This window comes from Shewanella inventionis, from assembly GCF_014641855.1.
Lineage (GTDB): Bacteria > Pseudomonadota > Gammaproteobacteria > Enterobacterales > Shewanellaceae > Shewanella > Shewanella inventionis.
In genome coordinates this window covers 1-57,671 of the sequence record NZ_BMII01000025.1, presented here as the reverse complement: position 1 = coordinate 57,671, position 57,671 = coordinate 1, and the positions used below count along the sequence as shown (strand labels likewise).

48 protein-coding genes, 1 tRNA gene and 6 pseudogenes (1 of these 55 running past the window's edge) are annotated in these 57,671 nt (G+C 43.3%); 23 read left to right on the top strand and 32 right to left on the bottom strand.

What is annotated here, in order from left to right; translation table 11 throughout:
* From IEW93_RS15050 to IEW93_RS14995, 12 genes are all read left to right on the top strand, one after another.
* Positions 1-512, top strand: the 3' portion of a protein-coding gene (locus IEW93_RS15050; protein ID WP_188740124.1) for a glutamine synthetase family protein. 844 nt of this gene lie to the left of the window's left edge; 512 of the gene's 1,356 nt are visible here — the last part of the coding sequence; the start codon falls outside the window, past its left edge; the stop codon is at positions 510-512.
* 126 nt (positions 513-638) lie between these two features.
* Positions 639-2,024 (top strand): aspartate aminotransferase family protein, encoded by a 1,386-nt coding sequence (locus IEW93_RS15045; protein WP_188740123.1) that lies wholly within the window; start codon positions 639-641, stop codon positions 2,022-2,024.
* 257 nt (positions 2,025-2,281) lie between these two features.
* Positions 2,282-3,382, top strand: coding sequence for a polyamine ABC transporter substrate-binding protein (locus tag IEW93_RS15040; RefSeq protein WP_188740122.1), 1,101 nt, complete (start codon positions 2,282-2,284; stop codon positions 3,380-3,382).
* Positions 3,383-3,539: 157 nt separating this feature from the next.
* Entirely contained in the window at positions 3,540-4,676 is a 1,137-nt protein-coding gene (potA, locus tag IEW93_RS15035) for a polyamine ABC transporter ATP-binding protein (protein ID WP_188740121.1), read from the top strand.
* The gene (locus IEW93_RS15030) at positions 4,673-5,572 is read left to right on the top strand and encodes an ABC transporter permease subunit (RefSeq protein WP_188740120.1); all 900 of its coding nucleotides are present in this window, start codon (positions 4,673-4,675) and stop codon (positions 5,570-5,572) included. The genes potA and IEW93_RS15030 overlap by 4 nt, the downstream gene beginning before the upstream one ends.
* Positions 5,569-6,384 (top strand): ABC transporter permease subunit, encoded by an 816-nt coding sequence (locus IEW93_RS15025; RefSeq protein ID WP_188740119.1) that lies wholly within the window; start codon positions 5,569-5,571, stop codon positions 6,382-6,384. The genes IEW93_RS15030 and IEW93_RS15025 overlap by 4 nt, the downstream gene beginning before the upstream one ends.
* A gap of 188 nt (positions 6,385-6,572) precedes the next feature.
* Positions 6,573-7,859 carry an NAD(P)/FAD-dependent oxidoreductase gene (locus IEW93_RS15020; protein WP_188740118.1) on the top strand — a complete coding sequence of 429 codons (1,287 nt, stop codon included), beginning with the start codon at positions 6,573-6,575 and terminating at the stop codon, positions 7,857-7,859.
* Positions 7,860-7,931: 72 nt separating this feature from the next.
* Positions 7,932-9,380 (top strand): NADP-dependent succinate-semialdehyde dehydrogenase, encoded by a 1,449-nt coding sequence (gabD, locus tag IEW93_RS15015; RefSeq protein WP_188740117.1) that lies wholly within the window; start codon positions 7,932-7,934, stop codon positions 9,378-9,380.
* Positions 9,381-9,391: 11 nt separating this feature from the next.
* Positions 9,392-10,669 (top strand): 4-aminobutyrate--2-oxoglutarate transaminase, encoded by a 1,278-nt coding sequence (gabT, locus tag IEW93_RS15010; protein ID WP_188740116.1) that lies wholly within the window; start codon positions 9,392-9,394, stop codon positions 10,667-10,669.
* A 128-nt stretch (positions 10,670-10,797) separates the two neighbouring features.
* Positions 10,798-12,915 carry a methyl-accepting chemotaxis protein gene (locus IEW93_RS15005; protein WP_188740115.1) on the top strand — a complete coding sequence of 706 codons (2,118 nt, stop codon included), beginning with the start codon at positions 10,798-10,800 and terminating at the stop codon, positions 12,913-12,915.
* Between the two features lie 89 nt (positions 12,916-13,004).
* Entirely contained in the window at positions 13,005-13,664 is a 660-nt protein-coding gene (locus IEW93_RS15000) for a pseudouridine synthase (RefSeq protein ID WP_188740114.1), read from the top strand.
* Positions 13,665-13,739: 75 nt separating this feature from the next.
* Positions 13,740-14,462: a DUF599 domain-containing protein gene (locus IEW93_RS14995; protein ID WP_188740113.1), complete on the top strand. Its 723-nt coding sequence runs from the start codon at positions 13,740-13,742 to the stop codon at positions 14,460-14,462.
* A gap of 323 nt (positions 14,463-14,785) precedes the next feature.
* On the opposite strand, the gene IEW93_RS14990 is transcribed toward IEW93_RS14995, so the two are convergent.
* The 5 genes from IEW93_RS14990 to rpsU form a co-directional block, all read right to left on the bottom strand.
* A tRNA-Ile gene (locus tag IEW93_RS14990) sits at positions 14,786-14,862 on the bottom strand.
* 517 nt (positions 14,863-15,379) lie between these two features.
* Complete coding sequence (gene rpoD, locus IEW93_RS14985) at positions 15,380-17,233, bottom strand: RNA polymerase sigma factor RpoD (protein WP_229706698.1); 1,854 nt, start codon at positions 17,231-17,233, stop codon at positions 15,380-15,382.
* 150 nt (positions 17,234-17,383) lie between these two features.
* Positions 17,384-19,111 (bottom strand): DNA primase, encoded by a 1,728-nt coding sequence (dnaG, locus tag IEW93_RS14980; RefSeq protein ID WP_188740111.1) that lies wholly within the window; start codon positions 19,109-19,111, stop codon positions 17,384-17,386.
* An 89-nt stretch (positions 19,112-19,200) separates the two neighbouring features.
* On the bottom strand, positions 19,201-19,644 hold the full coding sequence (locus IEW93_RS14975; RefSeq protein WP_188740110.1) for a GatB/YqeY domain-containing protein: 444 nt from the start codon (positions 19,642-19,644) through the stop codon (positions 19,201-19,203).
* A gap of 7 nt (positions 19,645-19,651) precedes the next feature.
* A complete protein-coding gene (gene rpsU / locus IEW93_RS14970; RefSeq protein WP_006080725.1) occupies positions 19,652-19,867 on the bottom strand; it encodes a 30S ribosomal protein S21 in 216 nt (71 codons plus the stop codon).
* 321 nt (positions 19,868-20,188) lie between these two features.
* Here rpsU and tsaD point away from each other — a divergent pair, with 321 nt between their 5' ends.
* On the top strand, positions 20,189-21,205 hold the full coding sequence (tsaD, locus tag IEW93_RS14965) for a tRNA (adenosine(37)-N6)-threonylcarbamoyltransferase complex transferase subunit TsaD (protein ID WP_188740109.1): 1,017 nt from the start codon (positions 20,189-20,191) through the stop codon (positions 21,203-21,205).
* 24 nt (positions 21,206-21,229) lie between these two features.
* Here the strand turns inward: tsaD and plsY are convergent, their stop codons facing one another.
* On the bottom strand, positions 21,230-21,856 hold the full coding sequence (plsY, locus tag IEW93_RS14960) for a glycerol-3-phosphate 1-O-acyltransferase PlsY (RefSeq protein WP_188740108.1): 627 nt from the start codon (positions 21,854-21,856) through the stop codon (positions 21,230-21,232).
* A 266-nt stretch (positions 21,857-22,122) separates the two neighbouring features.
* On the opposite strand from plsY, the gene folB reads away from it, so the two are divergent.
* The 4 genes from folB (at position 22,123) to IEW93_RS14940 (ending at position 24,802) form a co-directional block, all read left to right on the top strand.
* Positions 22,123-22,476 carry a dihydroneopterin aldolase gene (gene folB, locus IEW93_RS14955; RefSeq protein WP_188740107.1) on the top strand — a complete coding sequence of 118 codons (354 nt, stop codon included), beginning with the start codon at positions 22,123-22,125 and terminating at the stop codon, positions 22,474-22,476.
* A 45-nt stretch (positions 22,477-22,521) separates the two neighbouring features.
* Positions 22,522-23,037, top strand: a complete 516-nt coding sequence (folK, locus tag IEW93_RS14950; protein WP_188740106.1) for a 2-amino-4-hydroxy-6-hydroxymethyldihydropteridine diphosphokinase — start codon at positions 22,522-22,524, stop codon at positions 23,035-23,037.
* Between the two features lie 32 nt (positions 23,038-23,069).
* On the top strand, positions 23,070-23,867 hold the full coding sequence (locus IEW93_RS14945; protein ID WP_188740105.1) for an undecaprenyl-diphosphate phosphatase: 798 nt from the start codon (positions 23,070-23,072) through the stop codon (positions 23,865-23,867).
* 95 nt (positions 23,868-23,962) lie between these two features.
* Positions 23,963-24,802, top strand: a complete 840-nt coding sequence (locus IEW93_RS14940) for a putative RNA methyltransferase (protein ID WP_188740104.1) — start codon at positions 23,963-23,965, stop codon at positions 24,800-24,802.
* Positions 24,803-25,101: 299 nt separating this feature from the next.
* Here the strand turns inward: IEW93_RS14940 and IEW93_RS14935 are convergent, their stop codons facing one another.
* A complete protein-coding gene (locus tag IEW93_RS14935; RefSeq protein WP_124017059.1) occupies positions 25,102-25,368 on the bottom strand; it encodes an Lpp/OprI family alanine-zipper lipoprotein in 267 nt (88 codons plus the stop codon).
* A gap of 279 nt (positions 25,369-25,647) precedes the next feature.
* Complete coding sequence (locus IEW93_RS14930) at positions 25,648-26,880, bottom strand: multifunctional CCA addition/repair protein (RefSeq protein ID WP_188740103.1); 1,233 nt, start codon at positions 26,878-26,880, stop codon at positions 25,648-25,650.
* Positions 26,881-27,010: 130 nt separating this feature from the next.
* Here IEW93_RS14930 and IEW93_RS14925 point away from each other — a divergent pair, with 130 nt between their 5' ends.
* Complete coding sequence (locus tag IEW93_RS14925; RefSeq protein ID WP_188740102.1) at positions 27,011-28,672, top strand: ExeA family protein; 1,662 nt, start codon at positions 27,011-27,013, stop codon at positions 28,670-28,672.
* Positions 28,672-29,700: a general secretion pathway protein GspB gene (locus IEW93_RS14920; RefSeq protein ID WP_188740101.1), complete on the top strand. Its 1,029-nt coding sequence runs from the start codon at positions 28,672-28,674 to the stop codon at positions 29,698-29,700. Before IEW93_RS14925 ends, IEW93_RS14920 begins: the two co-directional genes overlap by 1 nt.
* 300 nt (positions 29,701-30,000) lie before the next feature.
* On the opposite strand, the gene nhaD is transcribed toward IEW93_RS14920, so the two are convergent.
* The 4 genes from nhaD to IEW93_RS14900 all read right to left on the bottom strand — a co-directional run bounded on the left by nhaD (position 30,001) and on the right by IEW93_RS14900 (position 35,873).
* Positions 30,001-31,248, bottom strand: coding sequence for a sodium:proton antiporter NhaD (nhaD, locus tag IEW93_RS14915; RefSeq protein WP_188740100.1), 1,248 nt, complete (start codon positions 31,246-31,248; stop codon positions 30,001-30,003).
* Between the two features lie 313 nt (positions 31,249-31,561).
* Complete coding sequence (gene hemL, locus IEW93_RS14910) at positions 31,562-32,848, bottom strand: glutamate-1-semialdehyde 2,1-aminomutase (RefSeq protein ID WP_188740099.1); 1,287 nt, start codon at positions 32,846-32,848, stop codon at positions 31,562-31,564.
* Between the two features lie 24 nt (positions 32,849-32,872).
* Positions 32,873-33,892: an aspartate carbamoyltransferase gene (locus tag IEW93_RS14905; RefSeq protein ID WP_188740098.1), complete on the bottom strand. Its 1,020-nt coding sequence runs from the start codon at positions 33,890-33,892 to the stop codon at positions 32,873-32,875.
* Between the two features lie 241 nt (positions 33,893-34,133).
* The gene (locus tag IEW93_RS14900) at positions 34,134-35,873 is read right to left on the bottom strand and encodes a chloride channel protein (protein ID WP_188740097.1); all 1,740 of its coding nucleotides are present in this window, start codon (positions 35,871-35,873) and stop codon (positions 34,134-34,136) included.
* A gap of 52 nt (positions 35,874-35,925) precedes the next feature.
* Here IEW93_RS14900 and IEW93_RS14895 point away from each other — a divergent pair, with 52 nt between their 5' ends.
* Both IEW93_RS14895 and erpA read left to right on the top strand, forming a co-directional pair.
* Positions 35,926-36,699 (top strand): DUF6776 family protein, encoded by a 774-nt coding sequence (locus tag IEW93_RS14895; protein WP_188740096.1) that lies wholly within the window; start codon positions 35,926-35,928, stop codon positions 36,697-36,699.
* Positions 36,700-36,720: 21 nt separating this feature from the next.
* On the top strand, positions 36,721-37,071 hold the full coding sequence (erpA, locus tag IEW93_RS14890; RefSeq protein WP_160053015.1) for an iron-sulfur cluster insertion protein ErpA: 351 nt from the start codon (positions 36,721-36,723) through the stop codon (positions 37,069-37,071).
* Between the two features lie 67 nt (positions 37,072-37,138).
* On the opposite strand, the gene IEW93_RS14885 is transcribed toward erpA, so the two are convergent.
* The 4 genes from IEW93_RS14885 to IEW93_RS14870 form a co-directional block, all read right to left on the bottom strand.
* Positions 37,139-37,600: a hypothetical protein gene (locus tag IEW93_RS14885; RefSeq protein WP_188740095.1), complete on the bottom strand. Its 462-nt coding sequence runs from the start codon at positions 37,598-37,600 to the stop codon at positions 37,139-37,141.
* 24 nt (positions 37,601-37,624) lie between these two features.
* A complete protein-coding gene (locus tag IEW93_RS14880) occupies positions 37,625-38,011 on the bottom strand; it encodes a DUF2750 domain-containing protein (protein WP_188740094.1) in 387 nt (128 codons plus the stop codon).
* A gap of 91 nt (positions 38,012-38,102) precedes the next feature.
* Entirely contained in the window at positions 38,103-39,218 is a 1,116-nt protein-coding gene (locus IEW93_RS14875; RefSeq protein WP_188740093.1) for an anhydro-N-acetylmuramic acid kinase, read from the bottom strand.
* 31 nt (positions 39,219-39,249) lie between these two features.
* Positions 39,250-40,797 carry a peptidoglycan DD-metalloendopeptidase family protein gene (locus IEW93_RS14870; protein WP_188740092.1) on the bottom strand — a complete coding sequence of 516 codons (1,548 nt, stop codon included), beginning with the start codon at positions 40,795-40,797 and terminating at the stop codon, positions 39,250-39,252.
* Positions 40,798-40,922: 125 nt separating this feature from the next.
* Here IEW93_RS14870 and tyrS point away from each other — a divergent pair, with 125 nt between their 5' ends.
* Entirely contained in the window at positions 40,923-42,119 is a 1,197-nt protein-coding gene (gene tyrS, locus IEW93_RS14865) for a tyrosine--tRNA ligase (RefSeq protein WP_188740091.1), read from the top strand.
* Between the two features lie 395 nt (positions 42,120-42,514).
* Here tyrS and IEW93_RS14860 read toward each other — a convergent pair whose 3' ends face one another.
* The 14 genes and pseudogenes from IEW93_RS14860 to IEW93_RS14800 form a co-directional block, all read right to left on the bottom strand.
* Complete coding sequence (locus IEW93_RS14860; RefSeq protein ID WP_188740090.1) at positions 42,515-42,991, bottom strand: nuclear transport factor 2 family protein; 477 nt, start codon at positions 42,989-42,991, stop codon at positions 42,515-42,517.
* Between the two features lies 1 nt (position 42,992).
* Positions 42,993-43,619, bottom strand: coding sequence for a trimeric intracellular cation channel family protein (locus IEW93_RS14855; RefSeq protein ID WP_188740089.1), 627 nt, complete (start codon positions 43,617-43,619; stop codon positions 42,993-42,995).
* Positions 43,616-43,993, bottom strand: coding sequence for a DUF2721 domain-containing protein (locus IEW93_RS14850; protein WP_188740143.1), 378 nt, complete (start codon positions 43,991-43,993; stop codon positions 43,616-43,618). The genes IEW93_RS14855 and IEW93_RS14850 overlap by 4 nt, the downstream gene beginning before the upstream one ends.
* 209 nt (positions 43,994-44,202) lie before the next feature.
* Positions 44,203-45,213 (bottom strand): cobalamin biosynthesis protein CobD/CbiB, encoded by a 1,011-nt coding sequence (locus IEW93_RS14845; protein WP_188740088.1) that lies wholly within the window; start codon positions 45,211-45,213, stop codon positions 44,203-44,205.
* A 103-nt stretch (positions 45,214-45,316) separates the two neighbouring features.
* Complete coding sequence (locus tag IEW93_RS14840; RefSeq protein ID WP_188740087.1) at positions 45,317-46,009, bottom strand: 5'-methylthioadenosine/adenosylhomocysteine nucleosidase; 693 nt, start codon at positions 46,007-46,009, stop codon at positions 45,317-45,319.
* Positions 46,010-46,177: 168 nt separating this feature from the next.
* Positions 46,178-46,525, bottom strand: a complete 348-nt coding sequence (locus IEW93_RS22370) for a CZB domain-containing protein (RefSeq protein WP_506344878.1) — start codon at positions 46,523-46,525, stop codon at positions 46,178-46,180.
* Between the two features lie 30 nt (positions 46,526-46,555).
* A pseudogene (locus tag IEW93_RS22365) lies at positions 46,556-47,005 on the bottom strand (methyl-accepting chemotaxis protein); the annotation flags it as partial.
* Between the two features lie 429 nt (positions 47,006-47,434).
* Positions 47,435-48,247, bottom strand: a complete 813-nt coding sequence (locus IEW93_RS14830) for a sterol desaturase family protein (protein WP_188740085.1) — start codon at positions 48,245-48,247, stop codon at positions 47,435-47,437.
* A pseudogene (locus IEW93_RS14825) lies at positions 48,244-48,907 on the bottom strand (CDP-alcohol phosphatidyltransferase family protein). The gene IEW93_RS14830 and the pseudogene IEW93_RS14825 overlap by 4 nt, the downstream one beginning before the upstream one ends.
* Positions 48,908-48,941: 34 nt before the next feature.
* The gene (locus IEW93_RS14820) at positions 48,942-49,607 is read right to left on the bottom strand and encodes an ATP-binding cassette domain-containing protein (RefSeq protein ID WP_188740084.1); all 666 of its coding nucleotides are present in this window, start codon (positions 49,605-49,607) and stop codon (positions 48,942-48,944) included.
* A gap of 8 nt (positions 49,608-49,615) precedes the next feature.
* Complete coding sequence (locus IEW93_RS14815; protein ID WP_229706699.1) at positions 49,616-51,268, bottom strand: ABC transporter permease; 1,653 nt, start codon at positions 51,266-51,268, stop codon at positions 49,616-49,618.
* Between the two features lie 50 nt (positions 51,269-51,318).
* Positions 51,319-52,611 carry an ABC transporter substrate-binding protein gene (locus IEW93_RS14810; RefSeq protein WP_229706697.1) on the bottom strand — a complete coding sequence of 431 codons (1,293 nt, stop codon included), beginning with the start codon at positions 52,609-52,611 and terminating at the stop codon, positions 51,319-51,321.
* Positions 52,598-53,449, bottom strand: coding sequence for a DUF547 domain-containing protein (locus tag IEW93_RS14805; RefSeq protein ID WP_188740082.1), 852 nt, complete (start codon positions 53,447-53,449; stop codon positions 52,598-52,600). Before IEW93_RS14805 ends, IEW93_RS14810 begins: the two co-directional genes overlap by 14 nt.
* Before the next feature lie 134 nt (positions 53,450-53,583).
* Positions 53,584-54,138, bottom strand: a pseudogene (locus IEW93_RS14800) (oxidoreductase dimerization domain-containing protein); the annotation flags it as partial.
* Between the two features lie 68 nt (positions 54,139-54,206).
* Here IEW93_RS14800 and IEW93_RS22330 point away from each other — a divergent pair.
* Positions 54,207-54,461 (top strand): annotated as a pseudogene (locus IEW93_RS22330) (hypothetical protein).
* Here IEW93_RS22330 and IEW93_RS14795 read toward each other — a convergent pair.
* Both IEW93_RS14795 and IEW93_RS14790 read right to left on the bottom strand, forming a co-directional pair.
* Positions 54,404-56,002: pseudogene (locus IEW93_RS14795) on the bottom strand (dihydrolipoyl dehydrogenase family protein); the annotation flags it as partial. The pseudogenes IEW93_RS22330 and IEW93_RS14795 sit on opposite strands and share 58 nt — an antisense overlap.
* A gap of 11 nt (positions 56,003-56,013) precedes the next feature.
* Positions 56,014-57,552, bottom strand: a pseudogene (locus IEW93_RS14790) (TonB-dependent receptor domain-containing protein); the annotation flags it as partial.
* Positions 57,553-57,671 lie beyond the last annotated feature (119 nt).

Here is a 57,671-nt window from a genome sequence, read left to right as displayed (position 1 = left end):
TATTTTTAAATTACATTGCAGGCTTGCAGACCTATATTCCTGAGTTATTACCTCTCATGGCGCCCAATGCGAACTCATTCCGTCGTTTTTTACCGGGTACATCTGCACCGGTAAACTTGGAGTGGGGTGTTGAAAACCGCACCTGCGGATTACGAATTCCTGAATCATCACCACAAAACCGCCGTATCGAAAACCGAATTCCTGGTGCCGATGCTAACTGCTACTTGGCGATTGCAGCGAGTCTGTTATGTGGTTTTATTGGTATGGATAAAAACTTACGCCCATCAACGCCTGTAAGTGGTCGTGCAAATGAAAGCCGTACCAATAACGAAAACTACCTGCCTGTCACATTAGAAGAAGCGCTAATGGTTATGCAAGAGAGCGAAGCCTGTATTGAGTATTTAGGCCAGTCATTTACCACAGGGTTTGTGGCGGTTAAACAAGCTGAGCTTGAAAACTTTAGGCGTGTAGTGAGCTCGTGGGAACGTGAGTTTTTATTACTAACAGTGTAATTATCGCTTTGTATAAAAACCGAGATTAACAAGAGTCAACGTTAAAAAGCCAATATAGATAGTGCTTTTGGTTGTGGATATGCAGATAACAAAGACTTTTTGTTATCTGCTTGAAAGGATACAAGTATGCCAACACCATCATTAAAACAGCAGCAAAAACTTGCCGATTTACAAACGGCAGATAAGCACCATTTTATGCACCCATTTACCGACTCGAAAGGCTTAGCTGAAAAGGGCACTCGAGTTATTGAACGTGCAGAAGGGGTTTATTTGTGGGACGTCATGGGCCATAAGTTGCTCGATGCAATGGCGGGATTGTGGTGTGTCAATGTTGGCTACGGTCGTCAGTCCATTGTTGATGCTGTTGCAAAGCAAATGCAGCAATTGCCGTTTTATAACAGTTTCTTTCAGTGTTCACATCCACCGGCTATTGAGTTGGCGCAAAAAATAGCGTCACTTGCCCCTCCCCATATGAATAATGTGTTTTTTACTGGTTCAGGTTCTGAGTCAAATGACACTAATTTGCGTATGGTGAGGCGTTATTGGGATCTTAAAGGAAAACCCAATAAGAAAACCATTATTAGCCGTATTAATGCCTACCATGGCTCTACTGTTGCCGGTGCCAGTTTAGGTGGCATGTCGGGTATGCATGAGCAAGGTGATTTACCTATTCCTGGTGTTGTGCATATTGCCCAACCTTATTGGTACGCAGAAGGTAAAGGCTTATCACCTGAAGATTTTGGTTTGCAAGCGGCTCAAGCACTTGAGGCTAAAATTGTTGAATTAGGTGAAGACAATGTCGCGGCATTTATCGCAGAGCCTTTTCAAGGTGCTGGCGGCGTGATTATTCCACCATCGACATATTGGCCTGAAATTAAACGTATTTTAGCTAAGTACGATATTTTATTTATTCTGGATGAAGTGATTAGTGGTTTTGGCCGTACTGGTAAATGGTTTGCCGCCGATTATTTTGATTTACAACCAGATTTAATCTCTATTGCTAAAGGCATGACCTCGGGGTACGTACCCATGGGTGGCGTCATAGTGTCAGATCGCGTCGCCGATGTGATAAAGCAAGATTGCGGAGAGTTTACTCACGGTTTTACCTACTCAGGGCATCCTGTTGCCGCGGCTGCCGCATTAGAAAATATTCGTATTATTGAGCAAGAAAAGCTCGTTGAGCGCGTGGCCAAAGACACTTCGCCGTATTTACAATCGGCATTGCAGCAATTGGCCGAGCATCCGTTAGTGGGTGAAGTGCGTGGTATTGGCTTGGTTGCGGCCATTGAGTTAGTAAAAGATAAAGCCACGCATCAACGATTTGATTCAAATGTAGGTGTTGGCACGTTTTGTCGCGACGCCTGCATAAAGCATGGTTTGGTGATGCGCTCTGTAGGCGACACCATGATTATTTCACCGCCATTGACCATTAATCACGCAGAAATAGATGCGTTAGTGGCCATGGCAACCCAAGCGTTGAATGATACATATCAATATGTTCAAGATAAGTGACACTTGGGTGATGAATGAATATTGTAAATTTGTGATTTTTTAACCAAAAACATTTCTGCGATCTAGTAATCGAAAATGTTTTTGATAAAATCCGCAAAATTATAGGAGCGGATGCCGTTGCTGTAATCATACCGATGCATAGTTAAGTTGTAGCATTGGATAATTTCTTTCAGTAGAAGGAAGATTTTACACGCTGGTATTACAGCGAAAAAAACGAATGTCAGTACAATCTGACCATTATCCAAAAGGGAGAAAGTATGAAGCTACGAAACAAACTATCCACATTGGCCCTCATCACTGCAAGTGTGTTTGCAAGCACTGCGATTCAGGCCGAGGAAGTGGTCAAAATGTATAACTGGTCAGATTATATCGCCGAAGATACATTGGCTAATTTTGAAAAAGAAACCGGCATCAAAGTCATTTATGACGTGTTTGACAGCAACGAAGTGCTAGAAGCTAAGTTACTGTCTGGCCGCAGTGGCTACGATATTGTTGTGCCTTCAAATCACTTTTTAGCTAAGCAAGTTATTGCGGGCGCATTCCAAAAGTTAGACCGCACTAAGTTGACTAATTATGCCAACTTAAAGCCTGATTTAATGAAGCAGTTGCAAAAAGCGGATCCTAACAACGAGCACGCTGTACCTTACTTGTGGGGTACCAATGGTATTGGTTACAACGTTGATAAAGTGAAAGCCGTTATTGGCGAAGACGCTCCATTTGATTCACTAGAACTTATTTTTAACCCTAAGTATGCAGAGAAGATTGGCTCGTGTGGTTTTGCGATGCTCGACTCAGCGGATGACATGTTGCCACAGGCGTTAATTTACCTAGGGCTAGATCCTAACAGTAAAAATGCAGCTGACTATGAAAAAGCCGCTGAAGTATTGGCAAAAATTCGTCCTTACGTGACGTATTTCCATTCTTCTCGTTATATTTCTGATTTAGCGAACGGTGATATTTGTGTGGCATTTGGTTTCTCGGGTGACGTATTCCAAGCAGCGGCTCGTGCAGATGAAGCCGGTAACGGAAACAAAATTGGTTACTCTATCCCTAAAGAAGGTGCCAACTTATGGTTTGATATGTTAGCCATTCCACAAGATGCCACTAACGTAGAAAACGCACACAAACTGATTAACTACTTATTACGCCCAGACGTTATAGCACCTATTAGTAACTATGTTGCTTATGCTAACCCTAACGTACCAGCGCAAGAGCTTGTAGACGAAGCCATTCGTAACGACCCTGCCATATACCCACCACAGGCGGTAATTGACAATCTGTACATTGGCGACATTCGTCCATTGAAAATTCAACGTGTGGTAACACGCGCTTGGACCAAAGTGAAGTCAGGCAAATAATCTGATGCACTAGGGCGAGGTAACTCGCCCTACTTTATTACACTTGTTTGTATACTTTATTTGGCTAATTTAGCCTGTTTACACAATGGTTAACTGTGTGTGTAACAACACTTTTCGACTGTTATGCAACACATACTCCAAAAGGCGGAGCAGTATTATGGGAAACACCTCGGGCGTCACTAATAAACCAAGCACAAAGACGCAAGAACAAGTCCTGGTTAAGATTGATCGCGTTAGTAAGCTATTTGACGATGTACGTGCGGTAGATGATGTGTCTTTGACCATTAACAAGGGCGAAATTTTTGCTCTGTTAGGTGGGTCAGGCTCTGGAAAGTCTACTTTGCTGCGTATGTTAGCTGGCTTTGAAAAACCGACTGCCGGGCGTATTTTTCTTGATGGTGTCGACATAACTGATATGCCACCGTACGAACGTCCTATTAATATGATGTTTCAATCGTATGCTTTGTTTCCGCACATGACGGTAGAGCAAAATATTGCTTTTGGTCTTAAGCAAGACAAAATGCCAAAAGCAGAAATTGAAGTACGTGTAAAAGAAATGCTTAAACTGGTGCACATGGAAAAATTCGGCAAGCGTAAGCCGCATCAGTTATCGGGTGGTCAGCGTCAGCGTGTGGCGTTAGCTCGCTCTCTTGCTAAACGTCCAAAATTATTATTGCTCGACGAGCCAATGGGCGCGTTAGACAAAAAGCTGCGTACTCAAATGCAGTTAGAAGTGGTTGATATTTTAGAAGCGGTAGGCGTAACTTGCGTGATGGTAACCCACGACCAGGAAGAAGCCATGACCATGGCTGGCCGTATTTCTATTATGCATGAAGGCTGGATTGCCCAAACTGGTAGCCCAACCGATATTTACGAGTCGCCAGTGAGCCGCATGGTGGCTGAATTTATTGGTACTGTGAACTTATTTGAAGGTGAGATTATTGCCGACGAAGTCGATCATGCCATTATTAAATCAACAACATTAGATCGTGAGTTTTATATTGGTCACGGGATTTCAACTAGCCTTGAAAATAAAAATATCTTTTTAGCATTGCGCCCAGAAAAAACCATTATTACCCGAGAAAAACCTGCCAGTGAATACAACTGGGCCCATGGTGTTGTTCACGATATTGCCTACCTTGGCGGTTTATCTGTGTATTACATTAAGCTTAAAAACAACCAAATAGTGCAATGTTCAATGATTAACCGTGAGCGCCGTGCTGACCACCCCACGTGGGAGGAAGAGGTGTACATCAGTTGGGAAGACAGCAGCGGGGTTGTATTAAACTCATGAAGAATCCACTGAAAATAATCAAAGGGCGCTATTTAACCATGGGTGTGCCTTACCTGTGGTTATTAATGTTTTTTGCGCTGCCGTTTGCCATTGTATTAAAGCTGAGCTTTTCGTCTGCGGCGATTGCGATTCCGCCCTATGAAGCCACCTTTAGTTACGTCGACGAGATGCTTAATATTACTTTGAATTTAAGTAACTATTTTTTGTTACTGCAAGATTCAATGTATTACATGGCGTATCTCACGTCGTTAAAAATGGCGTTTGTCGCTACATTAGGCTGCCTTATTTTAGGTTTTCCGATGGCGTACGCCATTGCCAGAGCCCCTGCTCGGTTGCAAACCGTATTTTTGTTATTGGTGATGTTACCGTCATGGACGTCATTCTTAATTCGTATTTACGCTTGGATGGGCATTTTAAGTAACAATGGCTTAATCAATAATGCGTTAATGTGGTTAGGGGTGATTTCTGAACCCATTCAAATGCTTAATACTAACTTTGCAGTGTATATCGGGATTATTTACGCTTACTTGCCGTTTATGATTTTGCCCTTATATGCCACCTTGGTGAAATTAGATTTAAGCTTAATTGAGGCCGCATCTGATTTGGGCTCAAGCAGTTTTAATACCTTTTGGAAAATCACCTTACCTTTATCTATGGGCGGTGTGATCGCAGGCTCAATGTTGGTGTTTATTCCTGCTGTTGGTGAGTTTGTTATCCCTGAGTTGTTAGGCGGCCCAGATTCATTAATGATTGGTAAGGTGTTGTGGCAAGAGTTCTTTAACAACCGTGATTGGCCAGTCGCATCGTCGTTAGCCATCGTAATGTTAGCGCTGTTAATTATTCCAATTACCTTATTCCACCGCTATCAGTCACGTAATATGGAGAACGATGTATGAAGAAGTTAAGTTTCTCTAAAGTGATGCTGTGGTTTGGCTTGCTGTTTTTATATGCACCAATGTTTATTTTAGTGATTTACTCATTCAACGAATCCAAACTGGTAACCGTATGGAGTGGGTTTTCGCCAAAATGGTACGGTGAACTGTTTCAAGACACCCAAATCCTTGAGGCAGTGTGGACCAGCTTAAGAGTTGCGTTTTACAGTGCCACAATGGCGGTCATTATTGGCACCATGGCTGCTTTTGTGATGACGCGTTTTCGTCGCTCGTGGGCAAAACTCACCTTGTCTAACATGATCACCGCTCCTTTGGTTATGCCAGAGGTGATTACCGGTTTGTCGCTGTTACTCCTGTTTGTTGAAATGGCCGACTTGCTTGGTTGGCCTGCTGAGCGGGGCATGGTAACCGTGTGGATTGCGCACTCAACCTTTTGTGCTGCATACGTTGCTGTTGTTGTGTCGTCTAGGTTGCGCGAGTTGGATTTATCGATTGAAGAAGCCGCAATGGATTTAGGTGCGACTCGGTTAAAAACCTTCTTTTTGATTACCGTGCCGATGATATCTCCAGCTCTCGTTGCTGGTTGGTTTTTGTCGTTTAGCTTGTCGTTAGACGACTTAGTGATAGCCAGCTTTGCATCAGGTCCTGGTTCGACAACATTACCTATGGTGGTGTTCTCGTCGGTGCGTTTAGGGGTATCACCTAAAATTAACGCGTTGGCGACGATTATCATTTTAAGTGTGTCCTTGGTGGCGTTCTTATCTTGGTACTTGGCACGTCGATCAGAAAAAAAATCCAGAGAAGCGATGGAGTAATGTCGCCTTGTAGATTGAATAAAAGCCACGCTCCTTGAGTGTGGCTTTTTTTTTGCTACAGCAACGCCTAGGGTGTTAAATATATTCTACAAAGTGTCAATAATTATGTTTTCTAAGCTAGTTTTTAAATAGGCTTAAGTGTACGATGAAGTAGTTGTTTTTTGTTTAGAACCCATAAAGGAAGTGCTATGTCCGCCACACCTCACACTAGCTCATATTATGCTGCGTCGGCTAACGATAAAGTTGAACGCCCACGCTTAGAATCGTCAATAGAAACCGATGTTTGTATCATTGGTGCGGGTTATACCGGGCTGTCATCTGGGCTGCATTTATTAGAAAGCGGTATGAAAGTGGTTATCCTTGAGGCGGCCAAAATTGGGTGGGGCGCTTCGGGGCGTAACGGCGGACAAATTGTTAACTCATTTAGCCGTGACATCGACAGCATCGAAAAAGTGGTCGGTAAAGAGCAGGCTAAATTATTTGGACAAATGGCATTTGAAGGCGGCCAAATTATTCGTGATCGTATTGCTAAGTACAATATTGACTGCGACTTAAAAGATGGCGGCGTGTTTGCCGCAATGAACGCCAAGCAAATGGGCCATTTACGGTCTCAAAAAGCATTGTGGGAGTCTCATGGTCATCACAATCACCTAGAGCTAATGGATCAAGATGCCATTCGCAAGGTGGTCGACACTGATCTCTACGTTGGTGGTTTACTCGATAAAAGCGGTGGTCATATTCATCCACTCAATCTTGCATTAGGTGAAGCCCGTGCCGTTGAATCATTGGGTGGATTGATTTTTGAAGACTCGGCAGTGATTAAAGTCGACGATGGCGCATCGCCAGTGGTTCACACTGCCAAGGGGCAGGTTAAATGTAAATTTGTGGTGGTGGCGGGCAATGCTTACTTAGGTAAGTTGTTGCCAGAGTTACAGGCTAAATCAATGCCTTGTGGCACTCAGGTTATCACCACTGAGCCTTTATCTGACGATGTTGCTGCCAGCTTGTTACCACAAGACTATTGTGTAGAAGATTGTAATTACCTCCTAGACTATTACCGCTTAAGTGGAGATAAACGACTCATATTTGGTGGTGGTGTTGTGTATGGCGCTCGCGATCCTGCTAACGTTGAAGCCTTGATTATGCCTAAATTGCTAAATACCTTTCCGCAATTAAAAGGCGTTAAAGTGGATTACGCCTGGACTGGTAACTTTTTAATGACCTTATCGCGCTTACCGCAAGTGGGTCGAATTGGGCATAACATTTATTACTCTCAAGGCTGCAGTGGTCACGGTGTTACCTATACTCATTTAGCGGGTAAATTAATTGCCGAAATGCTCAATGGTCAGGCAACCCGTTTTGATGCTTTTGCTGCATTACCTCATTACCCCTTCCCTGGTGGGCATGCTTTACGTGTTCCTTTTAGTGCGTTAGGGGCCTGGTATTACACCATGCGCGATAAATTGGGCATTTAGTCTAAGCGCACCACTAAGTTGAGATTATTTACAAGGAATTAAGTTGTTTATCAAATTGAGTAGGAGTGCGTTGTGATTTTAAATGATCCAAGTTTATTGCACGAGCAATGTTATATCGATGGTGTTTGGGTTGGTGCAGACAGTGGTGAAACTGTTGCTATCCTCAACCCTGCCACTCAAGAGTTGATTGGCCATGTGCCTGTTATGGGCGCTGCTGAAACTCAAGTCGCTATCAATGCCGCTAACAAGGCGCTACCAGCCTGGCGCGCGCTATCTGCAAAAGAGCGCAGCCAAAAGCTGAGGCGCTGGTTTGAATTAATCAACCAACATGCCGACGACCTTGCGCTCATGATGACAACAGAGCAAGGCAAGCCATTAGCTGAAGCCAGAGGCGAGGTGACATATGCCGCCTCGTTTATCGAATGGTTTGCAGAAGAGGCCAAGCGTGTATATGGCGATACGATCCCTGGGCATCAAGCTGATAAAAGGTTAACGGTAATTAAGCAACCTGTTGGCGTTACAGCGGCCATTACACCGTGGAATTTCCCTGCGGCAATGATCACCCGTAAAGCTGCGCCAGCACTTGCTGCTGGCTGTACTATGGTGGTTAAGCCTGCCCCGCAAACGCCTTTTACCGCTTTAGCTTTAGCTGAGCTTGCCCACCGTGCAGGTATTCCTGCTGGTGTGTTTAGTGTGGTTACTGGTGACGCTATTGCTATTGGTAATACACTGTGCGAAAGCCCAATAGTGCGTAAACTCTCGTTTACTGGCTCAACCGCCGTTGGCATTAAGTTAATGGAGCAATGCGCGCCTACACTTAAAAAACTGTCACTTGAACTAGGCGGTAATGCGCCGTTTATTGTGTTTGACGATGCAGACATTGACGCCGCGGTTGAAGGCGCCATGATTGCAAAATACCGCAATGCCGGCCAAACCTGTGTTTGTGCTAATCGTATTTATGTTCAAGCAGGCGTGTACGAGCAGTTTGCTCAAAAATTTGCAGCAGCGGTAGCCAAGCTCAGTGTCGGTAACGGCGCAGATGACGGGGTAAATATTGGCCCGTTAATCAATCAAGCCGCTGTGGCAAAAGTGCAAAGCCATTTAGCTGACGCCGTTGCAAAAGGCGCTAGTGTTGTAGTTGGCGGCAAGCCCCATACTTTAGGTGGTTTTTTCTTTGAGCCTACCATTTTACGCGATGTCGATAAGACAATGTTGGTTGCTAAAGAGGAAACTTTTGGCCCGTTGGCGCCGCTGTTTAAGTTCGACACGGTTGATGATGTGATTAAGCAAGCAAACGATACCGAGTTTGGCCTAGCGGCGTATTTTTATGGCCGTGATATATCCCTTGTGTACAAAGTCGCAGAAGCACTTGAGTATGGCATGGTGGGTGTGAATACCGGCTTAATCTCAACTGAAGTGGCACCCTTTGGTGGTATTAAATCTTCAGGATTAGGCCGCGAAGGCTCTAAGTTTGGTATCGAAGAATACCTTGAAATGAAATATATTTGCATGTCAGTTTAAGAGAGTGGCTAATGACTAAAACAAATGATGGACTAATGGCTCGTCGCCAGGCGGCAGTAGCTCAAGGTGTTGGGCAAATTCACCCTATTTTTACTGAACGTGCTGAAAACGCCACAGTGTGGGACGTTGAAGGTCGCGAGTATATTGATTTTGCTGGAGGCATAGCGGTGCTCAATACTGGGCATTTGCATCCTAAAGTTAAAGCCGCGGTGGCAGAGCAGCTAAATGCCTTTTCGCATACTTGCTTTATGGTACTAGGTTATGAAAGTTATATTGCGGTGTGTGAAAAATTGAATCACCTAGTGCCAGGCGATTTCGCCAAAAAGACAGCGCTATTCACCAGTGGTTCTGAAGCGGTAGAAAACGCCGTAAAAGTGGCAAGAGCTTACACAAAACGAGCAGGTGTGATTGCATTTACCTCAGGTTACCATGGCCGTACCATGGCTGCGCTTGCCCTAACGGGTAAGGTCGCGCCATACAGTAAAGGTATGGGATTAATGTCTGCCAATGTGTTTCGTGCAGAGTTTCCTTGTGAAATGCATGGCGTGAGTGAAGACGATGCGATTGAGTCAATTGAACGTATTTTTAAAAATGACGCTGAGCCAAGTGACATAGCGGCTATTATTTTAGAGCCAGTGCAAGGTGAGGGCGGTTTTTATGCTGCTACGCCATCGTTTATGAAGCGTTTACGAGAGTTGTGCGACAACCATGGCATTGTGCTTATTGCCGATGAAGTGCAAACCGGCGCTGGCCGCACAGGCACCTTTTTTGCGATGGAGCAAATGGGTGTTGCTGCAGACATTACCACCTTTGCTAAGTCTATCGCGGGCGGTTTTCCGTTGTCGGGTATTACTGGTAAAGCAGAGGTGATGGACGCGATCACCGCTGGCGGTCTCGGTGGCACTTATGGCGGTAGCCCGTTAGCCTGTGCTGCTGCCCTTGCAGTGATTGAAGTGTTTGAAGAAGAGCAACTGTTAGCTCGTGCAAATGATGTTGGCAATAAGCTTAAATCTGCATTAACCGATATGCAGGCTAAATATCCGCAAATTGCAGATGTGCGTGGTTTAGGCGCGATGATCGCCATTGAATTGATGGAAGATGGCCAACCTGCACCGCAATACAGCGCTAAAATTTTAGCGGAGGCTCGCAGCCGTGGTTTGATTTTATTGTCTTGTGGCACCTACGGTAATGTTATTCGCGTTTTGGTGCCTCTAACGGCACCAGATGCGCAAATAGAGGCTGGGTTAGCGATTATGGATGGCACATTTCAAGCTGTGTTTACGTCTTAAGGTGCTGTTTGAAAAATGATCAATTAAATCCCGCTTTTAGCGGGATTTTTTTTAGCCGTTTGGTTATTTTATATAAAACACGACTACACTTTAGTACTAGCTGTATTTTCAATTGGGAGTTTGCATAAATGAAAGCATTATCCATTAGGTCAAAGTTGTTATGGATAACATCAACACTGTTTATTGCCACCGTCATTACACTCTCAATCAGTTTGTGGGTTGTGCTCAAAGAGAAAAATAATACGCTAGCCGCCGAAGTTGAAGTGGCTTTACAGCAAGAAATTAACGATAAGTTATCGGCTAGGGCGGGTGAATATGGTGAGCGCGTTGCTGGTTTTATTAACGAGGCGTATCGCATTCCATACTCATTTACTGGGTTAATTGAACAAACGTCGAAAACCGATCCGATAACCCGCGAACGACTTGAACTATCGCTTGCTGCCATTTTGCAAAAAAACCAACAAGTGTCTTCAATGTATGCGCAATTTGAGCCTAATGGTTACGATAATCTTGATGATAGTTACCGTATGGGGAGCAGTCACAGTGTGGTTAACTCTGGAACATTAGAGATATATTACGCCCGAGATAGTAATGGCAACATTGAGCAAATCCAAATTGATGATGCCGCAGAAAAATATAAAGACACCCTTAATGAGTTTGGCATTAGAGAAGCTGAATGGTATTTATGCGCAAAAGATGCAAAACAGCCTTGTTTAATGGAGCCTTACCTCTATGAAATTACGCCAGGCAATAATGCATTAATGACCTCGTTAACTGTGCCTGTTGTGGTCGATAATCAATTTAAGGGATTGGTTGGCGTAGACATTAACTTACCCCTATTTCAAACCATGATTATGCAACTGTCTAAAAGCCTGTATCAAGGGCAAGCTAAAGTCACGTTGGTTAGCCAAAAAGGTTTTGTGGTTGCTGCAAGCCATTACACAAAATTCGCTCGTCCATTGAGCGAGTCTGTTAAGCCAGAACTCGCTAAAAAATTATTAGCGCTAAATAACACATCGGGTTTTGTCAACGAGCCAGACAGCATTGCGGTAGGGTATCCAATTGCTATACCGATTGCGAATGCGACATGGTCTTTGATTATTGAAGTACCTAAAAGCCAGGCTTTTTTAGCCGTTAATAATATGAATGACGCCATGACTGAAATGGAAGCGTCGTTAGGCGGACTTCTACTCATGATTGGTATTGCGGTGACTGTGATTGCCGTGATTATTATTGGTGTGGTAATACGCAGTATTATTGCCCCGCTAAACATGATCCAAACCAGAGTGGAAAACCTCGCTAGTGCAGAGGGGGATTTAACTCAAACCGTCGACGTGGATGCTCACGCAGAATTAATCGCCCTTGGCCGTGGTATTAATGCTTTTATTGCTAAACTGCGCCATTTAATTTCAGAGTTAAAAATACTGGCAGACAGTTCCCAACAAGAGAGTGTCAAGTCGGCCGACATTGCCAAACACACCCGCGAAAGCGTTAATCGCCAGTACAGCGAAATTGAAAGTGTGGTCACTGCGGTAAATCAAATGAGCGCCACAGCGCTTGAGGTAGCAAAAGCGTCTGAGCAAACCGCAATGGAAACCGAGTCGATGACGGTTAACGTTAAAGCCGGAGAAACTCGCCTTACTCAAGCCATGGTGTTTGTTGAAGGTATGTCTAAAGAGTCAGCCCAGGCGCAGCAAGCCGTTAATTTAGTCGCCCAAAGCAGTGGTAACATTAGCCGTATTTTAGACGTGATTAGCGCTATTGCAGAGCAGACAAACCTTTTGGCGTTAAATGCGGCCATTGAAGCAGCACGGGCCGGAGAGCAGGGCCGAGGGTTTGCTGTTGTGGCTGACGAGGTCAGAACGCTTGCCTCAAGAACGCAACAGTCAACAGATGAGATCAGCACTTTAATCGACGCGCTACAAAAAGAGGTGAAAAACGCGTCGAACATTATTGATAAAGGAGCGCAAGGCGCCAACAAAGCTGTTGAACAAACCCAATTGGCTTTGGAGTCGTTGAATGCAATAGTGTCGCAAATTGATGAGGTTTCAAGCCAGGTCACGCATATTGCTACCGCAGCAGAACAGCAAAGTGCTGTAACAGAAGAAGTCAGCCGTAACATTACCGGTATTTCGGACTCGGCGGCAGAGTTATCTCAACTTGCCGATGAAGCACAATCAAGCAGTGACAGCCTTGCAGAGCTTGTACGTCAGCAGCATCAACAACTTGGACGTTTGCGTACTTAGGTTATTTTTTGATACTTTAATGATACAAAGGTGGCCAGTGAGTCACCTTTGCAATTATGATCGCGATATAATTTGATGATCAAAATATTATGTCTGAATTTATTGCGCCACCCTGTCACGGTGTTATTGAGGTGTTATACCAAGATGAACACATACTGCTAATCAACAAACCTTCAGGGCTATTGAGCCTGTCTGGTAAAAATCCGTTAAATAAAGACTCAGTGCATTATCGTTTAGTGCAAGATTATCCAAGTGCCACGTTATTGCATCGCCTCGATTTTGGCACATCAGGCATTATGCTGGTGGCGCTGAATAAACACGTAAACGGTTTACTTACTCAGCAATTTCAGCAGCGCACGATTGCCAAAACCTATACAGCAATGTTGCAAGGACTTGTTGCGGATAATGAGGGGGTGATTGATTTACCCATTGCCAAAGATGTCGACAACTTTCCGTTGATGAAAATTTGCCATAACACAGGTAAGCCTGCTTATAGCCAATATCAGGTAATAGATAGGCACCCCAAAGGGGAATCGACAAAGGTTATTTTTACGCCAGTTACAGGTCGTACACATCAATTGCGGATCCATAGCCTGAGTATGGGACACCCCATTTTAGGCTGCGATTTATACCGCAATGAGCAATCACAGCAAATGTCATCTCGGTTACTCTTGCACGCGACAACCCTAGATTTTATCCACCCAGTGACTAACACTAAGATGAAATGTATTTGTACCAGCCCTTTTTAGCTAAAAACTCATTTAAGGGTGATAAAAACTGATGCATAATCAATCTATTGATTTAGTTTAAAAAGGAATATTTGCATGGTGATTTCATGGTCTGACTCATTAGCCTTGATTGTTTTTTTAATCAGTTGGGTTGGATACACCAGCTTTGCTAGACGAAAAGCCAAAACCACCAATTGTATTGCCAGGGTGATGCACCAACAGCGAATATTATGGATGTCGCAGGTGATAGCTAAAGAGGTCAGGGTAGCTGAAGCTGCTTTACTGGCAAACCTAGAGCGCAATATTGCTTTTTTCGCCTCAACGACTCTGCTGGTACTCGCGGGTGTGTTGACCTTATTTTCGCAAGTTGAAAAGCTTGAAACCGTTATTGCGTCTATTCCGTTTACCGCCCCACCTAACCATGCTTTAGTCCAAGTTAAGCTTGGCATGCTGGCGGGTATTTTTGTGTTAGCGTTTTTTCAATTTACCTGGTCTATGCGTCAATATGGTTTTGTTAACGTGATGATTGGGGCTGTGCCGCTCGATAAAACAGGCACAGATAAAAACCTACTTGCCTATGCTAGGCAAATGGCGGTGGTGCAAGATCAGGCCGCTCATTCTTACAATTATGGCCTGCGTTCTTACTATTATTCAATGGCCGCGTTATGTTGGTTTATTCATCCATATATGTTTATCGTGGCTAGCTTAATTGTTGTTTACACCTTATACCAACGCGAATTTAACTCTAAAGCGGTTATCGCTATTACGGCAGCACAGGCACATTTAGAGAAAAACCCACTGTATGTGCGTAAGGGGTAACGTTAAAGCGTCCAATAAATGGTCATCGTTTAATTGGAAAATGATTTTCGAATAACAGGGCATTTTTTAGCTTGCCAAGTAATATCAATCAGCACAAGAATGTGATCATTGCTACTGGTTAACATCGCTTATAACGTTGTTATAAATTTTGAAGGTAGAACAATTAGCTTGCTGCAATTTCTGATCGCTTATTATCCTGATTGATATAACAGGTATGTTTACTGATTATACAGAGTATATTTGGCCTTCAGCATCTATTACAGCACCGAGAAATCATAAACGAAAAAGCCGCAGCAATATAAATTGCTGCGGCTTATCTGAATTGGTGGCCCCTCCCAGACTTGAACTGGGGACCTGACGATTATGAGTCGTATGCTCTAACCAACTGAGCTAAGGGGCCGACTTAAGATAGTCGTCACTATCGAAAGCGGGTGAAAGTATACGAAGTTTGTTCGCGCTTGTCACCCGTGTTTTGAGCACTATTTACTTATCTTGTTTCAATTGGTTATCTGTTAAGCAGTTTTGTCCTATTTAAGGCAAATAATGGCAACTGTGATAGCCATTTTCTCAAGGTAAATGGCGTTAACTTGCTGCAACGAATGATATTGTGCTGAGTTGTTTGTATTAAAAGTGAGTAAGAAACCTCAGCTCTGGATAACAAACGCCTTTCAAGCAGTCCTTTGCCTTCCTCACTGCGTTGAATTAACTTGCAATAGGCTAGCTATTGACGCGTTAATTCGCCTTGTTAGCAAAACAAATCACAAGCTTGACAGTGGATTTTAGTCAATCTATTGATTTATATCGTTATCAATACATCTCTTATCCAGAGTTGAGGTTAAGAAGCTTTTAGTGCTTTAAATAAAAAGTATAAAAAAACCTGCCGAAGCAGGTTTTTACCAAAGATAACTCAAATAAGCTTATTCGTCTAAGAACGATTTTAAGATTTCTGAGCGAGAAGGGTGGCGTAACTTACGTAACGCTTTAGCTTCAATCTGACGAATACGCTCACGTGTTACGTCAAACTGTTTGCCCACTTCTTCTAATGTGTGGTCGGTGTTCATGTCGATACCAAAACGCATACGCAGTACTTTGGCTTCACGGGCTGTTAGGCCTGCTAGGACTTCGTGTGTTGCGTTTTTTAGACTTTCGCTTGTGGCTGAGTCTAATGGTAACTCGAGGGTGGTATCCTCGATAAAATCACCTAAATGCGAATCTTCATCGTCACCGATTGGGGTTTCCATTGAGATTGGCTCTTTAGCGATTTTTAGTACCTTACGAATTTTATCTTCAGGCATCATCATACGTTCTGCCAATTCTTCAGGAGACGGCTCGCGGCCCATTTCTTGAAGCATTTGACGTGAAATACGGTTCAGCTTGTTGATGGTTTCGATCATGTGTACTGGAATACGGATTGTACGTGCCTGGTCAGCAATCGAGCGAGTAATCGCCTGACGGATCCACCAAGTTGCATAAGTTGAGAACTTATAACCACGACGGTATTCAAATTTATCTACAGCTTTCATCAAGCCGATGTTACCTTCCTGAATTAAGTCAAGGAACTGTAAGCCACGGTTGGTGTACTTTTTAGCAATAGAGATAACAAGACGTAAGTTGGCTTCAACCATTTCTTTCTTAGCACGACGTGCTTTGGCTTCACCAATTGACATACGACGGTTAATGTCTTTAATGCCAGCGATAGTTAAATCGGTTTCTTCTTCAATTGCGGCTAATTTACCAACACAACGCGCGACGTCGTCTTCAATCATTCGAAGACCTTTAGCGTACGGCTTAGTACTGGCTTTTTCTGCGTTAAACCAATCTAAGTTCGTTTCGTTGCCGGTAAATGCTTTAATGAAGTTTTTCTTCGGCATTTTAGCTTGTTCAACACAAAGCTTGATCACTAGACGCTCTTGAACGCGAACGCGATCCATCATGTTGCGCATGTTTTTCACTAAACGGTCAAACTGTTTAGGTACTAGACGGAATTCTTTGAATAATTCACCGATAACAAATAATGAACCGATAGCTTCAGGGTGATCACGGCCTTTTTCAGCAATAATGGCTAAGCTTTTTTCGTAAGCTTCTCTTAGTTGAGTAAACTTTTCTTTGGCTTCTTCAGGATCTGGGCCTTTGTTGCCTTCATCCTCATCATCACCGCTGTCATCGTCGTCATCGTCATCATCATCGTCGTCATCGTCGTCGTTACGATCGTCATCAGATAATTCAGAGCCAACGTTTGTTGCTGTTGGTGCAACATCGTCTTCGTCAGGATTGATAAATCCAGAGATAATATCAGACAAGCGTAATTCGTCAGCTTCGTACTGGTCGAATTGCTCTAAGATCATTGCGATAGCTTGAGGGTATTCACTGACAGAACTCTGTACTGTGTTAATACCTTCTTCGATACGCTTTGCAATAACAATTTCGCCTTCGCGAGTAAGTAGCTCTACTGTACCCATTTCGCGCATGTACATACGTACAGGGTCTGTGGTACGGCCTAACTCACTTTCAACGGTAGCGAGTGCTGCAGCAGCTTCTTCTGCCGCGTCTTCGTCTGTGTTGTCTTCCGACATCATCATGTCATCGGCATCTGGCGCTTCTTCAAAAACGCGGATACCCATGTCATTTATCATCTGGATAATATCTTCAATCTGATCTGAATCGACCATGTCTGCTGGTAAGTGGTCGTTCACTTCAGCATAGGTTAGGTAACCTTGCTCTTTACCTTTAGCGAGCAACAGTTTGAGTTGCGACTGCGGAGTGTGATCCATAGATATCATCCAAGTTTGGGTAACTGATAAAACGATAGGCCATTTAGCTATGCTAAGTGGCGCGCAAATCGTCAATTATAACTGTGTGGACTAATCTTAGCTAGTCCGTGGCACCGTTTTGTACGCAGATTATTGATTAATAATTGGGTACTATTTTGAAGTGCCTTTCATTATTGCAATCAGCTTGGTTAGCTGAATCTTTTCGTCTTTTGTTAACGTCTGTTTAAGACTAAGCTCCTGATATAGCTGTTCAATATATTGATTGTTTAGCCATATCAAGGTTTGCTTAAACTCGGGCAATACGTTTTCATCCGCCACTTGATGGTCCCATTGGGCCAATTTAGTTAGAGTGCTTTTTTGTTCATGCTCTCTATGTAGTTCAAGTAGTTGTGCGCTGTTTAACGATTGCTCTCGAGTTATTTCTAGCAAGTGTGCTAGTAATTCTATACCAGGCATTTGTAGCCGCTCTAATGCCGGTTGCTCAATTAAACCAAAGCCAAGGCTTGGGTTTTGAACAAGTAATGCAATGGCTAACCTTAACGGGGTGCCACGGCCTTGTAGGCCTTTTGCGTTGAGCGGTTTGGCCTTGTTTACGGCAAATCCCAGTTTTTTCTTTAAATCTTCGCTACTGTTCATGCCCAATTTGTGTGCTAGGTTTTCTAACAATAAATTTTGCAGTACAGTATCTTGTACTTTTTCGATCAGCGAAATAGCTTGTTTGGCCAATGCGCCTTTATCTGAGCCATGATTGTTACTTAATGTATCAAACAAAAACTCTGGTAATAGCAAGGCGTTGTGCATTAAGGCTTCAAATGCTTCTTTGCCTATTTTTCTGACCATGGTGTCAGGGTCTTCGCCTTGTGGCAAAAACATAAATTTAACTTGGTCACCAGGTTTTAGCAGCGGTAATGCGGTTTCTAGCGCGCGCCATGCTGCGTCTCGTCCTGCTTGGTCACCGTCGTAACAACAAATGACTTGTTTTGCACTACGCACTAACAACTGAAATTGTTCAGCCGTGGTTGAGGTGCCAAGTGAGGCCACTGCGTAATCTACCCCAAATTGTGCCAGGGCGACGACATCCATGTAACCTTCAACAATTAAAACGTGCTGTGGATCGCGATGTTTCTGTTTGAGTTCATATAAACCATAAAGCTCATTACCCTTATGAAATATGGGCGTTTCTGGAGAATTCAAGTATTTTGGGGTACCGTCACCCAAAACTCTTCCTCCAAATCCAACCACGCGGCCTCTGCGGTCACGGATTGGGAACATCAATCTGTCGCGAAAACGGTCATAACGTTTGCCGTTATCGTTGGCAATTAACATGCCTGCAGTGAGCAATTTGTCTTGTGCTGCCTGATTTTGGCGGTAACGCCCAAGCAATCCATCCCAGCCGTCTGGCGCAAAGCCAATACCAAATTGTTCTACTACCTCGTCTGATAGACCGCGAAATGCGAGATAATCGACGACTTTTTTCTTATCTGGATGCTGCCTTAACTGACTCTGATAGAAAAGATTGGCTTCTTCCATCAGTTCATATAAATCGCGGCTGAGTCCTTGATCCGGTCTTTTCCCTGTGCCTTGTTCTCTTGGGACTGCTAATCCAAGCTGTCCTGCAAGTTCTTCAATGGCATCAACAAATTCGAGGCGATCGTATTCCATGACAAAGTCAATTGCATTGCCGTGGGCGCCGCAACCAAAACAGTGATAAAACTGCTTGTCTCTGCTAACGGTAAAAGAGGGTGATTTTTCACTATGAAAAGGACAACAAGCCGAGTGGTTTTTACCGGCTTTTTTCAACGGAACTTTGCGATCTATTAGATCGACAATGTCAATGCGAGCTATTAGCTCATTGATAAAATCACGAGGTATCGCCATTGATTGCTATGTTTCTCGAATTTACTTTATCAACTAATTTAAACAAACAAGCCGTGCAAGTGCACGGCTTATTCAACATTAAAAAACGATTACTTCAATTTAGCGCGTATTAAAGTACCAATGGCACCTAAATCTGCACGACCTTGAACTTTCGATTTTAATGCTCCCATTACTTTACCCATATCCGCCATGGTTGCAGCACCTACTTCTGCGATAGTCTCATCGATGATCGTTGCGACTTCTTCTTCGGTAAGTTGTTTTGGCAGAAAAGTTTCAATAACTTGAATCTCTTCAGCTTCTGCTGCGGCTAACTCCGGGCGACTGGCTGCTTCATATTGAGCAATCGAGTCACGACGTTGTTTGACCATTTTGGTTAATACAGCTATCGCTTGTTCATCATTCAGCGTTTCGCGGGTATCCACTTCAATCTGCTTGATGGCGGCAAGTGCCATACGAATTGTCCCCAAGCGCACTTTATCTTTAGCACGCATGGCGTCTTTCATTTGGTCTTTTAGCTGATCGGTTAAGTTCATAATGAGATTAGTATAAACGTACGCGACGTGCGTTTTCGCGAGAAAGCTTTTTAGCTAAACGCTTAACTGCAGCAGCTTTGGCACGCTTACGAGCAGTAGTTGGCTTCTCGTAGAATTCACGAGCACGCACGTCAGCTAAAATACCAGCTTTTTCACAAGAGCGCTTGAAACGACGAAGAGCTACGTCGAATGGTTCGTTTTCACGTACTTTAATAATTGGCATACGCCATCACCCCTTAGGTGTAGTTATGTTGGTTGGCTAAGTCTACAGTTCAACACTGTCTGTCATGAGTTAAAAAACAAATGCCAGCACATTAAACAGCAGTGTCTCAACTCAAACCAAAGGCTATTTAAAATGGTGCGGAATTTTACACCGAGCAGCGACCATTTGTAAACCCCTGATTGATTTTCTCTTTGACGGTGCCTTAATGCTTTCATTTTTATTAATTTATCAACACGCTATTGCTTACACACCGAAATATTGGAGTATTTATGCTGACACAGGTAGAATTAGCGGCCATATTTTTGATGAAGACGAGAGATTATGCGGGTTATTGGTATAGAAACATCTTGTGATGAGACTGGGATTGCAGTGTATGACGATAAATTAGGCTTAATGTCGCATGTGCTATACAGCCAAGTTAAATTGCACGCCGACTATGGTGGTGTCGTGCCTGAGCTCGCATCTCGTGATCATGTTCGTAAAATCGTACCACTGATTAAGCAGGCTTTAGCAGAAGCTAATTCTGGCCTCAATGAAATAGATGGTGTTGCCTATACTAAAGGCCCTGGGCTGATAGGTGCCTTATTAGTGGGCGCATGCGTTGGGCGATCATTAGCTTACGCTTGGAATAAGCCGGCAGTAGGGGTTCATCATATGGAAGGCCATTTACTGGCGCCTATGCTTGAAGATGACGCGCCAGAATTTCCGTTTATTGCCCTGTTAGTGTCTGGTGGCCACTCAATGTTGGTGCAAGTGAAAGGCATTGGTCGTTATCAGGTGTTAGGTGAGTCTGTTGATGATGCCGCTGGTGAAGCTTTTGATAAAACAGCCAAACTCATGGGGTTAGATTATCCTGGCGGGCCACGTTTAGCCAAACTGGCTCAACAAGGATTACCTGTGGGATATAAGTTTCCGCGCCCAATGACCGACAGGCCTGGTCTAGATTTTAGTTTTTCAGGTTTAAAAACCTTTACGGCTAACACCATTGCCGCAGAACCTGACGACCATCAAACCCGCGCTAACATTGCCCGTGCTTTTGAAGAGGCCGTGGTAGATACATTAGCAATTAAGTGTAAACGCGCTTTAAAACAAACAGGTTATAAGCGTTTGGTTATTGCTGGCGGTGTGAGTGCAAATACGCGTTTACGCGAGTCACTGGCGGTTATGATGACCAATTTAGGTGGCAAAGTGTATTATCCTCGTGGAGAGTTTTGCACCGATAATGGCGCCATGATTGCTTTTGCGGGGCTACAGCGTTTACGTGCCGGGCAGATTGAGCCATTGTCAGTGAAAGGACAACCTCGCTGGCCTTTAGATACCTTACCTGCTGTTGATTAAACTTGAGCTTAGCGATATGAAAACCTAACTCTTGGTTGAGTTAGGTTTTTTTATGGATTTTTTTCGAGAAACTTTAGACTCTTCACCAATACGCAAACGGCCAATATTGTCTTTATGGCGAATGAGAATCAGGGTTGAAAGCATTGCAACAGGAAGAATAAACCTATCGTCTAACCACCAGGTATAAAAAGGCGCACAAGTCGCTGCTGCCATTGCGGCAACAGATGAATATCGTGTAAGCAGTAAAAAGACAATCCAGGTGACAATAAGGCACAGGGCTAAATCGCCACCAATAGGGGCCATTGCGCCAAATGCAGTGGCAACGCCTTTACCGCCTTTAAACCCAAAAAAGATAGGAAAAATATGACCAAGACAAGCACTTATGGCAATAAAACCTAATGATGCAGCATCAAGACCGATTTTGTAGCCAAGGTAAGAGGGCAGGGCACCTTTTAGCATGTCAAAAAAAAGCACTAATGCAGCAGAGCTCCCTCCACCAATACGCAGCACGTTTGTGGCACCAGGGTTGCCTGAGCCGCTGGTTCTAGGGTCTGGCAAACCTCTTATTTTACAAACCAGTACGGCACTTGAGATCGAGCCTGCTAAGTACGCGGCGATGATCATCAATATTGTGACAATAACGGTGTTCAAATTGGTTTCCTTACTCTTCTTAGGGTATCATCGCGCATTCGTTTATTAGGCCGAAGTTTTCAGTATCTACTGATGCGGTCTTCACGTTAACATTATTGGCTCAAATAAATTGATTCAAGTGATGTTAATTGCACAATAGCGCCTATCCTACTGTTTAAATTGATTAGGAAAAAGGCCAAATGTGTATTATTAAGCATATAATTGATAATTAAGTTTGATTAGGCTGATCTTAAGGTCTTTTTGAGTGGTTTAAGGTGGATAGTTGCATGGATAAAGTGCTCATACGTCAGTTAGCCATAGAAACCGTAATTGGTATTTATGAGTGGGAAAAAAAGCTTCATCAAACATTATTAATTGATTTAGACATGGCATGGGATAATCGTCTTGCAGCAGCAAGCGATGACTACCAACACGCTTTGTGTTACGAGACAGTGTCTAATCGTTTGATAGCATTAATCACTGAAAAACCAATAGAATTAATAGAAACTGTGGCAGAAATGATTGCCCAGTGTTTGCAAGATGAGTTCAATGTGCCCTGGGTTAAAGTTGTTGTAATGAAGCCGGGTGCGGTTCCTCATGCTACCTCTGTTGGGGTGGAGATTGAACGTGGCCGTATTTAACAGTGTTTCTATTTATATTTTCGTATTAGCAATTTAGGTTCGCCAATGGCACGTATTTACATCAGCTTAGGGACAAATATTTCGCCTGAGCAACACCTCAAAGCAGGCTTGCTTGATTTGCAAGACTCTTTCGGCTCCTTGCAATTATCTCGAGTATTTGAAAGCGAAGCTGTTGGGTTTAAAGGCACCAATTTTTTAAACATGGTAGCAGCTGCAGAAACTGAGTTGAGTATTACTGACGTGGTTGCGACATTTAAGCGTATTGAACAAGCAAATGGCCGTATTAAAAGTGAAAAAAAGTTTAGCCCGCGAAGCTTAGATATCGATTTACTGCTGTATGACAATTTGGTTTGTGATGAACCAATTGAGTTGCCTAGAGGCGAAATTTTATTTAATGCCTTTGTATTATGGCCATTAGCCGAAATAGCCCCTAATTTAAACCACCCAACAGTGCATAAAAGTTATCAATCTCTTTGGCAGGCATTTGACAAACAAAGTCAAAAGCTGTGGCCCATTGAATTTGATTTTCCAAGTGAACTGCAAACAACAATGATTTTATAACCCGTTAATCGTGATTCTCCACAAGGACAAATATGGAAACGCTTCAAGTTATTCTGCTGGCATTAATTCAAGGCTTAACTGAGTTTTTACCGATTTCTAGCTCGGCACATTTAATTTTACCGTCACAACTTTTAGGCTGGTCTGATCAAGGATTATCATTTGATGTTGCAGTTAATACCGGTTCATTGTTTGCAGTAGTAATTTATTTTCGCCATGACATTGTGACTCTAGCTAAATCTTGGTTTGGCAGTTTGGCTGGCTCTCATAGCCAAGAAAGTAAACTGGCCTGGTGGATTATTTTGGCGACTATTCCTGCTGTAATTGCAGGTTTTATGGCGAAAGATTTTATCGAAACCCATTTCAGGAACACCTTAGTGATTGCCATCACGACTATCGTTTTTGGTATATTGCTTTGGGTGGCCGATCGCATGTCAAAAGCGCAATTGAATGAGTTTCAAATGGGGTGGAAAAAGGCCTTGTTAATCGGACTTGCCCAGGCAATGGCATTAATCCCTGGAACATCGCGTTCAGGTGCAACAATGACCGCAGCATTAATGCTTGGGTTAACTCGTGAGGCCGCAGCGCGTTTTTCGTTTTTAATGTCGATCCCTGTGAGTTTTGGGGCGGCCTTATTGGTCACAAAAGATTTAGTCGAAAGCCCAGCATTGATTGATTACCAAGCCCTTAGCCTAGGTATTGTGGTGTCATTTATTGCAGCGTATTTATGTATTCATTATTTCTTAAAGTTTATTAGCCAGATTGGTATGACACCCTTTGTGATTTATCGCCTATTATTAGGTGGTTTATTGCTGGGAATGCTTTACCTTTAGGCCATTTTTAGGCAGTTGTTAAATTAATAAAACGGGTATCAGACCCGTTTTTTGTTTTTATTTCAGATAATCGAATTTTCGAGTAAAGGTCAACGATGACACTACCGCTATTATGTCCAGTGTGCGCAACGCCCATAAAACAACACCAAGCTTCGTTAGGGTTTTATTGTGACAATAAACACCACTTTGATAAACATGCGCAAGGTTATTGGCCGTTACTGAGTAATAGCAAAACTAAACCTCAAGTTTTGTCGCGCCAGCAAATGCGTGCCAGGCATTTTTTGTTAGAGTCAGGGCTATTTGCACCCTTGATTAACCAATTAGGTGCAAGCCTGTTAAGTGTGTTACATAGCACAGAGCGACATACGTTTGAGCATCTTGATTATCAATGTGCAGACGGTTACTACCTTCGTCAATTGGTGCCGGCTGTCTCCGAGGCAGGGATTGTGTGTGAGCATTGGGGGATAACCGATGCTGAGAATGCAATATTTGCAGCAGCTAAGGCACAAACTCCGGCAAAATTAATCTTAGCAGCAATGAAGAAGCTCCCTTTTGCAAGCCAGTCGATTGATTTGATCACCGTACTAGACTCTCCAATAAAGGGTAAAGAGTGCATTAGAGTGCTTAAAGATGATGGCCGAATTGTGTTGTTACAGCCAAGCGTTCGTCATTTATGGCAAATAAAGCAGCAAGTTTATCCAGATTTAATCGAAAAGCCATTGCAGCTAAATTTACCGAATGAGCTTGAAGTTGAATCTTTGCAGCAGGTCTCTTTCACTCAACCTGTAACAGGCGAGCAAGCATTCACTTTATTGGATATGTCGGTGTTTGGATGGCGAGCAAATGATGAGTTAATCCATCAAATCAAATCTACCGCGATATCTTCACTGGAGTTTGATTGGCAAGTGATTGTATTGAAAAAACGTCAACAATAGTAACGTGCTTAACAACAGCCAATATGTAGATAGTCTTATGGCTGGTTAATGGTTGTTTGTCATGAATATAGCTGAATAATGCAGGATAGATAAAGTAACAAATTGAGATGATTAACGTCGTAATGCAGGTGCTGAGAGGTAATGCTTAGACATGTTTCATTTGCAGAAGTCATTAACGCCACAAATAATTAATGCCACAAATAATTAAGGCTTGATGTTGAAAGCTACCAAGGTAGTAAATCAACAATCAAGCCCTAATAATCAACCTATTAATATAAGCTAATTTTTAATAGCAATTCTTACTTTTTGTAAGAAGAAGCCATGTTGTCTAAACGGTCGTTAGCACGTTTAGCTTCGGCTTGTGCGTCCATAGAAGCAGCTTTAGCGCCTTTAACATCGGCAGATAGCTTGCTTTGCTCAGACTTTAAAGAACCAACTTCTGCTGATAGTTGATCAACTTTGTTACCTAGGTTTGCTACGCTTTCTTCTAAAGCAGTAGTGTTAGCACAACCACCTAATAAAGCAGTCATCGCAACACCAGCAATCATCAGTACTTTTTTGTTCATGGGTAAATCCCTTAATATATAGGTTGTTAAATAGTGCAACGGCGTGTGCCTTTGCAACGGCGTAATTATGTCATAGTTTTTTTTATTTGCTATAGGCAAACAAAAGAATATTCACTTAAAATAGCGAAATAAATGAAAATTGCAAGTATGTAGGCTAAAAAGGATTATTATTTATCGATTTTATATAAATCTTAGTGATTTATTGCCTATTTACCGTTAAAAAATGCATTTTTTCGCTTTTTATCATAAATAAACTGACAGCATTTTGTAACATATTTGTTAGTGTTTAACCAATTGTAATTTAAAGTTATTAACAACCAGAGTTCGTGCTAACTGTAATTCGGCTTTTATGGCGGCTCCCTGATGGCCTGCAGCAATGATTACTTGAACATCGACTTGGACTGCTAGCTTATAACACTGCTGTAAATATTCAGCTTGTGGATAAGATGCTTGTTCAAACCCCGTGCGACCTCTGATATCGCCATGACAACAGGTTAATAAGTCGGTCAAACGTTGTGGTTTTCGCCACAAATCTGCTTTATCGAACAATTTGATTATGGTTTCTGCTTTAAGTTCAAAGGCGTTATGAATATTTTGATGTTGGTCGCTAACGAGTAGTGCTAAATCCCGATATTCATTTGGGACCTTGATCCGTGCACACATTTTTTTAATGACAGGTAAGCCTTTTTGCCCGTGACCATAGTGCTTTGGCCAATCTTGTTTTGGGGTGAGGGCTTTGCCTACATCGTGAACTAGGGCAGCAAAACGTACCGCTTTATTGTCTGTTAACAAGCTTGTTTGTTGTAGCACCATTAATGTGTGAATACCTGTGTCTATTTCTGGATGCCATTTTTCAGGTTGTGGTACTCCAAAAAGCGAATCGATTTCAGGAAATAACACCTTAAGTGCCTGGCATTGTCTTAATACCTCAAAAAAGATCTGTGGGTTTTGGCTGCTAAGTGCTTTATCGCATTCTTGCCATACGCGCTCAGGCGTCAGGTGCTCAAGCTCACCGCTGTTGGCAATGTCGGTCATTAATTGCAGGGTTTCTGAGGCGATAGTAAAGCCTAAGTGATTAAAGCGAGCGGCAAATCGAGCCACCCGTAACACCCGTAATGGATCTTCTACAAATGCAGCAGACACGTGGCGAAGAATTTTAGCCTCAATATCGGCCGCGCCATTGTAGGGGTCATAAAGTGTGCCTTGTTCGTCTTGGGCGATGGCATTAATGGTTAAATCACGGCGCAGTAAATCATCCTCGAGCGTTACAGCTTTGCTGGCATCGCAACTAAAGCCTTGATAACCGTTACCGGTTTTACGCTCCGTTCTGGCTAATGCATATTCTTGTTGCGTTTTGGGGTGTAAAAACACCGGGAAGTCTTTGCCTACTTGCTGATAACCTAGTGCTAGCATTTCTTCTACACTACTGCCAACAACCATATAATCCTTGTCGACAACAGTTTGTTTTAGCAGGTTATCGCGTACGGCCCCGCCGACTAAATAAATCTTCATGGCGTACCACAACGTGTAATAATAAGTGGCTTAAATATTACCAGAGTTAGATTTTCACGGCTAACTTTTGACAAGTAATGACACAAGCATTAACGTGAGCCGTCAGTTTCAAATAAGGATTTTTGGTCGAATGTATAAAGCCTTCTATGGATTAAATGATAATCCGTTTTCAATTGCGCCTAACCCACATTATATGTTCTTAAGCGACCGCCATCGTGAAGCGCTGGCTCACTTAACCTATGGACTTGGTGAAACCGGTGGTTTCGTATTGCTAACCGGCGAAGTGGGCACAGGTAAAACCACAGTGTCACGCTGTTTATTACAGCAAATTCCAGAAAATACCGACACAGCCTTTATTCTTAACCCATCTCTGACCGAACTTGAGTTGCTGGCCACCTTGTGCGATGAACTTGAAATTAAGTATGGAGAAAACCCAACCCTCAAGCAGCTGACTGATCTTATCAGCATGTATTTACTCAATAATCATAAAAATGGTCGTAATACAGTGCTGATTATTGATGAGGCGCAGCATTTGCGTTCGGAAGTATTAGAGCAGTTGCGTTTACTGACAAATTTAGAAACCAATACCAAAAAGTTATTGCAGGTTATTTTAATTGGTCAACCTGAACTTCAACAGTTACTTAAACGTCAAGACTTACGGCAGTTGGCACAGCGGATCACCGCTCGTTATCATTTGTTGCCACTAGATAAAGAAGAACTAGCCTTATACGTGCAACATAGATTACAGGTCGCGGGTCGTCACGACCCCTTATTTACCCGCAAGGCCATTGCTGCATTACATAAGCATTCGGGGGGGATCCCACGATTAACTAACTTATTGTGTGAACGCGCTTTGATGGCGGGCTATGGCCAAGTTAAAGTGCCGATAGATCATAAGATGGTCAATCAAGCCGCGATTGAGGTGCTTGGCGATATTGATGTTTCTAACGATAAACGCTGGCCTTTTGTTGCCGCCGCAGCCCTGGTATTGGCGTTTGGGTTATCTTTTTATTGGTTTAATCACACGGCAGATGAGAGCAATAACCAGACCGCTGCTGTATTACCTCAAGCCACAGCGTCTGTACCATCGGCAACGATGAAAGATGCCCAGCCCACCAATGTAGCAGATTCTGTGGTGCAACAACCTGTACAAGCTTCGCCAGCTGCGAATGCCGAACAGCAAATTTTGCGTCAAGCTATGTTACAAAGTAGCAGTATCGACAATGCATTTGCCGGATTATTTGGCCTTTGGAATAAGCAACCTATTATTGGTTTATCTGCCTGTCAGGCTGCTCAGCAACAACAATTGGCCTGTTATCAACAGCAGGGGAATTGGCACAGTATTATGCGACTTAATTATCCTGCGGTAGTGTACCTGCAAGACAGTCAAGCCAATGTGTTTTATGGTGTTATTGTTGAGCGCCAAGCTGAACAGATTTTATTGCAATTAGGTGAGCAACAATTTTGGGTAAATAAAGATTGGTTTGATCGTCATTTTAGCGGCACCTTCGAAATTTTGTGGCAACCTGATAGTGTTTTACCTCGTGAGATTGGCCAGACTTCGAGCTTGTCACAAGTGCAATGGCTTGAAAACAGCTTGGCATTAGTCAACCAACGGCCGGCAAGGTTGTTGACGCAGTTTGATAGTGAACTTGAGCAGCAACTTATTGCATTTCAACGCCAACATGGTTTAAAACCAGATGGCATTGCCGGTAATCAAACGTTAGTACAGCTTAATTTATATTTAAGTCAGCAGGGGCCGAGATTAAGTACCGCTGAGGTAAGTCGTTAATGTCTATTTTATTGGATGCCGTTAATCGAAAAAAACAGCAGCAGGGTGATGTGGCGGATTTGTTATCTATGCCGTCGATTCAGCCTTCTTTGCCTTCGCGACAAAAAAGCAAATTAACTAAATATACAGTACTTGCCGGTGCAATCATCGTGGGGGTTGGTGCTGCGTGGGGAATGAGTGTGTTGTTACAACCGTCAACGTCGTCATTACTCGGGCACACAAAGACTGATACTGACTCCGAGCCTGTTGTAGCCAGTCCTGTTGTAATTAGCCCTGTTGCGATGAATTCCGCTGCTGAACAGCCTGCTAGGCAAGACAACGCAACCAATGACGATATACGTTTAGCCGGTAAAGTGGCATTGCCTATCGCTAAACCATTTAATCATTACGCTAATGCACCCGTTGCTGCAAATAACGCGTATGTTGAGCCAGCAGCTGATCCGTATTTATATTCTAGCAATGGGAATATGCCCACCCAATCAACAGAATCGACATCAGCCGACACCGAAAATGCGCTTTATGAGCCTCAATACACGCCTTCGCAACAACAAGAGCCTATTATATTGGGTGCAAATGCGAATCAGCGTGGACTTGCTGAGCTAGAAGCGTTGCGATTACAGGTACAAACCGCTGCACAAGATGTCGATTTTGCTTCTGTAAAAGCACCGTCTATTGATGAGCGTAATAACTTAATGGCAGCGTTTGAAACTGCTCTAAAAGAGGTTGAATTTGAACAGTCAGCAAATCAGCAAGTAACAGAAGCCAAGCTAGATCCAATTCCAAGACCGAACAATCAGCAGATCCCTAGCTATGGTGATTTACCTGCTAGTGTGCAATTACAGGTACCTGAATTTAATGTTGTCGCACACGTATACGCCACCGAGCCAAGTAATCGTTGGTTAAATGTCGATGGAATTGAACTACAACAAGGTGACATGATTAAAAATAAGCTGACGATTATTGAAATTCGCCCTCGAGATATTGTGTTAGATATTCAGGGGCAGCAGTTTAGAGTCCCGGCAATTTAATAATACCAATTCCACTAATTATCTGATTGGTCAGATAATTAGTGGAATTGGTATAACTGAGCGAGAATGACGAAATAGTTCTGGTTAATCAATACAATGGCTAATAAAAAAGGCGCTGTCGCGCCTTTTTTATTTTAAACAGAGTATTCCAACTAGCACAAGAATGTGATCATTCTTACAGGTTAACATCGCTTATAATATCGTTAAACATTTTGAAGGTAGAACAACGAGTTCGCTGCAATTTCTGCCTTATTCTAAGCGATTTTTCCTACGCAATCTCTGAACACTTATTTATCCTGATTAGCCGTAAATGGTGTTAGCTAAAAACAAGGTTAATCCATAACCTAAGCAATAGCATAACAACAAAGCGGGTACATATTTTAAGTAACTCACAAAGGTGAGTTCTTCTACTTTGCTCATGGCAATAATGCCGGCGGCAGAACCAATAATTAATAGCGAACCACCCACCCCCACAGCGTATGTTAAGCCTAACCACTGTGCTGTACTCAGTATAGGGTCGGCTTTTAATAGTGCAGCGGTTAATGGCACGTTGTCTAATAATGCAGAACCTACACCGGTAAAGAAGTTAGAAATGCTTGGGTTATACATGCTGTAAACGTCTGTTAATAGGTTAAGCGTTCCAATTTCTTTAAGCATACCAACTAATAGCAAAATGCCGAGGAAGAATAACAAGGTATCAAACTCAACCTGGCGAATATATTCTAATACCTGTACTTCTTCTGTATTACTTTTACTGGTACGCCCGACTAAGAACATAACAGACAAGCCAAATAGGAAGGTTAAAACAGGAGGAACACCAAAGAGCACGTTTAACACCATGGTTAAAATAATGGTGACAAAGAAAATTAAGCCAATGACAATATCAACCGTATTGTAGCTTTGTTCGATGGGTGAAGTGCTTACTCGCCCTTCAGCTTTTAGCGAGAACAATACTGCAAGTAAACCAACGCTGATCCCTGCAGGAATAAACAAAATGAGTAGCTCAGAAATGTGGACTTTACCAGCAAGGAAAATCATCAGAGTAGTCACATCGCCTGTGATTAACGCTACACCACCAGAGTTCACCGCAAAAATAATTAACACTGCCATGCGGCGGCGCATTTGCTTGTCTAAATTAAAGGTGGTGAGTAAGCCTAAAGACACTAACGTGGCGGTGACGTTGTCACAAAATGTCGATAACACTAGTGAAAACATACCCACTTGCAACATCAACATACGCACTGAAACTTGTTGTGGAAAGATTTTTTGAACCATTACCTGGATCATACCCTTAGCATTAAGGTATGCCACAAAGGTCATGGTAGACATTAAAAATAACCATAGTGTGGCAATTTCAAGTAAGTTTTCATTGAGCTCCTCAGCAACCACTTTGCTGTTTTCTGGGCTACCAGAGACAATAAAGAGGGTGATCCAAGCAATACAGCCTAAAAATAAAGTCGTTTTAGCTTTGTTTATATGGGTAACTTCTTCGAGCACAATACTTAACAGCGCAAGCACCGCAAGTGAGATTAGAAAGGTTTCTAGCATGACTGCAATTCCAACTGTATGTTGTAGGTAATCAAGAGCATTACCGAGAATTTTTGCTAACCTAATTTAATCTCATTTTAAGATTAAATTAAGCTTCCGTTTGGCGAGGCGATCAAATCACACCGCGACTATTTTCGCAATACAGATCACAGTTATTTCATTATTTTGGATCAAGATCTGGTTAGATATTTTTACATACCAGCAGCACAAGATAGGGAAGGTTAGATAAATGCAAAAAAAAGGATAGACGACGCATCGTTTATCCTTTTTGTGACCACACTTGTTAACCTAAATAAGGTTAACTGTGTAGGGGTTATTTCATTGCAGCAAAAACACGGTCGACAGCCGCTAATGTGTACGCAATTTCTTCATCGCCATGGGCCATAGACAAGAAGCCGGCTTCATAGGCACTCGGTGCTAAGTACACGCCTTCATCTAGCATGGCATGATAGAAGTGACGGAAATGCTCCATGTTGCATTTTGTGACTTGAGCAAAAGAGGTCATTGGATTTTTATCTTCTGTGAAGAAGAAACCAAACATTCCGCCTGCATAAGTAATGCTTAATGGAATACCGTGTTTATCTGCTGCTGCTTTAAATCCTTCTGCGACACGCTTGGTTTTATCTGCAAGTGCATCGTACAAGCCTGGTTCACACAAGGCATCCATTTGCGCTAAACCTGCGGTCATTGCAATTGGGTTGCCTGATAATGTACCCGCTTGATAAACAGGGCCTGTAGGCGCAATAAATTGCATTACATCTTTACGGCCACCAAAAGCACCAACTGGCATACCACCGCCAATCACTTTACCTAGTGTGGTTAAGTCTGGCTTAACGCCATAGAAACCCTGGGCACCGCTCATCGAAACCCGGAAACCTGTCATCACTTCGTCGATGATTAATAAGGCGCCAAACTCGTCACAAATTGCGCGTAAACCTTGTAAAAAACCTTCTACAGGCGGAATGCAGTTCATGTTGCCAGCAACCGGCTCAAGGATGATACAGGCGATATCTTGTGGGTATTGTTCGAATATGGCTCGAACAGAATCAAGATCATTATAAGTAGCAGTTAATGTGTGCTTTGCAAAATCTTCAGGAATACCTGGCGAGCTTGGCTGGCCAAGGGTTAATGCGCCAGAGCCTGCTTTAACCAGTAAGCAGTCTGCATGGCCATGGTAACAACCTTCGAACTTTAAAATATTGTCGCGGTTTGTAAAGCCTCGCGCTAAACGAATGGCACTCATGGTGGCTTCAGTCCCTGAGCTCACCATACGAACCTGTTCCATTGACGGCACCATAGAAATGACTTTTTCAGCCATTTTGACTTCTAATTCTGTCGGTGCACCAAAAGATAAACCATTTTCAACAGCCGCTAATACCGCTTGACGGATTTTAGGGTGGTTATGGCCTAAAATCATCGGTCCCCATGAACCCACATAGTCGATATATTTTTTACCGTCAGCATCGAAAATATAAGCGCCATCGGCTTTTTCGATAAATAACGGCGAACCACCAACACCATTAAAGGCACGAACGGGTGAGTTAACGCCACCTGGAATGGTCTTTTTAGCCTGTTCAAATAAGACTTCGGAACGGGTCATGTCTAATCCTTAATATTGTGCCAATTATCTATCGGCTTTACGTGAATACCAGTTTACTGGGCACTCATACTTTTCGAGTTGGTTTTCAACCCCAAGTGTTAATGCAAAAAGTGCCATACGGATAAGTAAGCCGTTATCGGCTTGTCTAAAAATAGCCAAACTTGGGTGGCTGTTTAAATCATTGTCGAGCTCGTTTGCCTGCGCGCGCGAGTCTCGCGGTAATGGGTGCATGATCACGGTATTTGATTTGCAATGTTGCGTATAAATATTGTGATTTAAGCGAAACTTGCCGCGATACTTATTAGCTTCTTCTTGTGACGGAAAACGCTCTTCTTGAATGCGGGTTAAGTACAAAATATCTGCTTGATGCAAATTACCTTCAAGTTGTTCGGTTATTGTGATCTTATGGCCAGCATTTTCAATGTCGGCGATCACATAGTCAGGCATTGCTAGTTCACTTGGTGATATCAATGTGAACTGAATGTCTTTATGCATGCAAAGTAAGCGCGATAACGAATGGACTGTGCGGCCATATTTTAAATCACCTACCATCGCGATGTGCATTCCGTCGATGCCCATGCCTGAATGGCTTAATTCTTTTTTGATGGTAAATAAATCAAGTAAGGCTTGAGTTGGGTGCTCGTTGGGGCCGTCGCCACCATTAATCACAGGAACTCGGCTACCCTCGGCAAACTCTTTTACCGAATAGGCGTCAGGGTGGCGCATGGCGATAACGTCTGAATAAGTCGACAGTACTCTAGCGGTATCGTATAGCGACTCACCTTTTGATAACGACGATGATGCCATCCCGGTGGTTTCGCGAACATGACCACCAAGTAAGTTGAACGCACAGCCAAAGCTGACGCGAGTACGGGTGCTGGGTTCAAAAAACAAATTGCCCAAAATAGCGCCTTCTAATACCTTGGTGCGTTTTTCACGCAACGCATAGGGCGTCATTTTGTTAGCAATGTTAAAAATAGTGTTTATCGAATCCAGATCTAACTGGTTTACGGAAAGGATATGTGAACCTTCGAACTGCATCATCAGCCTGATTTCCAGAGTGTAGGGTAAAATATCCATTAAAAAGTAGGTTATTTTACCGTTATTTATAGGGTATTTATCGGTTTTTTTATAATGTGGCTGAGGCAAAATTGTAGCAGAAAATAAACAACAGATAAATATACCCAACAAGAATCACTTGTTACGAAATAGGACCGTAAGGGGGCAAAGAAGACTTAACATATTTGGCCTTGGCGGCGTGTTAAGAATACCCATTCCAGTATGGTTAAATTTGTCCTGAGCGGATCTCTTGCAATAAATTAGACCAACTGATCACCCCAACCACTTTTTGACCGTTAGGGTTATTAGGGCTGTCTCGATAAATATACACCTCGCCTGAGCGTTTAGCGGCTAGCGCTTCATAGGCTTCATTGAGCGTTGCGCTGTCTGGCAACCCTGGCATAGGGTGACGAGACAGGGTTGTTGAATCTTCAAATGATTGCATTTCTAGGCGTAACATTTCGATTTGGCCCTTGTTATTTCGGACTAAAACGGGACGTCCTTCTGCACGCTTAAGCACTTCAAGCAGCAGTTCATCATCGTCATTGACGATCACAAAGCGCCGGTCCATTAATACTCTAACCCCTTTCTTTTGTAAGCCCTGGTTTAACGGTGCAACCTTGTAACCAAGTCCCATAATATCTAATTGTTTTAAGAATATTGAGCTGGTATTAAAGCCCTGATAGGCAACCAGAAAAGCCGGGATGGTAATAAACATCGCGGGGAGAATAATCGATGCATCGTTGGTTAGCTCAAGCAGAGCAACTAATGCCGCTAAAGGCGCGCTTAAACATACTCCCATCATGGCAGTCATGCCGATGACAGTATATAACCCCACATAAGGCGCAATGGATGGAAATATCAGGCTGCTTAAAATCGCTAAAATGGCGCCAACTAAAGCCCCTATGCCGTAGAGCGGGCCGATTAACCCTCCCGGTACGCCAAAGCCTATTGCGGCAACGGTCGCCAGCATTTTTGCAAACAACAGAGCGATTAAAAATAATAAATTAGGATCTTCAATAATGGCTTCATGAATGGCAAAGTCACCCGAGCCTAGGGCTTGAGGCATCACTAACCCAATCAAGGTCGTGAATGTAGCCGCAATAAATAATCGGTAAATTAATGGCCACTTTTGCCCTTTAGCGGTAACGCTTAACAATGAGAAGTTAAACAATGCAGCTACACAACCAAGCACTACGCCACCAATAAGCAATATCGGGTAGTGGTCGAGTGGAATGCGAATAACATTGATAAGATCATACTCATGCACATTACCAAAAACGAGCTGGCTTGATACCGCACCACAAATTGCTGATAGCATAATCGGGAAAAAATAGTGGATTTTGTATTCGCGAACAATGACCTCAAATACAAATAATACTGCTGCCAATGGCGCATTAAAGATTGCGGCAATCCCTGCGGCAATGCCGCTAGCACACATAATACGCACGCTGTTATCTGGTAGGCTGAATTTTTCCGCCATCACACTGGCGCTCACTGCACCGAGATGAATAGCGGGTCCTTCTTTACCGACCGAAAAGTTAGTCATTAATGCGATTAATGCCTGAAAAAATTGCCCAGCCGCCGACTGTAGTGGCACCTTGCCATAATGTAACTTAAACCGGTGCAATACATAGGCTATTCCCATTCGGCGATAGCGCTTTGACCCTATTAATGACAATAGCCATATTAATGCAGCACCCATTAGCGGTAGGTAACTTCGCCAATCAGTTAATGTTGAACTGATGGTATTGGTGTCGGAAAGCAGATATTGTTCAGCCCAAAGTAAACTTAGGCGAAATAAAATGATGACGATTGATGCAATAATTGCAAACAGCAGAGCAAGTGCACAAAGTTGTACACTAATTTTGGCTTGAGATAATTTATCTCTAAATTCGTTATGCAGATATTTGCGCGCAGCTCTTTTGGCGTGAATAATAGCGACTTTATTTATCTTAAACTGCACAGTATGACTCTAAGCTGAGTGGCATTTGTATTCTTTAAAAGGTTGTTACCTAATGTTAAATTATCACCGTTGGTTAGACAGACTGCAAGTTTTAGAGCGTAAAAATCGGACTTCGAGCAAATACTTACTCAGCCTTATGTTTGTGTCTTTTTTGTTAGGCGCCGTCAGTTATAATGTTTGGCTGTCATTTGCGCCAGAAGCCACGCCTAACAGTGCCAGTGGTAAACGCAAATTATTACAACAGCTCGACGAGCAAGCTCAAGTGTTAGCCAGTCGAAATTTGGCTCTAAGTATTGCTGAAAACGCCAATAAAGAAATGCAAGATATGTTCAGCCGTCAGCTTGTTGAACAAAAAACGCTCGAAAAAGAACTGGCGTTTTATCGCAGTGTTATGGTGACTGATGCCGACGCTGAAGGTGTGGCCATTAACACGGTTGAGTTAGTGCAAGGCGCAAGTGCGGAGCGTTTTCAGCTACGTATCGTGTTAACGCAATTGCAAAAACGTAAAACCAAAGTGAAAGCTAATGCAGAAGTGACCCTTATCGGAAGCCAAAATGGCAAGGCCAGTTCGCTTAATTTAAATAAGCTGCTTAATAAAAAATTAGCATTTGAATTTAGTTATTTTCAAATTATGGACAGCGATATCGTTTTACCTGCGGGTTTTAGTTTACAAAAGATAGCCGTTAAAGTGACTGTCAATGCCAGTCGTGGTGTTAAAGGCGGGTCCATTGAACAAACTTATAATGTGCCAGAGCTATTAATGGGTGAAAAAGAACTGCGGGTAATACTTGAACAAAATAGTCAGGTAAAGGATAATTCTCAGTAGAAACCGAAGTAAGAGGTAGTAATGACTGAACAAACTGATGCAGCAATGCCGATCCAATTTACCGATGCTGCAGCAACTAAGGTAAAAGGGCTGTTAGAAGAAGAACAGAATCCTGAATTAAAACTGCGTGTGTACGTTACAGGTGGTGGTTGCTCTGGTTTTCAGTATGGCTTTACATTCGATGAAAAAGTCAACGAAGGTGACTTCACTATTGAAAAGCAAGGTGTGCAACTTGTGGTTGATCCAATGAGTCTCCAATATCTTATGGGTGGCGAAGTGGATTATACATCTGGTCTTGAAGGGTCTCGTTTTTTTGTTAAGAACCCTAATGCAACAACAACCTGTGGTTGTGGAGCAAGTTTCTCGGTGTAATCGTTTTTAATATTTATTACAACGAGCTAATAAAAAAAGCCGTCTTGCGACGGCTTTTTTGTGCGTATTAACTAGCAATAATATTAAAGTTAACACGCGGCTTGAACCAGGTTTTTACCTTGGCATTAAAGCTAATCCACACTTGCAACATACCTAAAGCGATAAAAACACTATAGATAAGCCACTCTGGCACCACACTTTGAAACAAACCAAAGTCCATGGTGGTTGGGCCGGCATCAAGGTTATCTGGATCATACATGATGATTGGCATCATACTGTACAGCACTAATTGCAGCAGACTATAAGTGCGTAATAAATAAAGCGCTGCTTTTTGCCTACCTATAATACCCAACACTAGCATAAGCGTTAAAATACTGAACATTGCACTGAGTTCAGCTAGCGATTGCGCCAACATTAGCCCTGCCACTGCAGCGATAACATACACCAGCATTAACGCAATCAGGCGTTTGGGTAAATGCGGTTTGACTTCATCTGGCGTCGTATTGGGTTGACGTGTGTCCTGAGTCATTATGTTTTACTCACTGGATACAGACTAATGCTTAGCGTGTGACTTTGGCGTTAAACGCTCATTCACTTCATAGGGTGGTACAACAACACCTAAATCTTCTTGCACTGGGAAAACGGCAATAAATAGGTCGTCATCTTCCATACCACTAACCCAACGTTCCTGGAATTCAGATAACGGAATAGCTAATGGCTCACACTCTTTCCATTCGTCAACGGCCCAAAGTGCGGCGGTTTCTTCTGATGGCCACATTGGAATGCAGTCTTCATCTTCGGTGGTTAACATCACGCAGCCATCTTGATCTTGCAGGGTCCAAATAGTTTGCTCGGCTTTAACTTGCTCAACCATGTAATCGTAACGACCCTCTGGGGTTAGATTCATTAGTTCTGATACACTTTTGGCTTTGTTGCTCATATTAACTCTCATTATTTAGTAAAGACTTTGCCAACCCAAAGAGCTGAGCAAATTTGCGCTCATCATAACATCGACAACCGCATTGAAAAAGTTATCTTGCTCGGTAACGGCCACCAAGTACGGCTGGGCGTGAAGCACCGGTTACTGCCGGTAAATTAGCAGGTAAGTCATTATGATGACGCATTGCTAGCCACGCAAAGGCAATGCCTTCAACCCATTTAGCATCAACGCCTAATGCTGCGGTTGTATCTACTTTGTAACCAGGAACCAATTGCGTTAAACGTTGCATTAATTCAGTGTTCAGTGCGCCGCCACCACACACAAATAGCTCACCAGTAGCTGACAGCTTATTAATGTCATTAGCAATACTGTGACAAGTTAAATCGAGTAATGTTGACTGAATATCTTCTTGATCTAAATGGCTATATTCCGCTAATTGCTGCTCAAGCCAGGCTTGGTTAAACAATTCTCTGCCGGTACTTTTAGGCGCAGATAACGCGAAATATGAATGCGATAATAGTTGCTTAAGAAATGCCGCATTGGTTTCGCCTGATGCAGCCCATGCGCCATCTTCATCAAATGCATGACCTAAATTTTGATGAACAAAGTAATCTATCAGGGTGTTACCTGGGCCGGTATCAAAACCAAGCACGTCATCACTGTTTCCGGGTAAATAGGTCACATTAGCGATACCGCCAATGTTTAAAATTACTCGAGTGTGGCCAGCTTGGGCAAATACCTGTTGATGAAAAGCCGGCACTAAAGGCGCGCCTTGTCCACCAAGCGCAATATCTTTGCGCCTAAAGTCGGCAATTACATCAATGTTGGTTTCAATAGCAATGGTATTAGGGTCGCCAATTTGCAGGGTAAAGCCCATTTCTAGGTTTGGCATATGGCGCACGGTTTGTCCGTGCGACCCTATGGCGATGATTTGTTCAGGCTTCACTTCAGTTTTAGCGAGCAAGTTATTGACCGCCTGAGCAAATAACTTGCCCACGCTGCGGTCAAGTCGTCCTAATCGGTTTATTTCATCATCAACAGCGGGCTGACACAAACGCTGTAAGCCTTTTAACAAATGGCTCGGAATGGCTTCCGTGTGGCCTGCAATTAACCTTGGGTGCTCACCGGCAAAGTCAACTAGCACGGCATCAACACCGTCCATGCTTGTGCCTGACATAAGGCCGATAAAATATTCTGGCTTAGACATGAAATTCTCTCTGAATAGAAGCCGCGAGCAATTAATTACTAGCCAATTGCTGCTGTTGGTTTGATTTGAGTTGCGCCATTAGCTGTTTACTCAAGGAGGTAAACTTGCCTTTTTCACTGCGATTAATCGGCATTGATTTAGGCAAATCTACCGTGCGTGGATTACGGTGCACACCATTAACAATAAACTCGTAATGTAAATGAGCGCCGGTAACCCGACCGGTTTTACCTAAAGTACCAATTACTTGCCCTTGTTTGACTGTGTCACCACGATTTACTTTGCGCTTAGTTAAGTGCAGGTATTTCGTTGTATAGGTTTCATTGTGTTTAATAAACACATAGTTACCATTAAATTGGTTATAACCAGACTCAATCACCTTGCCTTTACCAGCAGCTTTAATTGGGGTGCCAATCGCAGCAACATAATCCACTCCACGGTGGGCTTTAATTTGCCCTGTTACTGGGTGTAAACGGCGTGGGTTAAAGTTTGAGCTGACATATTTAAAATCGACTGGAGAGCGTAAAAAAGCTTTGCGCATGCTGTTACCGTTTTCTGAATAATATTCACCATCGGTATAACGTATGGCAGTGTAACGCTCACCCTGGTTGATAAATTCAGCGGCTAAAATATTGCCATTACGTAAAAATTGGCCGTCGGCATATTCTTGGTCAAACAATAATGAAAAATGATCGCCCTTACGAATATCTAACGCAAAGTCGACGTCCCAGCCAAAAATATTGGCCAGTTCCATAATATGATTGCCAGACAAGCCTGCATCTGCTGCTGCATTCCAAAAATTGCTTTTGATGGTGGCGGTAATAAATGAAGTACGATTTTCAACTTCTTTGGTGTTAACCACTTCTTTATAGCGATCATTGTTATGGCTGATCACTAAGGTTGACACCTTGTCCATGCGGTAACTGAGTTCTTTTAATTCACCTAACTCATTTTTGCTAATGGCGATTTCTTCACCTGGCATAATAGTGAGTAGATTCTTTTTTGCTAAAGGCAGTTGGGTGATGTCGTATACATCTTTAGCACTAAGGCCTGCACGGCTGAATAAACCACCTAAAGTATCGCCTTTAGCCACTTCGTAATATTCTACTGTGTAATCATCGTTGCTAGCTTGCTGAGTTATTTTTGCTTTTTGTTTAGCGACTTGATTGTCGATATCATGAATCACACCGTCAATGCCCTCTGGGCGCGTGCGTAACATTGCAATATGCTGAGCAAAGGCTTCATCATCAGGTGTTTCTGACACATCGTCAGATGAATCACCTAATTGTTGTGGTGGTAATGTGTCGTTAACAAAAATATTGTCAGCGATTTCTTCAGCATCGGCATCATTTTTATCAATTTTGGGTGCCGTAGGTGTTCTAAATGCCAGTGGCACGGAATAATCGCTATTGGTTTCTAACGCATCTTTATCATTTGTTTGGCTTACTATTTGGGTTTGTTTAGAGGCTTGTGCGTCTTCCGATGGAAACATCAGAATAATCGTGGTTAACATCACCAATAAAGACAGGGTGATTTGATGTGCTTTTGGCAACAATGTGAATAAAGTTAGAAGCTTTGCCATTGACTCAGGTACCAATTTCTCTCTCGTGTTATTATCTGCTAAGTGTACACTCTTTCATTTGCCGTGGCTAACAAGTAACATAGACCTCTTTATTTTTTGTGCAAGCCCTAGGAGTTGCAGTAGAGATGGCGAATTTAGATCAAGTATTGGCAGAAATTAAGCGTGGCACCGATGAGATATTACTTGAAGCGGATTTGCTTGAGAAACTGAAAGAAGGGCGTCCATTACGCATCAAGTTAGGTGCAGATCCTACCGCTCCTGATATTCACTTAGGTCACACGGTTATTTTAAATAAAATGCGTACTTTTCAAGAGCTAGGTCACGAAGTGATTTTCTTGATTGGTGATTTTACCGGTATGGTTGGTGATCCAAGTGGTAAAAACAGTACTCGTCCTCCGTTAACCCGTGAGCAAGTGCTTGCTAACGCTGAAACCTATAAAGAGCAGGTTTATAAAATTTTAGACCCTGCTAAAACCCGTATCGAATTTAACTCTAGCTGGTTAGAGCCATTAGGCGCTGCTGGTATGATCCGTTTGGCATCGCAACAAACGGTTGCCCGTATGATGGAACGTGACGACTTTAAAAAGCGTTATGCATCAGGCCAATCGATTGCGATTCATGAGTTTATGTACCCATTGTTGCAAGGCTATGATTCTGTTGCGTTACAGGCTGATGTTGAATTGGGCGGTACAGATCAAAAATTCAATTTATTGATGGGTCGCGAACTGCAAAAAGCCGAAGGACAAAAACCACAAACTGTGATTATGATGCCGCTGCTTGAAGGGTTAGACGGCGTTAAGAAAATGTCTAAGTCGGCGCATAACTATATTGGTGTGAGTGAGCCTGCTAATGAAATGTTCGGCAAAATTATGTCGATTTCAGATGATTTAATGTGGCGCTACCTTGAGTTATTGTCTTTCCGTCCGCTTGAAGAGCTTGCACAGTTTAAGTTAGACGTTGAAAACGGCACAAATCCACGTGACATTAAGATTTTATTAGCTAAAGAAATCATTGCGCGTTTTCATGACGAAGCACAAGCGCAAGCTGCTCATCAGGCCTTTATTGATCGTTTCCAAAAAGGGGCTATCCCAGATGATATCGAGGAAGTGATATTAGAAGCGGGTGAAGGCTTAGCGATTGCTAACTTACTTAAAGATGCAGGGCTTGTGGGCTCAACATCTGACGGTATGCGGATGATTAAGCAAGGTGCGGTAAAAATGGATGGTGAAAAAGTAGAAGACAGTCGTCTTAGCTTTAATGCTGGTCTGGAAGCGGTTTTCCAGGTTGGTAAACGCAAATTTGCCAAAGTGATTTTAAAATAACGTATTTTTACGAATAAAAAAACGGCTTATCATTTAAGCCGTTTTTTTATGTGCGTTGTTTATACCAATCAGCACAAGAATGTGATCATTCTTACTAGTTAACCTCAGCTCTGGATAACAAACGTCTTTCAAGCAGTCCTTTGCCTTCCTCACTGCGTTGAATTAACTTGCAATAGGCTAGCTATTGACGCGTTAATTCGCCTTGTTAGCAAAACCAATCACAAGCTTGACAGTGGATTTTAGTCAATCTATTGATTTATATCGTTATCAATACATCTCTTATCCAGAGTTGAGGTTGGTTAGCATCGCTTATAACGTTGTTAGATATGTTGAAGGTAGAACAACTCGCTCGCTGCAATTTCGGCTCACTTATTTATCCTGATTAATGAATGACGTTATTGAGACTCGAGTTGGTCTGACATGGTTTGATAGTCCATAAGATCCATTTGTTCAATTAATCGCTCTGTATTATTGTCAAATTTAAGCGTGGTAACGCCAGGTATCGCCAAATCGATAATTTTACCGGGCTTTCCGAATTGATCCCCAGGGCCTCGTAAACGATAACTGCCGATAATCACCACTAACGAACCCGTATTAAACATATGCTCTATGTTTAAACGGTACTCAAGTACCCCTTCATGAGCGCGCTGTAAAAAACCAATGATTTGCCGACTGCCTGTGTAGGTTGTGTTTGCTGTTTTGTCGAAAAAAACGGTATCACGGGAATAAAAATGCCGTAAAGTAGAGTAGTCATGATCGGTTAACGCCTCCATGTATTTCATGGCGAGCTGTTGCTCTTTAGGCATATCACCAATATTGGCACTGATTGAAAAACTGCAGACTAAACAACATAATAGCAATATTATTCGCACATTAAATTCTCTTTGTTTTTAAATCGAAAGCCGGTAAAGATAAATGCCAGCGGATTGCGCTTAATCGAATGATTAAAATACTGATCATTGCGATAAACATCGATGTCATACTGTCCATGCCCACAGCCAAACTTAAGGTATAACAGATCCCACCCACGATGGAAGCAGTTGCGTAAATTTCGGTGCGTAATACCATCGGGATTTGGCGACACAGCAAATCACGAATAATGCCACCACCCACGCCTGTAATTAAGCCCATCACAACAGCAATCATGCCTGAAAGTCCCATTAATAATGCTTTCTCTGCGCCAATAACAGTAAACAATGCCAACCCAAGAGCATCGGCAACAGGTAAGGTGAGTGTGGGTAATTTATGCGGTTTACGTACTAACACTAAACAAGCCAAAACCGTAGCTAAAATCACAATGATGTAATTAGGATCGCGGATCCAAAATACTGGGGTTGCGCCAATTAACGCATCACGAATACTGCCACCGCCAATGGCGGTTACTGAGGCAAGCACAATTACCCCGAATGGATCCATGCGGTGTTTACCTGCTGCCAACGCCCCAGAAAGTGCAAAAACGGCAGTACCACATAAATCGAAAAAATAGATCCACTGACTCATTTACTTAACTCTTTGAGATGAATGTTGAGTGCATCAACTGAGATGCGGATTTCCACTACAGACAAGATCAATGAGTAGAGTAGAAGCAGTAAACTTAAGCCAAAGATCACCGAGCCAGTTTGGTTAAAACCGGTGTAAATAAAAATCATACACAGTACGCACAAGGCAAAACTGCTGACACCAGCTTCTTGCATTTTTCGGATGATAATAATTCGTTGGCGTAAGTTTTTGATTTGCTCATCTTGTACCGGCTTGTCATTACTACTGAGGTTACGAATGAGGGCAGCAAGAGAGAAAAATCGGTTAGTGTATGCGAGCAATAATAACGAGATTGCCGGAAACAATAGTGCTGGAGTGGTTAATGATATATGCAAGTTGTTGAGAAACATGGCATTCCTAAGCAGGTCTTAAACTGATAATAATCAACAGTTGCTGACTATAGAGGATTTATGTTTTAAAGATGTCAGCATTAGAAGTCTTATGATAGCGGGTCATTATGACAATCTTGAGCATAGCGACTTCAATGTTAAAGCTTGGGTATTATCGCTAAAAAGTGGCTAGTTTAAAACAGGATTTACCGGTTTTAAATAAATCTTAATCCAGTCCAAATAAGAGGCAATAACAAGGTTAGGCAGATCCAAAATAGGTTTGCTGTTTGCGTCACTGTGATGGCGTGGTTGATGTGGCGATAATCAGGTAACGGACCAGCTTTCACCTTGGGTAAGTCTACTCGAATGGTTTGGCCTTTGTTGGTCATAAATTGCTGTGGGCCTCCAAGTTCAATTTTGAGTAATTTTGCGGCTAAAGCGTAACTGCCATAATGGTTATTTAACTGCTGTTTGGGACCAGGTGCCGGCCGCATTGACGACACGATGGAAGACAATCCAAGTTGGCCAAATTGAATTGCCAATGAGCAATGCCAAAGCAAGGTCGGAATAAAAAATATCACGCGATTAAATTGCCCCACAAAACTCGAAAAAATATGAAAGTGTGGGTGATATGTGGGCCAACTGTGCTCTAGTTGCCTTAGCATTCTGGCCACCAGAGCCATGGTTGCACCGCCCATCGCAAAAAATAAAATGGTGGCTAAAGTGCCATAAATGGGAGTGGTAAACAGTTTCTCTATGGCAGTTTTACTTAATCCCACCTCTGAAAGCACTTGAGTGTTTTGGCTAACCCAGGGGCTGAGTAGCCCTTTGGCATGCTGCTTGTTACCGGTTTTTATTGCATTCGCTATTTGTTCTGCCACGGGTTTAAAGGCGGAGTCACACAAACAAAAATATAAAATAATCAGCTCAAAAAACCATGGATAAGCGGCAAGACCCAGTAAAAAGCTAACAATAATACCGCTTGGTACTACTAGAATTAATGTCGCTAAAATGCCTGCTGTTAGCTGTTGGCTCACCGCACGCTCAGGGTGATTCACTTTAGCGGCAATCAGCACTGCAATACGGTTAAACCACAACAGTGGTTGTAAGTCTCGAGGGATAGGGGCAAATCGAGCCAAAATTAACGCGCAAAATAAAATGCAGCAGCTTTGCAATACACCGCCGTCTTGGCTAAGTAATTGTGGATCGAATAATTTATTGACCATAGAGACTCAATAGTTAGCGGCTGCGCATCAGATTAAGTAAGTTTTTGTAATACTAAAAGCACGGGTTTAGCAGAGTGATAAGCAGTTAAACCCGTATAGTCCATTATAGCTGTTGCAATAGCGCAATGACCATCAAGGCTGAGTGCATACCCGCTTTAATGATGTACGAGTCGAAATCCACTGGCGAATCATTATTAGCATTGTCTGACAGTGACCGGATCACTACAAATGGCACCCTAAACTGGTGACAAACCTGAGCAATAGCTGCTCCTTCCATTTCACATGCGGCCATCGTTGGGAAGTTTTCGCGCATCACTTTGGTGCGAACAGGATCGCAAATAAAGCTGTCGCCGGTACAAATTAATCCTTCAATGGCGTTCACTTCCCCTAATTCTACAACGGCCTGTTTAGCGGCATTGACTAGCTTGCTGTCTGGTAAAAATGCGGCCGGCTGCTGTGCCATCTGACCAATCTCGTAACCAAATGCGGTGACATCAACATCGTGGTGGCGCACCTCAGATGAAATCACAATATCGCCAATGGCGAGTGTATCGACAAAACCACCAGCTGAACCGGTATTAATCACATGTGTTACTGCAAACTTTTCAATCAGTAACGTTGTGGCAATACTAGCTGCCACTTTACCAATGCCTGAGCGGGTGACAACCACTTGTTTATCGCCGATATTACCGCTAATAAATTCGATGCCTGCGATAGTTGTATGCTCGGGCTCAACAATGGCTTGTACTAAATGAACAACTTCTGGCTCCATAGCGCCAATAATACCGATTTTCATGGATAAACCTTAACTGATTAAACAAATTCGAATGGGCGCTAATATAGCATGGGCGGGCGATTTTGTGAAAAGTAGAGTAATTTAAGTCAGTTGTGAAAAGCAATGCAATCCGTTAGCGGTAAGTTGTTCAGCTAACAGATGTTTTATGGACAATTGAGTGCGAGTCAACTAGTGATGCTGGCTTTGCGACAGTAAACTATCGATAGATTTAACCACACGAATACTGGCATCTTCCATGGTATCAAGATGAGTTAAAATTGCTGACTCATCTCCAGATTGCATCGCAGCGACAGCCGCTTTTCCAGCGCTATGAACTGCTTTATGTGGTTGCTCAATAGCTTTAAAGCTCGACAAGCTTGCATATTGTTGGCCTTCACCATGGTAATACCATTTTCCGAGACGGCATTCAGTGTGGCTATTGACGTTTGCCGTCACATCTTTGTTGGCCAAAATACTGTATACGTTGCTCTTCCATACGCTGTGGTCTAACTTCACAGTGGTTAAAAATGCGGTCATTGACGCTTCGCCAATGACACGCTTCATGACTCCTGAACTTTTAAGCACTTCGGTGACGACTTGATCAATTTGTTCAGAAGAGGCTGCAATATCACTCGAACAAGTTTGGTTTGTAATGACAACTTGTTTAATTTGCTCGGTTTGCTCAATAACGGTAGCGACTAATTTTTCAATATTGGCACTGGCATCATGGGCGTTGCTGGCTAATTGCCTTACTTCGCTTGCGACTACGGCAAACCCTCTACCAGCATCTCCTGCACGCGCAGCTTCAATGGCGGCATTGAGTGCCAGTAAGTTAGTTTGTTCTGAAATCTGTTGGATCGATGACACTAAATTACTAATACCATTGGCTGATTGACTTAATTGAGCCGCAGTCTCCATGCTCTTTTCTGCATGATCATTTAAATGTCCCGCACGTTCTTTTAAGTTACCGATAGCGACTCGTGTCTGACCGAACAGTTTATCGACTTCAGACAACATGTGTTTTTCTTCATCGAGCTTGATTGAGTTAGCGAGGGTGGTATCTCGAATATCGTTAAGCATCGTTGCACCTTGCAATTGCAAATTGGCGCGTTGAGCATCGTTTTCGGATTGATTATCAGAGTCTGCTAATTGCTGAGTTAATTGTGCAATATGCTGATGCAATTGAGAGAGCTCATCTGCATGCTGCTGTTTTGTTTTGGTCAGCTGCTGCTTTAAATCGGCAATTTCTGCTTTTAAGCTCTGGGTAAAACCGATCATAATATCTCTATTGGTTATTTATACATTAGTAATATAGTGACTAAATTTGCTTTTTTAATCAAGCTCGCCAAGTGTTGTGCATCACAAACAACAATAATAAAGACATGACACTTTGGTAGTTACAATGCACTAAAAGGACTTTAACTTGAGATTAGAGTGACCTTATGATTATTTTTTGCGGGCAAAAGGCATCCACAATAAACCGCTAAGCCAGGCATTTTGTTTGGCGTTAGGGTAGTGGGTTAAACCAATATCAATTTGAGTATCTGGTTTACTGGCCTGTGCGGTGTAGGTGCCGAACAGCTTGTCCCACCAAATAATACTAAAGCCAAAGTTGCTGTTACTTTCACTCATCAGTTGGCTGTGATGAATACGATGCAATACCTGAGTGACCAGCACTAAACGGGCAAGGTTTTCAATTCTTGCGGGTAAGCGAATATTGGCGTGGTTAAAAATAGCAAAGCCATTGAGCAATATCTCAAACAAGATGACCGCTTCAGCAGGGATACCCAATACCACAATTGCAAGCGCTTTAATGCTAAGACTGGCAATGATTTCGATGGGGTGAAACCTCAACGCGGTACTGCTGTCGACGTGGCGATCGGCATGATGCACTTTATGCAAACGCCATAATAATGGAATGCGATGAAATAATCTGTGCTGCCAATAAATCAACATATCAAGCAGCAACACGCTGACGCCGATATTAAGCCAAAGCGGTAAAGCAAAGTAATGTAATAGCCCCCATTGTTGTGAGCTGACATACAGGGCAAAACCGGCCAATCCTATTGGCAGTATTAACCTTGCGATTAGCGATGAGATAATTAACAAGCCAAAGTTACCCAGCCACCGTGTTGCCATTGAGGCTGACTGGGGTCTTTTAATGAGTGTTCTAGCAGGAAACAAGACTTCGAGACTCATCATTAACGCCAAAATGGTTAAAAATACTCCGAGTCGAATTGCTGCCATATCATCTATCATGTTTTAGGCTCCTCAACGATATTTGTTCTAGTTTGCTGGTTACTTGAATGGTTTTTTAAGGTGTTATAACCGCCATGAATACGGGTAAAAATAGTAATAGCCCCTAAAAAAGCAAACGTGTAAGCCAGCTCTGGAAAGTAAGCTGGCCACAAACAAAATGCCACAAAAAAAAGCTATGGTTTCAGTGCCTTCGGTAAGGCCATTCAAAAAATAAAAACTTTTATGGGCAAACTGTGGTCGCGGTAAATTGATTTTTTCAGCCGGAATAGCAAAGGCTAAAAAGCTTGAACCAGTCCCGATAAACACAGTAAGAAGCACAGCAGCGGCTAACGCATTTTCATTGGGATTCGCGAGTGCAAACCCTAGAGGAATGGCTGCGTAAAACAAAAAATCGAGACAGATATCTAAATAACCCCCAGCTGGCGTAGTGTGTTTTTGATGACGGGCAAGGGCGCCGTCAAGTCCGTCAATGATACGGTTTAATACGATAAAAAATAATGCCACATACCATAGCTGTAGCGCCAAAAAAGGCACCGCCATCATTCCTACAATAAAGCCGATGAGTGTGAGTTGGTCTGGCTGTACTTGTTTTTTATCCAGTAGCAATACAAGCGGTTTAAGCATCGGCTTAATCACCGGTGTAATAAATCTATCTAGCATTTGTGGTTTCCAATTTATTGTCACTATTAACACGCTAAAACAACGAAATAATTTTACCCTGAGCTGCGTCAGCATCGCTTTGATCATGGGTGACCATAATCGCGGGTAGCTTGTGCTGACGAATTTGTTCAAACACCAACTGCCGTGTTTCTTGGCGTAATTGGCTATCAAGCTTACTAAAAGGCTCATCAAGTAAAATGGCTTTGGGCTGACTGAGTAACACCCTCAGCAGTGCGACTCTAGCTTGTTGCCCACCCGATAAACTTTGTGGGCTGCGATGCTCTAAACCGGCTAATCCTACTTGAGATAATGCCTGGCTAATATCAGCTTGGCGTTGTGCTTTAACTCCGGCTGGCATGGCAAAGCTAATATTACCTGCGACAGTGAGATGCGGGAACAGTAAAGGGTCTTGATATATTAAGCCAATACGACGCATGTGGCTGGCAGTGTCAGTGATGAGCTGTCCATTTAGGTATACATTGCCTTTGGCGCTGAATCCTTTAGGCAGCATTCCGGTGAGCCAATTTAACAGCGTCGATTTACCGCTACCTGATGGCCCCATAATCGTCAGAATATCACCACCAACAATAGTTTCGTTTAATGATAGCAACAGCTGTTGTTGCCGCTTTAGGGTTAACTGCTCAATCACCAACGAAGAAGTGTTTGAACTTGCCGCGGTTGTTTGTTCGTGCGTTTGCATATGTGTCCTTATTCGCGGTGTGTTAACAGCATTTTAGGCAGTGCCCATGCGAGCAGAAAACCAAGTGCTGGGAGCAACATTTGGACTAACGCATAAACCGCACTGGTGCGTCTGCTTGCGCCATTAGCTAGCGATACTGCCTCAGTGGTAATGGTGTTGATACGCCCACCTCCTGCCAATAATGTCGGTAAATATTGGCTAAAACTAATCGCTAAACCCAATGCCGCAGCAATAAAAATGGGCGCCAGTAACATGGGCAGTTTTATTTGCCAAAATATTTTTGCCTGGCTGGCGCCTAGGCTCGCGGCAACATAGCTAAACCGTGGGTCTAAACGTCGAAAACTACTCGCGAGCGATAAAAATACATAAGGTAATACAAAGAGTAAGTGGGCTAACACCACGTTAATAAAGGTATGGTGGCTGTTAATTTGCTCCAATACCCACACTAAGCCAAATAAAAACGCAATGCTGGGAATAAGCAAAGGTAAGTAAATGATTACGCTACTTAATCTTGATACCGTTTTGTTGGTATGTTGCTCGGCTTCAAGTGTCAACAAGGTTAGCACTACTGCTAATCCTGTCGCACAAACGCCAATTAACAGTGTATCGACAAGCGGCGTGCGCATTTGTTGTAACGCCGATTGCCAATGCTGAGTCACAAACGTGTTAGGCAGCAGATCAGGATAAGCCCAAAAACCCGCGAAAGACCATAACACCATGCCAAGTAAGGCTAAGCCGATAACCGTTAACATCAGCATGGTAATCACGTGAGTGATGTTTTGCATAATGGCGCCGGCATATTCGCGTTTACCATTAACCAGCATAGATTGAGACAGCGTTTTGATGAGCTTTTCTGCCAGCCACCAGCCAAGCAATAAGAGTAACGTCAGGGCTATTTGCACAATGGCTCCAGCCGAGGCTTTAATGCGCAAGCTTAAATCGACATCGTGAAACCATTGCATAATGGCCACGGCAAGCGTTGGCGGACTATTGGGGCCTAAAATTAACGGGATCTCGACACTGGCACTGGCATAGGCAAGTACCGCTAAAATCGGCAAACGTAAAAATGGATACAAGCTTGGCAATACTACTTTAAAAAAAGCCGTCATTGGGCAATAGCCCAGGCTTAATGCCACGCGATGTTGAGCGCGCAATGTGTGGCCTAAATCGGGCTGTGCCAGCACACTCAGTGCCATCAACAATAAGAAAGGGAGCTCTTTGAGGGTTAGGCCTAAAATAATACTGAGCCCCATAGCATCATGTGGGAATAACCAATCAGGTGGCGTATCCCAGCCGCTTAACCAGGGGGAAACCAGCCGCGAAAACATCCCAGACGGGGTAATTAAAAAGCCTATGGCAATCGCTGCGGCGGCATGAGGGATCACTAAAATTGGCCCTAACAAGCGTTGAATATAGCCTAGCCAAGGGCTGGTAAAGTAACTGGCCAAAATCAAAATGGTAATGACAAAAGCCAGTAAGGTGCTGATAAAGCTGGTGGACACACTGAGCAGTGCCATATACCCAATACCGGGTGTATGCCATAAATCCACAAAGCCACTGATATTAAATTGAGTGTGACCAAGTACCGGAAACCAGCCAAAAGCCGGTAACACCACTGCAATCAAGCCACCAATAACAGGCAGCACTAGCAATGCCATCATTAAATAGGGACTACTGCGAACCAAGGTGTTGAAACCACTTTTTGCTGTTATCACCGTATCACTCCATAGCGTTGCAACCATTGCGTTGCAATGACGTTTGTCCAGCTTGGGTGGGGCTCACTTAATGCGGGGCTGATATCTTGGTTCACAATATTAGCGCTTGGATGTGACTCTGCGGGTGGCTCAAACCACGCCTGTTGTTTTGCTGGCAATTGCGATAACGCAAGCACGCTGGTGTCGCCCCATACTTTTGCTTGTTGCTTTTTTGCCTGAGCTTTTGGGCTGAGTAAAAAGTTAACCACTAATTTAGCGCTATCTGGGTGGGCGGCATTGTAAGTCATGGCGACGAAATGGATGTTGCTTAAACTGCCGTCACGCATACGATAACTACGGGTGCTGTCTGGTAAATCAAAACGCGCGACAGCCGCGGGCACTTCGGCGGCTGAAAAGGTAAATGCCAGTGCAAGCTCGCCATCGCCCATTAATCGGCGTAGTGCTAAACCGCTAGACATAAAGTGTTGTCCTTTACGCCATAAGTACGGGTGTAAATTGTCTAAATATTGCCAAAGTGGTGGCAATAATAAAGCCTGGCTTTGAGCGCTAGCGGTTTGATAAAGCCTATTTTTAATGGCATCTGGCTGACTGTTGTTAAGGGCGATTAGCGCGTATTTTAAAAAGCTCATGGCTAAAAAGTCAGGCGGCTTAGGATAACTAAATCGCCCCGGATGTTGTTTTGCCCATAAGCTTAATTGTTGTAGTGTTTGTGGCGGCGTTTGGGTCAATAAGCTGTCGTAATAAAACGTCAGAGCCGCTCTGCCCCATGGCGCTTCCATGCCTTGAGTCGGTACGCCAAAATCACGTGTCATGGCGGGGTTATTATCTGGATCGGTTAAGGCAAAGTTGGGCAATTGCATAACCCAGTTTGGCGTTAATAATTGATGCTTTGCCATCGCAGCAAAGTTTTCGCCATTAATCCATACTAAATCGACTTTACCGTTATTATGGTTATTAGCTGATTTTTCTGCCAATACTCGGCTAACGGCTTCGCCTGTGTCGGTCAGTTTTACATGGTGTAATGTGATTTGGTATTGCTGCTTAACTTGCTCGGCAACCCACTGAATATAGCGATTGATTTGCGGATCGCCGCCCCAAGCATGAAAGTACACATCTTGATTTACGCCACGCGCTTCAATCTGTTCCCATACCGCAAGCTGCTTGGTTTGTGCGTAAGCCACGCTGGTCCAAAGGCAGGCGTATACACTGATACCTAATGCTGTAGCCGCCACAATAGGCTTGATTATGTTAGTTCTTTTTCTGGAGAGCATTGGCTTATCGAACCGCATTTAACGACCAGTTATAATCGAGAAAGTTGATAGCTAATTGCTGTTTTTTTGCTGCCGCTTGCTGAACCGTATTGAGTTGTAATGCGTTAGGGTACAACAATAAAAACGCTTCAACAGAATCCGCCCCGGCAAAGCCTTGAGTAAAGTCATCGCCATACCATTTAAAAATGGCAGACAAATAAACCGTGTCGCCTTTGGCATAATTACGACTAGTGTCAGCTAAAAAACGCTTGGTTTGTGCATCGAGTTGCTGCTCGAGCTTAGCACCGGTATAGGCTTCTTCAAGCAAAGCCGGGCAGCCAATACTTGCACAATTTACCGCAAAATGAATTCTCGGGTCATTGTATCTGTCGCTGCCGCGAATAAGCTTGTGCTCAATGTCATTGAGGCTGCGGGTTTTGCCAAGCAAAGGAATAAAGCTTTTGTCCCAGGGCGAGCTAAAAAATCCGCCGAGATCTTTTATCGATTCAATATCTGGATATTTAGTTAAGATGAGCTCAACGGTCCAGGCGTTATAGGCATTGATGAGTATGGCCAATTGTGTTGATTTATCCCATGCATCAAATTGCGTCTGACTGATGCTACTGAGCTGCTTGAGGTAGCTTTGCAGTTGAGTGCGTTGCAGCTGCATTGCTGCATAATCTACCGCGCTACTGTTGCCATTATTGATAGGCTTTACGTGCTGACTCACCAGAGCTTGCCATTGTTGGTGTAAGGCCTGCTCAGTTGTTGCTGGAATTGCATCGGCAGCCACACTGATTTGACTAAATAGTAAGGTGCTAAAGAGTAGGGGCGCAATGACAACACTTGCGAAAAATGCCTTAAATATTGTACTCATCTTATTTGGCTCTCTTACTGCGATTGGCATCATCCCTTGCCGGGCAGTTTGCTATTGATTCACGCGTGTTTCATTAAATATGCGTCAGTTAATCAGGGTTAACTGACGCTATCATTGGGTCGTCTTTTAAGGGATTAACCACGGCGCCATGTGTGGTATTTTTCTAACCAACGTAGCACTGTTGCTGGGGCATGGTTACGTTTCCATTCTCCGGCAGCGTACTTGTTGCCTTCGGCCCATGTTGGGTAACTGTGGATAGTACCTAAAATCTTGTTAAGCCCTAGGCCGTGCTTCATGGCTAATACAAATTCAGCAATTAAATCACCAGCGTGTTCTGACACCACGGTGACGCCTAAGATTTTATCTTTACCTTTAGGGGTAATCACTTTAATAAAGCCTTCGGTCGCGCTGTCGGTAATCGCACGGTCAAGCTCGGCAAAATCAAAACGAGTCACTTCGTAATCAATACCTTGTTGCTTGGCTTCATATTCGTTTATACCCACGCGCGCCACTTCTGGATCGATAAAGGTGGTCCACGGAATAACGCGATAGTCGACTTTAAACTTTTTCAGGTGTCCAAATAGTCCATTTACCGCAGCGTACCAGCCTTGATGTGCTGCCACATGAGTAAATTGATATGGGCCAACAATGTCGCCAGCAGCAAAGATATTTGGGTACAGAGTTTCTAGGGTCTGTTGATCTTTGCTGTTTGAATTTTGTTCGAGTTAAAAACGTTTTAATCGAGGCGAATGGATTGATGCCTAGTCATCTAAGCAAAATCCATTCAACAAAGAGTAAAACGTTTTTAGCCGAACCTTTCAGGCAGCGTTTGTTGGCCATTTTTACTGCGTTATCGACTTTTTATGTAGAATAACTACACCTCAAAGTCTCTGCCTTGTATAAAAGACCAACAATTCGCTGCAAAAACAATCTTGAAAGATCAACAGACCCTAGGTATTCATTGGTTTGTATTGTACGGTTGGTTTCAATGCCTAATTCTTCTAGTCCGTAACCACTTAAGCGTGCACTGCGGCCAACGGCACATAATAGTTGGTCGTACTCAATGGCTTGCTCTTGCTCTTGATGTTTAACGATAAGGTATTTTTTACCGTCTCGCAGTTCGCAGCGCAGCGCTTGGTGTGAGGTTAATATATTCACGCCACTGTTTTTCAAAGCTTGGGTAGCAAACTCAGACACTTCAACATCTTCTTTAATCATGATGCGCTCGGCCATTTCAACTTGAGTGACTTGTGAGCCTAAACGGGCAAAGCTTTGGGCAAGCTCAGAGCCAATTGGACCGCCGCCAAGTACCACTAATTTTTGTGGTGCAGTATCGAGTTTGGCAAACTCGTCCCATAAGGTATCACTGGTGACGTAACCGACTTCTTCAATGCCCGGTAATGGCGGCACAAATGGTCGAGCGCCGGTGGCTATCACAATGCTGCGCGCGGTTAAGCGAGTGGTGTTACCGTCTGGGTAGGTAATTTCGACTGTCCATGGGTCAATTAACTTGCCGTAACCTTTAACCACATCAACCCCTAAATTGGTGTAACGCTCAACACTGTCGTGTGGGGCAATATCAGTAATCACCTGATGTACACGGGCCATGACTTTTTTAAACGAAAACTCAGGTGTGCTGTCTTCTAGCCCGTAATGATGGGCATTACGGATTTGCTGGGCTATTTTGGCACTCTTAATAATGGCTTTACTGGGTACACAGCCATAGTTTAAACAGTCGCCGCCCATTTCACCGGCTTCAATTAAGGTCACCTTAGCTTTTACGGCAGCGGCAATATAACTGGTGACAAGACCACCCGCGCCCGCGCCAATCACAATCATATTGCGGTCAAATTTAGCGGGCTTTGTCCAGCTACTGTATACGCGACGCTTTTTAATCATATTGACGATGGCTTTAGCAATAAGCGGGAATAAGCCTAATAGGGCAAATGACACAATTAGGTTGAACGATAAAATGTTAGACAGACTGTCGATTTGCGCTAATTGAGTCCCGGCATTGACGTAAACAAAGGTGCCTAAAAACATACCGACCTGGCTTACCCAATAGAAAGTCCACGATTTAAACGCCGTCACGCCCATTAGCATGTTAATTAAAAAGAACGGGAAAATAGGCACTAAACGTAAAGTGAATAGATAAAAACCACCTTCTTTTTCAATCCCAGCATCAATGGCCGCTAAGCGCTCTGGAAAGCGCTGTTTAATGGAGTCGCGTAATAAGTAGCGCGACACCAAAAAGGCGAGTGTGGCACCAATGCTTGAGGCAAATGAAGCAATAATTAAGCCTTCGACGATGCCAAATAACGCACCTGAGGCGATGGTAAGTATCGCGGCGCCAGGTAAGGACAATGCAGTGACAGCCACATACAATGCAAAGAAGCCACCGATGACTAACAATGGTGACTCTTGGCGCAGTTGGCTAAATTGCGCCATTGAGCCTTTAAGGCCATCAAGCGTGAGTAGTTGGTTTAAATTAAAGTGGAAAAATAACCCCACCAGCGTTGCAGCAATCAGTAATAGAATAATTTTTTTCAACATGTTTTATCGCCTTAAAATGAATGCTGCAATGTCAGGGTGGCATTAATAGGTAACTCAGGGTAAACCAAGGTAGAACCGAAATAACCGCCTTCAAATACTGGGCGCCAGTTCTTTTGGTCTGTGACGTTATTAACGTCAAGTCTTACGCTGGTTTGTTCGCTAAAGTCATAACGAGTATTGATATTGAGCGTGTATTGATCGCGAATATACACAGTCGCTAAATAGTCCAATGGATAACTCTTGGTATATAGACCGGAGAAACCGGCTTGCCATTTCTCAGTAATGGCAATTCCGCCATTAATTGTGAGCGATTGTTCAGGTAAACCTTGTACGCGGCTATTTGAGGGCGCAAATGAGGCAAAATTGGGTGCGCCTATTCCGGTGCCTGCAATGATATCTGGACGTGAATTATCAAAGGCGTCGGCGACTTGAACCGTATCCTGGCTACTGGCCGAATTATCATAACGAGCATCTAAATAACTGTAGCCCGCACTAAACCAATACGGGTCGGCATCATAAAAGGCTTGTGCCTCAAATCCTTTAGTGCGAATGCCTGTGTTGCTGCCATCACGGTTTCGCAAACTGCGTTTTTGATCAAACACTGCAGCATCGACATACCAGGCATTATCGTTTGGCGAATATTTAATGCCCACTTCGGTTAAGGTGTTTTCGGTAGCAAAGTTTTGGCTGCTAATTTGGTTATTGGCGCCTAATGTGGTGCCGCCCGCCATGCTGTTTGAGGTGGATTCGTTATAACTGGCACTGGCATAAGTGGTGATAAAGTCGCTCAGTTGATAGCTAATACTAATTTGCCCAGATTCGAGCATTTCATTAATTGAATCACTGGCGGCGATTTGACCTTGGGGTGCTAAGGCATCTCGAGCTTCAACATCATAAAAGTCGGCACGATACCCTATGCTGGTCGATAATTTATCGGTCCATTGACTATTGTGTTGAATGGCTAAGCCTGTTTGCCAGCTGGTTGAGTCTGTGGTGTCTGATAATGAATAGTCGCCGTTACCATCACCATCAATGTCGTATTGTGCCCCCGGTGACACAAACACCCCAGGGCGCAGTTCAACTAGCCTGGCTTGTTGTTCTGCAGTCAGTGGGATTCGGCGATTTTCAATTGGGCCTGTTAAATCGATAGGTAAATCGGCTTCGGTGGTAAATTGGCTGTAACCTAACACCTTGTTGTAGCGTATGTCGGCGGCAACAATAGTGTTTTGATCATTATTCCATTGATAGGCTAGCTCAACCCGGTTTTGTGCAGTGTCAGCGCCATCGATGATTTCAACAAAACTGTTTTGGGCTATTTCTTCACGTTCTAAGTGCTGATAGTAAGTGATATTTTTAAAGGTGGCTTTATCGCTTAACTCACGCATGTAGGTACTGTGAACGATAAACGTTTGCGCGTTATTGATGTTGTCAGGATCGGTCAGTACCTGGCTGCGATCTATTTTTACTAACCCTGTCGGCGACACAATGGCATTAGCGCCTGGTATGGTGCTGCCATTAGGTTGAACGCCTTGACCAGTCACATATATACCGGTGATCATTGAAGGTGCTTGATTTTATTTCAAATCAGGATCATGCTACACCTCATGAAAATATACCTCACCGATGACCAGAAGAAACAGCTCGAAACCCAGCATGCTCAAGCGCGCGA

What these genes read in the sequence shown, in the direction of transcription:
- IEW93_RS15045 (WP_188740123.1), top strand. Translation starts at nt 639, where the DNA reads ATGCCAACACCATCATTAAAACAGCAGCAAAAACTTGCCGATTTACAA.
- IEW93_RS15040 (WP_188740122.1), top strand. Translation starts at nt 2,282, where the DNA reads ATGAAGCTACGAAACAAACTATCCACATTGGCCCTCATCACTGCAAGT.
- potA (WP_188740121.1), top strand. Translation starts at nt 3,540, where the DNA reads ATGGGAAACACCTCGGGCGTCACTAATAAACCAAGCACAAAGACGCAA.
- IEW93_RS15030 (WP_188740120.1), top strand. Translation starts at nt 4,673, where the DNA reads ATGAAGAATCCACTGAAAATAATCAAAGGGCGCTATTTAACCATGGGT.
- IEW93_RS15025 (WP_188740119.1), top strand. Translation starts at nt 5,569, where the DNA reads ATGAAGAAGTTAAGTTTCTCTAAAGTGATGCTGTGGTTTGGCTTGCTG.
- IEW93_RS15020 (WP_188740118.1), top strand. Translation starts at nt 6,573, where the DNA reads ATGTCCGCCACACCTCACACTAGCTCATATTATGCTGCGTCGGCTAAC.
- gabT (WP_188740116.1), top strand. Translation starts at nt 9,392, where the DNA reads ATGACTAAAACAAATGATGGACTAATGGCTCGTCGCCAGGCGGCAGTA.
- IEW93_RS15005 (WP_188740115.1), top strand. Translation starts at nt 10,798, where the DNA reads ATGAAAGCATTATCCATTAGGTCAAAGTTGTTATGGATAACATCAACA.
- IEW93_RS15000 (WP_188740114.1), top strand. Translation starts at nt 13,005, where the DNA reads ATGTCTGAATTTATTGCGCCACCCTGTCACGGTGTTATTGAGGTGTTA.
- IEW93_RS14995 (WP_188740113.1), top strand. Translation starts at nt 13,740, where the DNA reads ATGGTGATTTCATGGTCTGACTCATTAGCCTTGATTGTTTTTTTAATC.
- rpoD (WP_229706698.1), bottom strand. Translation starts at nt 17,233, where the DNA reads ATGGATCACACTCCGCAGTCGCAACTCAAACTGTTGCTCGCTAAAGGT.
- dnaG (WP_188740111.1), bottom strand. Translation starts at nt 19,111, where the DNA reads ATGGCGATACCTCGTGATTTTATCAATGAGCTAATAGCTCGCATTGAC.
- IEW93_RS14975 (WP_188740110.1), bottom strand. Translation starts at nt 19,644, where the DNA reads ATGAACTTAACCGATCAGCTAAAAGACCAAATGAAAGACGCCATGCGT.
- rpsU (WP_006080725.1), bottom strand. Translation starts at nt 19,867, where the DNA reads ATGCCAATTATTAAAGTACGTGAAAACGAACCATTCGACGTAGCTCTT.
- tsaD (WP_188740109.1), top strand. Translation starts at nt 20,189, where the DNA reads ATGCGGGTTATTGGTATAGAAACATCTTGTGATGAGACTGGGATTGCA.
- folB (WP_188740107.1), top strand. Translation starts at nt 22,123, where the DNA reads ATGGATAAAGTGCTCATACGTCAGTTAGCCATAGAAACCGTAATTGGT.
- folK (WP_188740106.1), top strand. Translation starts at nt 22,522, where the DNA reads ATGGCACGTATTTACATCAGCTTAGGGACAAATATTTCGCCTGAGCAA.
- IEW93_RS14945 (WP_188740105.1), top strand. Translation starts at nt 23,070, where the DNA reads ATGGAAACGCTTCAAGTTATTCTGCTGGCATTAATTCAAGGCTTAACT.
- IEW93_RS14940 (WP_188740104.1), top strand. Translation starts at nt 23,963, where the DNA reads ATGACACTACCGCTATTATGTCCAGTGTGCGCAACGCCCATAAAACAA.
- IEW93_RS14935 (WP_124017059.1), bottom strand. Translation starts at nt 25,368, where the DNA reads ATGAACAAAAAAGTACTGATGATTGCTGGTGTTGCGATGACTGCTTTA.
- IEW93_RS14930 (WP_188740103.1), bottom strand. Translation starts at nt 26,880, where the DNA reads ATGAAGATTTATTTAGTCGGCGGGGCCGTACGCGATAACCTGCTAAAA.
- IEW93_RS14925 (WP_188740102.1), top strand. Translation starts at nt 27,011, where the DNA reads ATGTATAAAGCCTTCTATGGATTAAATGATAATCCGTTTTCAATTGCG.
- IEW93_RS14920 (WP_188740101.1), top strand. Translation starts at nt 28,672, where the DNA reads ATGTCTATTTTATTGGATGCCGTTAATCGAAAAAAACAGCAGCAGGGT.
- nhaD (WP_188740100.1), bottom strand. Translation starts at nt 31,248, where the DNA reads ATGCTAGAAACCTTTCTAATCTCACTTGCGGTGCTTGCGCTGTTAAGT.
- hemL (WP_188740099.1), bottom strand. Translation starts at nt 32,848, where the DNA reads ATGACCCGTTCCGAAGTCTTATTTGAACAGGCTAAAAAGACCATTCCA.
- IEW93_RS14905 (WP_188740098.1), bottom strand. Translation starts at nt 33,892, where the DNA reads ATGATGCAGTTCGAAGGTTCACATATCCTTTCCGTAAACCAGTTAGAT.
- IEW93_RS14895 (WP_188740096.1), top strand. Translation starts at nt 35,926, where the DNA reads ATGTTAAATTATCACCGTTGGTTAGACAGACTGCAAGTTTTAGAGCGT.
- erpA (WP_160053015.1), top strand. Translation starts at nt 36,721, where the DNA reads ATGACTGAACAAACTGATGCAGCAATGCCGATCCAATTTACCGATGCT.
- IEW93_RS14885 (WP_188740095.1), bottom strand. Translation starts at nt 37,600, where the DNA reads ATGACTCAGGACACACGTCAACCCAATACGACGCCAGATGAAGTCAAA.
- IEW93_RS14880 (WP_188740094.1), bottom strand. Translation starts at nt 38,011, where the DNA reads ATGAGCAACAAAGCCAAAAGTGTATCAGAACTAATGAATCTAACCCCA.
- IEW93_RS14875 (WP_188740093.1), bottom strand. Translation starts at nt 39,218, where the DNA reads ATGTCTAAGCCAGAATATTTTATCGGCCTTATGTCAGGCACAAGCATG.
- IEW93_RS14870 (WP_188740092.1), bottom strand. Translation starts at nt 40,797, where the DNA reads ATGGCAAAGCTTCTAACTTTATTCACATTGTTGCCAAAAGCACATCAA.
- tyrS (WP_188740091.1), top strand. Translation starts at nt 40,923, where the DNA reads ATGGCGAATTTAGATCAAGTATTGGCAGAAATTAAGCGTGGCACCGAT.
- IEW93_RS14855 (WP_188740089.1), bottom strand. Translation starts at nt 43,619, where the DNA reads ATGAGTCAGTGGATCTATTTTTTCGATTTATGTGGTACTGCCGTTTTT.
- IEW93_RS14845 (WP_188740088.1), bottom strand. Translation starts at nt 45,213, where the DNA reads ATGGTCAATAAATTATTCGATCCACAATTACTTAGCCAAGACGGCGGT.
- IEW93_RS14840 (WP_188740087.1), bottom strand. Translation starts at nt 46,009, where the DNA reads ATGAAAATCGGTATTATTGGCGCTATGGAGCCAGAAGTTGTTCATTTA.
- IEW93_RS22370 (WP_506344878.1), bottom strand. Translation starts at nt 46,525, where the DNA reads ATGACCGCATTTTTAACCACTGTGAAGTTAGACCACAGCGTATGGAAG.
- IEW93_RS14830 (WP_188740085.1), bottom strand. Translation starts at nt 48,247, where the DNA reads ATGATAGATGATATGGCAGCAATTCGACTCGGAGTATTTTTAACCATT.
- IEW93_RS14820 (WP_188740084.1), bottom strand. Translation starts at nt 49,607, where the DNA reads ATGCAAACGCACGAACAAACAACCGCGGCAAGTTCAAACACTTCTTCG.
- IEW93_RS14815 (WP_229706699.1), bottom strand. Translation starts at nt 51,268, where the DNA reads ATGATGGCATTGCTAGTGCTGCCTGTTATTGGTGGCTTGATTGCAGTG.
- IEW93_RS14810 (WP_229706697.1), bottom strand. Translation starts at nt 52,611, where the DNA reads ATGCGGTTCGATAAGCCAATGCTCTCCAGAAAAAGAACTAACATAATC.
- IEW93_RS14805 (WP_188740082.1), bottom strand. Translation starts at nt 53,449, where the DNA reads ATGAGTACAATATTTAAGGCATTTTTCGCAAGTGTTGTCATTGCGCCC.